Raw genomic sequence first — 57,671 nt, 5'->3', positions numbered from 1 at the left:
TAATGTCTTGTTGAGCAAAAGACCAAATCTCCATTTTTTTGCGTTCTTCATCTTTAAATTTCTGAAAGAACACATATGTATTCCATAAAATCAAAGAGATAATTCCAAAAGACGCAATAATAATAATCCAACGTACTAGCTGACGATGTTTAGTAAAAAACATGATGGTTAATTTTTGTTGTTAATATAATGCAATTCTGTTAATAATATTGTGAGAGTTACCTATTAAATTGCTTTTAGTTGCGTGCCAGATTATGTACTTTTGTACAAAATAAACAAGTAGTATGTTATCATTTTTGCCAAAGGATTTAGAAACACCAAAACTACACAATTACCTACTTAGCGCTGTGGCACCAAGACCAATCGCGTTTGCAAGTACAGTAGATAAAGATGGAAGGCCAAACCTATCACCGTTTAGTTTTTTTAACGTTTTTAGTGCAAATCCACCAATATTAATATTTTCTCCTGCAAGACGTGTTAGAGGTAATACCACAAAACATACTTTAGAAAATGTAGAAGTTACAAATGAAGTCGTAATTAATGTGGTAAATTATGATATTGTACAACAAATGTCATTAAGTAGTACAGAGTATCCTGAAGGTGTTAACGAATTTGAAAAAGCAGGGTTAACCATGCTAAAATCGGACATTGTTAAACCTTTTAGAGTGGCAGAAAGCCCAATACAAATGGAGTGTAAGGTTAATGAAATTGTTAAGCTAGGTACAGAAGGTGGTGCAGGTAATTTAGTAATATGCGAAGTGGTTAAAATGCATATTAATGATGAGGTTTTAGATGAAAATGGAGCTATCGATCAAGTAAAATTAGACTTAGTATCAAGAGCAGGAGGTAGTTTTTATAGCAGAGCAAAATCTGGTTTTTTTGAAATACCAAAACCTTTAAGAACCTTAGGTATTGGTGTAGATGCTTTACCAGAACATGTAAAAAACAGTAACATATTAACAGGTAACGATTTAGGTTTATTAGCAAATGTAGAAACATTACCAACAGAAGATGCTATATTAGCATTTAAACAAAAACATGATTTATCAAAAATAAATCTAGAAGAAAAACACAAAAAAGCACAAGGTTTTTTAAGTTATAATGATGTAGAAAGTGCTTGGAAAATGCTATTATTGTAAAATAGCAATATAAATTTAGACGAATATTTAATAATTATAGAGAGAAATGGAAGTACAAGGAAAAGTAAAATTAATTGGAGAAACACAGACTTTTGGAAGTAATGGGTTTAGAAAAAGAGAAATAGTAGTAACTACCGAAGAGCAGTACCCACAACATATCATGATAGAGTTTGTTCAAGATAAAACAGATTTATTAAACAACTACCAAGTAGGACAAGATGTAAAAGTTAACATTAACTTACGTGGTAGAGAATGGGTAAATCCTCAAGGTGAAACAAAATATTTCAACTCTATTCAAGGTTGGCGTATAGAAGCTGTTCAAGCAGGTGCACCTCAAGGCATGCCAGAAGTGCCACCAGCACAAGCTTTTGAACCAGCAAATAATGTAAACGAAGAAGATCACGACGATTTACCGTTTTAAACATATTTCGCTTTAGCGGAAATAATAACCCTCAAAACCTATTTGGTTTTGAGGGTTTTAAGTTTTAGTGGTTTTCAGATAGACCTTAATTAAATTTTTTGAATATGTAATTTTGAAAATAAGATCTATGTAAATATTAGATATAAAAAGCAAAATTAAAAATAAAATACTGATTTTTAAGTGTATATGACACCTAAAACGTTTTCGTTTTTCCTTTTGTCAAATTCATTTTAAATATTTATTTTAAGTAAAAATAATTGTATTGAAATTTTTAAATAAACATCACTTTTTTCCTCCAGTATCTCAAGCAACAGAAGATGGTCTTTTAGCTTTTGGTGGCGATTTAAGTCCAGAACGACTTTTAGCAGCATACCAAAACGGAATCTTTCCTTGGTTTGAAGATGATAATACTATTTTATGGTGGTCACCAGATCCTCGATTTGTGCTATTCCCTTCAAAATTAAAAGTATCTAAAAGCATGAAACAAGTGTTGCGTAATTGTGATTTTGAAGTGACCGTAAATAAAGATTTTAATGCGGTAATTACCCAATGCGCTAAAGCAAAACGACCTGGTCAAGACAGTACATGGATTACCAACGGAATGATAGAGGCTTATAACACATTACATCAACTAGGTTTTGCTAAATCTGTCGAGGTTTGGCAAGACCAAAAACTAGTTGCTGGTTTATATGGAGTCGATTTAAATAATGGTGTGTTTTGTGGCGAAAGTATGTTTACCAAAGTTAGTAATGCTAGCAAAGCTGGTTTTATCACTTTTATTCAAAATAGTAATTACAAATTAATAGATTGTCAAGTTTATACCAATCATTTAGAAAGTTTAGGCGCAGAAGATATTTCTAGAGATGAGTTTTTAAAGTATATAAAGTAACTACATTTTACTAAACTTGATTATACCTAAAACAATCAATCTCATGGTCGTTAACCATACCAGTTGCTTGCATATGTGCATATATAACAGTGCTGCCTACAAATTTAAATCCTCGTTTTTTTAAATCTTTACTTAAAGCATCACTTATTGGTGTATTTGCTGGAGCTTCTTTATAATTTTTTACTTTGTTTTTTATAGGTTTTCCGTCTACAAAAGCCCAAATGTATTTACTAAACGTTCCAAACTCTTCTTGCACTTTCATAAAAGCTTGTGCATTGGTAACTGTAGCTTTAATCTTTAGTCTATTGCGTATAATACCTTCATTTTGCATTAATTCTTCAAGTTTCGTTTCATTATAATTTGCTATTTTTTTATAGTCAAAGTCATTAAAAGCAGCTCTAAAATTTTCGCGTTTACGCAACACAGTAATCCAACTTAATCCAGCTTGAAACGTTTCAAGAATTAAAAACTCAAAAATGGTGTCGTCATCATAAACAGGTTTTCCCCATTCTTGGTCATGATAAGCTTCGTAAAGTGCATCACCAACGCACCAACCACATCTGTGTTTTGTCATTGTAAGGTTTTTAAAAATATACTACTAATGTAACAACAGTTACTAAATTATCCTAAAAGTTGCTGTAATTTTAGACTATGGAAACAACACAATTAGACTTAGCAAATGTTATAGAAGAGAGCTTAAAAAAAAGTCTTTCTTATCAAGATTATAGAACTTTATTAAGCAGGTTAGTAGAAGAGAATGCTACTACAGGTACTAATCAATCTGAAGCATTAATTAATTATACTGCGCTTAACGATAGACGTATGAAGCGCTGGGATAAAACGGTAAAAATTAGTGATGAAGATATAGATGCTATTAAAAATGCAACAGTAAATCAAACATGGATTGTTCTTACCGAAAGTTGGTGCGGCGATGCAGCACATGTAATACCTGTAATTAATAAGGTTGCCGAGTTAAATACTGGTATTAATTTGCAATTGGTTATGCGTGATGAAAATGAGCAATTAATGGATTTGTTCTTAACCAATGGTGGTAAATCAATACCTAAACTTATTCAATTTGATAATACATCAAAAACAGTTTTAAATAGTTATGGACCTAGACCAACAGAAGCTACCAAGCTGGTTAATGATTTTAAAAAGAAACACGGTACGTTAACTGCCGAATTTAAAGAAGATTTACAACGCTGGTATAATAAAGATAAAGGTCAAAATGTGATTAATGACTTGTTAGAATTAATCAATTAACTATGTCAGTTCAGGTTATTTTTTAGTATTTCTCAACTGTGCTTTTAGCTACTTATATGATGTCTCACATACGCTCGACATGACTTAGGATTGTCATTTCGACGGTAGGAGAAATCGCATTACATTAGTATTAAACCGTTGAGTATTTTGATTTCAAAATCATAATTAAACATCAGTTCTAGTGATTTTGAAATATAAAAAAATGTATTTCGAAAAGCTTAATAGAGTTATTGATAAATTCCTATTGAAATTCAAAAGTAATAGTACCAATTTGTGAAGTTTTATTAGCACTGTTAAATCTAGCTTCTTTTGCATACTTTAAAGCGTAGTCTTTTAAACAAGCATTATTAGAAGTTGATGCGGAATTGGTGCTAACTTTAACCACGTTTCCGTTTTGATTTACTGTAATATTTACTACTATTTTTCCTCTTGCATCGCATAAATAAATAGGAACAGGTAAATGTTGATCTATACGACCTTTTAAAGAATAATAGACATTACTGTTGGTATTTGCGACATTGTTTTGTGCTGCACTTTGATTTTGGCTACGTTTAGAAAGTACACTATTTACACTATTAAAACTGGTTATAGTTTCTTCAGAAATTGAAGAATTACCATTGCTTTTAGATGTTGAAGTCTCTTTAATTACTTCATTTTTATAAGTTTCTAGTTTAGGGTTTTTATAATCTTTTGGTGGCGCTATAGGTTTGTAAGCTTGTGCGTAGTGTTTATAATTTTCGGTTGTATTAAAAGCTTTATTTGTAGTGTTAGAACTTTTGTTTTGTGATTCAACTTCAGGTATTTGTTCTTTTATATCTTCAATAGTTTCTACTTCGTAAAATGTTTCAGCTTGCGCGTTATCTAACTTAAAAATAGTTGTATTAAAAATAGAAAGCGCCAATGTGCCAACAATTAAAAATGTTATAACTAATGCCTTATGTGAATTGTTAAACTGCATGCAAACAAATTAATAATTAAGCTTGATTTGTTAGTAATTTATATACGCAGCTTTACGTTGAAAAGACGTTTTTTATTCCTTTTTTGGCAAATTTTTAATAAAATCTTCGATAGAAAGTGCATTCTTTACATCAAAATCGCCAATTTTTGTACGTCGTAATACTGAAAGATGAGCGCCAGAATTTAAAGCTTTTCCAAAATCGTTTGCCAAAGATCTAATGTAAGTACCTTTGCTACAAACTACTTTAAACTCTAAGTTTAAACCGTTAATTTTAGTGATTTCAAAAGCTTCAATGGTTACTTTTCTAGACTTAATTTCTACGTCTTCACCAGCGCGAGCAAATTCATAAAGACGCTTTCCGTCTTTTTTGATGGCTGAAAATACAGGTGGATATTGATCAATTTCACCAATAAATTGTTTGGTTGTTTGGTGTATTAATGCTTCAGTAATATGATCGGTTGGATAGGTGTTGTCAATTTCGGTTTCTAAATCAAAAGAAGGAGTTGTGCTTCCTAAAACAAAAGTGCCAGTATATTCTTTAATTTGACCTTGAAACGTATTTATTTGTTTAGTCATTTTTCCGGTACAAATCACTAATAGACCAGTTGCTAATGGATCTAAAGTACCAGCATGACCAACTTTAATTTTTTTTATGTTAAAGGCTTGCCTTATTTCCCAACGTAGTTTATTTACAGCTTGAAAAGAGGTCCATGTTAAAGGTTTGTCTATTAATAAGACTTGTCCGTTTTTATAGTCTTCAGCAGTCATTTTTTAATTTAAAATTGAATAAATTATTGCAATTAAACCTACAATAGCACAGTAAATAGAGAAGTAAGATAGTTTACTTTTTTTAACAAGACTTATCATCCAAGTACAAGCAAATAATCCAGAAATAAATGCAGCTATAAAACCAATAGATAGTGTGGTGAAGTTTTGAGATTCTAAACTTAAATCTCCACTTAACACATCTTTAGCAATTTTACCAAAAATTAAAGGCACAACCATTAAAAACGAAAAACGCGCAGCTTTTGTTTTGTCATTACCTAACAAAACAGAGGTCGAAATTGTTGCACCACTTCGAGAAATACCAGGTAACATAGCAATAGCTTGAGCAACACCAATTATAAAAGCATTACTAAATGAAACATTTTTATTAGTGTTTTTAGCTTTATCTGCAAAAAATAAAAGAATAGCCGTAATTAATAACATAAAACCAACTAATAAGATGTTTCCTCCAAAAAGTTGCTCTAATTGCTCTTCAAAAAATAGACCTACAATTACCGCAGGAATCATAGATATTGCAATTTTTGAAGCAAATTGTAAATCGTCGTTCCATTCAAATTTTAAAATGCCTTTTAAAAGCGACCAAATGTCTTTTCTAAACACAACAATGGTACTTAAAGCAGTAGCAAAATGAAGTACAACAGTAAATAATAAGCTTTCTTCAGGAATACTTTTATCACCTAAAACAGCTTTTCCTAACTCTAAGTGACCACTAGACGATACCGGTAAAAACTCGGTTAAACCTTGTATAATTCCTAATAAAATTGAATCTAAAACCTCCATTTAAATAAATTAATTGGCCAAAAGTAAACATTTGTTTTTTAAATTTTGAAGCTAGAATCTCTAATAATCAAGTTTGTTTTTATTTCTATAGTTTTATTAACATTAATTTGATTAGTGCTGTTTATTTCTTCAATTATTTGTTTTACTGCTGTAGATCCTATTTTTTGTCCAGGTTGGTCTATTGTTGTTAATTTAGGCTCTATTATCTGCGAGTTTGTAGAATTACTAAATCCTACTACAGCTATATCTTCTGGAATTTTTATACTAAGTTTTTTTAAAGTTTTAATTACTCCAATAGCGGCACTATCCGTTATAGCAAAAATAGCATCTGGTTTTTCTTTTAAGGATAGTAATATATTGGTCATCCTTTTTCCTTGATGCATAGAAATGTCTTCTACACTTAAAACTATTTTATTATCTAATGGAATATTATTTTCTTTTAAAGCTCTTAAATAGCCATGATACCTTTTTTCAGAAGTAAAAGAATATTCTGTTTCTTTAATAATTGCTATTCTTTTTTTACCAATGTTAATTAAATGTTCAACTGCATTAAAAGCAGCTTCTTCTTCATTAATAACTACTTGTGTACATGGTATTTTGTTAGAGGCTTTGTCAAATAAGATAAGAGGTACAGTATTTAATACTTTAAGAATATCATCAACATCTTTTGTCATTTTAGAGATAGACATTAGTACGCCGTCTACACCAAATTGTAACATAGTATTTAACATTTCGGTTTGCTTTTTTACATCATTATTAGATTCTGATATAATGACTTTATAACCTTGAAGATTTGCTTCTTCTAAGATTCCTCTAATTAAAGTAGTCGTAAAATAATGAGTAATATTAGGTACAATTACCCCTAAAATGTTACTTCTGTGAGATCTAAATCCTTTAGCAAATAGATTGGGAACATAATTTAAATTTCTTGCAAGGTCTTTTACCTTTTGTTTAGTTTCAATACTTATATCTGGATGATCATTTAAAGCTCTAGAAGCTGTAGATGGAGAAATATTTAGACGTTTAGCTAGGTCTTTTAAGGTAATTATCTTTTTTTTCATGTTTATTGATGCAATCGTTACCGCAATCGTTTGCGTGCGAATCTATTAATTTTTTTGATAAAAATTTAACTATTTGATAATATTTTAGCCTCACTAACACAAAATATATAACTAACATGAAAAAATTTTTACTTACATCTTTAATGATGATTAGTATTATTTCTGCCTTTTCTCAGACTGTTATTAAGGGAAAAGTTTCAGATGCAAATAATACGCCTATAATGGGAGCTAATATTATTATTAAGAATAGTGACTTTGGAGCTGTTACAGATTTTGAGGGTAATTTTACATTTACTACAAGTTTGACAGGTCAACAGACTTTACAAGTGTCTTACGTTGGTTTTGATACTTTTGAACAAAGTATTGATTGTAATAACAGTGAAGTGAATATTAACGTTGTTTTACAAGAAGGAGAAAATGCATTAGAAACAGTTGTACTTACAGCGTCTTCTACTTTTAGATCTCAAAAAGAGACACCAATGTCTATAAGTTCTGTTAAACAAAAGGACATTACAAAGTTATCTGCAAATAGCCAAGCAGATGTTTTACGTAGTATTCCTGGTATTACAGCAGAAGGTGGTGGAGGAGAAACAGCTACTAATCTTTTTGTAAGAGGTTTACCTTCTGGCGGACAATACGTATTTAATCCATTACAATACGATGGTATGCCATTAATGAGTACGTTTGGTCTTAACTCTTCTGCTCATGATGTGTATGCTAGACCAGATTTAGGATTTAAAGGCGTAGAATTTGTTAGAGGTGGAGCAGCAGTTTTATACGGTGCTGGTTCTGTAGCAGGTATTATTAATTACACTAGTAAAACAGGAGATTCTAATGATGAAAATATCCTTAATTTAGAATATGGTACAGATGGAAGATTAAAAACTGAATTCTACTCAGGAGGACAATTAGGAGGTGAAGACTCAAATACTTACTACGCAGTAACTGGTTTTGTTAGAAAAGACGAAGGTCCTATAGATACAGGATTAGATACTAGAGGATTTCAATTAAGAGCTAATATTAAACAAAAATTTGATAAAGGATTTTTTACAGTACATGGTCAGTTTATAAATGACCGCGCACAATTTTTTATGCCTTTACCTCTTCAAGGAGGATCAAGAGAGCGATTAAATGGTAATGATGGTGATGAGGTACAATCTTTATTAACAGGAGAATTGGCTAATACATCTTTTTTAACACCAGGAGGGAATTATGACAGTCCTATCGGAGATGGTGTTTACACTAAAGGAGGATATATTTTAGCAGACTTTAATTACGATTTAACGGATAATTTAAAGTTTAAGTCTAAAGTAAAATATGCTAACTATCAACACAATTTTGCTTTATATGTTGGAGGTAACGGTAATTATGGTAACCCAATTACTTTATCAGATTATGTGTCTGCTGTGGCACCAAATAACATTGATTATACTGCAAATTATTTAGGTGGATCTGGACAACAAATTAATGGTAATGATTTAGTAATTGAAAATTTACACATTGATAGACTAAGACCAATGACAGACTATTCTGGAGAGGCTAATTTAGTTTTTAAATCAGAAAACGGTATACATACTTATACAGCGGGTACATTCTTGGCACGTACAGAAGCAGAAGATGTTAATTATCAATATAGAGTGCTTTCAGAATTTAATAATAATCCACGTCTTATAAACTTAAGTTATACAAATGCTGGTGGAGATAATGTTATTTACTCTCAAGGAGGTTTATATAACAGAATAGGTATGACAACTAATAACTTTTTAAACCAAAGTAGAACAGCATTTTATATTACTGACGAGATGGTTTTAGATAAATGGCGTTTTGATGTTGGTTTTAGAATAGAATCTACAAAAGGAACATTTAGAAGAGGAAACTTAGCAGAAAGCCAAGTTTATGATGATGCTAATTTAACTTCAGATCTTCAAAACGTAAGATATACAGACGGTACATTTACAACAGGTGAAATTGAAGCAACAGATTGGGCTGTATCACTTGCAGGTTTATATAAGCTAACAGCGTCTACAAATTTATATGCTAACTTCTCAAGAGGATTCTTTTTCCCACAACAACGTGGTTTTGCACCAACACCAGGAATTAGAGACACAAATTATGACGCTGAAACAATTTTACAAGGAGAAATAGGAGCAAAATTTGGTACACCTAAGTTCTCAGGTTCTGCTGCAGCTTATTACGTAGGGTTAAGTGATCGTATTAGAATTGATCAAGCAATTGTTAACGGAGAATTAGTAGACCAAGGTCGTAGCGAACAATCTACAAAAACATTAGGACTAGAAGCAACAGGTAACTATAAAATAACAGATGCATTTACAGCATCAGCAACATTAACGTATCAAAATCATGAAATTACAACAAATCAAACAGAAGATTTAGTTAATGGAGGCATCACTACAATTAACGAAGGAAATGAAATAGGAAGGCAACCTAACTTTTTAGGGTCGTTTGCTCTAAATTATGACAATAGCCAGTTTGACGCTTTATTTTCACTTAACCATACTGGTGCAAAATTTACAGACGATACTAATAACGTAGAGTTAGACGCAATCACTATAGCAAGATTAGGTGCAGGATATACTTTTAAAACTAAAGACAATAGTAATTTAAGAGTAGGATTCTCTGTATTTAACTTATTTGATAGTTCTGGACTTACAGAAGGAAATCCAAGAGCTGGTATTGCAGGACAATCTGCAGATGGTGACTTCTTTTACGGAAGACCAATATTACCAAGACGATTATTTATTACCACTACATTTAATTTCTAAAATTATTTAATTATGTCTTAAAGCATTGGTATTATTTATCGTAATGCCGATGCTTTTTTTACAATTTTTATATTAAACCAAACTATGAGTAAAGACAACCTACAAGAAAAAGCAAAACATATTCTTGATACTAATTTTAATGAAGATAAAGGATTTACAATACCTTGTGAAGGCTTATATCCTTTTCAATGGAATTGGGATTCAGGCTTCATAGCTATCGGATTTGCCCATTACGATAGTAACAAAGCAAAACGAGAAATAGAAGCGTTATTAAGCGCACAATGGGAAAATGGATTTATTCCTCACATCGTATTTCATAACGATAGTGATACCTATTTTCCAGGTCCAGATTTTCACTTATCAAAACTTCATCCATTAGCATCAAAAAGTCATAGAACTACTGGTATGACACAACCGCCAGTATTAGGATTTGTACTTAAAGAAATTTATGATATTGTAGATGATAAAGAGGATATGCTAAATTTTATTAAGCAAAACATAGACAAAGTTTTCTTTAACCATCAACATTTTTACAACCACAGAGACCCAAATCAAGAAGGATTGGTCTTCATATATCATAATTGGGAATCTGGTACAGACAATTCACCAATTTGGGACGATATTTGGGAGACTATGGATCCGCCAAACTATAAGTTTGAAAGGCGAGATACTACACACGTCGATGCTGCGCAAAGACCAACAAATAGAGAGTATGATTACTATCTTCATTTAATTGAAATTGCAAAAGCGCATAATTACGATGATGCAAAAATTGCAGAATTATCACCATTCTTAGTGCAAGACCCATTATTTAATGCTATGCTTATTAAATCTAACGAAGCATTAATTGAATTGTATGAAATGATTGGCGATTCCGAAGATAAAATAAGTACATTAAAAGCTTGGCAAGAAAAGGCAATAACAAGATTTAACGAAAAGCTTTATAACGAAAAATTAGGAGGTTACGTACACTACGATTTAAGAAACGAAAAGCAGATAGAACATCTTTCGTCTTCATCTTTTGCACCTTTATTTTCCAATATACCAACAAAAGAACACGCTGAGGTAATGGTAAAAACGCTAATCAAAAAGTTTGGAGGAGAAGACCGTTATCTTTGTGCATCTTTCGACCCAGAAAGTGATAGATTTAACCCAAAAAAATATTGGCGTGGACCAATTTGGATAAACCTTAACTGGATGCTTTATAACGGACTAAATAATTATGGTTTTACAGATATTGCTAATCGTGTAAAAGAAGATTCTATAACACTAATCGAAAAATATGGTTTTTATGAATATTTCGATTCTAGAAAATCTGTAACAGAACATGCTGGTTACGGAGGAAATAACTTTTCTTGGAGTGCAGCACTATTACTAGATTTATTAAAAGACTAAAAAGCAACTAAATGAATTGGCTAGATTACACCATTATAATTGTTTACCTCATAGGTTTTGTGGCTATGGGCTATTTCTTCAAAGAAAATAAAGATTCTAAAGATTATTTTTTAGGAGGAAAAAGCTTAGGTTGGTTTCCACTAAGTTTATCAACTATGGCAACCCAATTATCTGCCATTAGCTTTATTTCAGCACCAGCTTTTGTTGGTTTAAAAGCTAACGGAGGATTAAAATGGTTAACCTTTGAGTTTGGTGTTCCTCTAGCTATGATTGGTATAATGTTTTTCATAATTCCACCTTTATACAAATCTGGTATTGTTAGTATTTATGAATATTTAGAACGTCGTTTTTCTAAATCCACTCGAAAATTAATTAGTGTTGTTTTTCAAATTAGTAGAGCTTTAGGAACAGGTGTAATGGTATTTACTATGGCGTTAATTATACAAGCTGTAGTAGGTATAAGTTTTCATTGGACGTTAATTATTATAAGTATTGTAACACTTATCTATTCGTATCAAGGTGGTATGAAAGCTGTTGTTTGGGGCGACGCAATACAAATGATAATTCTGTTTTCAGGATTAATAATATGCCTTATTGTTGGTTATTCTTTAATGGAAGATACCGGAACATTTACAGGCTTTAATTCCGAAAGATTACAGGTGATAGACCTGTCTAATTTAGGAATTTTCCAAGGTGAAGAATATGGCTTTTGGCCAATGCTTTTAGGTGGTTTGTTTTTGTATTTATCGTACTACGGTACAGACCAAACCCAAGCACAACGCTTATTATCTGCAAAAGACGAAGGTACAATTAGAAAACTTTTAATGGCTAATGGACTGCTAAGATTTCCTGTAGTATTGGTATACTGTATTATGGGATTAATTATTGGCTATTTAGTTAGTAATATTCCAGAGTTTTACCAAAGCATACAAGAAACAACGCGTGTGCATTATCCTGCAGAATATGCAGCTTCTGGTATAAAACCAGATTTAATGATGCCTGTATTTATTACCAAATATTTGCCAAACGGACTAATCGGTATTTTAATGGTTGGTATCTTATCTGCAGCAATGTCTTCGTTAAGTTCTACCATCAATTCTTTAAGTGCTGTAACTATCGAAGATTTTTTTAATAGCGGAAAAAACAAGCTGTCCGAAAAACGCTATATGGTGTTATCTAAAGGACTTGTTGTTTTTTGGGGTGTAGTTTGTATACTTGCAGCCTACCTTTTTGGTAATAGCCAAAGCACAGTTATAGAGCTTATTAACGCTATTACGTCCTTGTTTTATGGACCAATATTGGCTGCTTTTGTTATTGCAATATTCTTAAAAAAAGTTAATCATATTGGTATGAATGCTGCTATTATAACATCGGTAGCAGTTAACCTTATTTTTAAATACTTACCAGAGTTAGTGTACTTTTTTACACAAGGTCAGTTTTATTCGGGTCAAGGTTCTATTCATCTAGCACTAGCAGATTTAGGATATAATAATGTGCCAGATATTTTTTGGATTTGGTACAATCTTACAGGATTTATAATAGCAATTTTAGTAGCTGTTTTAGTGAGTAAATTAACCCATAAAATACCTGCAAAACAAATAGAGATGGACTATAAAGTTAGCTTTAAAGACCTATTTAAAAAGGAAAGTATTATACTAATTTCATTCTTTGTTTTTATACTTGTAATAAGTTCATTTTTACCTAACATTTTAAGCTAAAAAATGAAAATTGTATTAGCACCAGACAAGTATAAAGGCTCATTAACAGGCTTAGAGTTTTGTAACATCGTAGCGCCAATTTTAAAGCAAACCGTCAATGCAGACGTTATTAACGTACCATTAGCAGATGGAGGAGATGGTACTATTGAAGTTGTTAATTATTACCTTAACGGAAACAACATAGAAGTTAAAGTTAATAATCCGGTATTTAATAAGGTAAAGGCAAACTATCTATATGCCGAAGAGTCTAAAACAGCTTTTATAGAAATGGCTGAAGCATCAGGTTTAAAGCTTTTAAAACCAGAAGAGCAAAATTGTATGAATACCACAACCTTTGGTACCGGACAATTAATTCTCGATGCGATTAATAAAGGAGCAAAACACATCATTTTAGGAATTGGTGGAAGTGCTACTAACGATTGCGGTATTGGTATGGCAACCGCTTTAGGATATCGTTTTTTAGATGAAACTAATAACCAAGTGAAGCCAATTGGTAGCGAGCTAATAAATATTAAATCTATTGATGATACGCATGTAGATCCACAATTAAAATCAGTTAGCATACAAATAGCATGCGATGTCACAAATCCGCTTTTTGGTACAAATGGTGCAGCGCATGTATATGCAAAACAAAAAGGTGCTTCAAAAAATGATATTGAATTTTTAGATCAAGGTCTTCAAAGTTTTTCAAAAGTTTTAGACGCTCATTTCAATACAAATGTTCAAGACATTTCTGGAGCAGGAGCAGCTGGCGGAATGGGTGCAGGTTGCGTAACTTTTTTAAACGGAACACTATCACCAGGAATAGAACTAGTAAAACAAATAGCCGATTTTGATAATAAAATAAAAAACGCAGATTGGATTATTACAGGTGAAGGCAAGCTAGATAGTCAAACACTTTCAGGTAAAGCAATAGATGGTATCTTAAAATCTGCAAAATCAAAAGGGATTAAAGTAGCAACATTTTGTGGTAGTGTAGATTTAAGTCAAGAGGCACTTCAAAAAATAGGCATACAATACAGCGCATCCATTATGGGTAAAGCAAAAAACTTTAAAGATGCTTTAGCAAATACAGAGACTTATTTAAATCAAATCACTAAAGATTTTATACTTAAATCAAAATTATAAAGGGTAGATTAATTTTTAGGCTTAGATAGTATTGCATAAACCTGTACGCCAAGACCAATAATAACCAATGTTGGTGCTAGTCTAATGCGTCTCCAACTAAAAATTTCTGGGTTAAACACATTAGGGTCATCACTTCCACCGCCAGACATAAGTATAAATCCAAGCGCCATAAGAGCAAGACCTATAAACATAAACTTATAATTGTGCTTTTTAAAAACCAATTCGGTTTTAAGATTGTTTTTGTTCTTGTTTTTACTTTCGCCCACGATGATTTATTATTTATAAGACAAATTTAAACTTTTTAAATTAATCATATATATGTTTAATGGTATGTTTTTTTGGACTTACCTTTTCTACTTGTGCTACTTTATTATTAGCTTCTGGTTTTGCTTTAGCAATGTAAATTACAATTGCTACAAGACCTATCAATACAAACGTTACTCTTTTCATAACCGTTAATTTTAGGGATTAATTAAATTTATTAATGTAATGGTATGGTCAGTCGCACTTAATTTTTTGGTTAAGTAAAGATAACGTGCTATTGTGTGAAGTATTGTTAACGCTAACGTTAAAAGCTGTTAAAGTTAATTAGTATAGTTGGTCTGTCTTTAAGTTTAAAAAACGTTGTGTAGCAAAATGTGTACTTATCCAAGTGATTATAATCCCTAATAGGAAAACGGCTAAAAATAAACCACCAATTAAGACTAAACTTTGTCTAAGTGCTAATTCTGGAAACATTTTATCGACGTAGTAAACAACAAAACCAAGTCCTATTAATGCTACAACAGCACCAAGAATACCAAGTTTTATGCTTTTCCAAACAAAAGGTCTGCGTATAAAGCTTTTTGTAGCACCAACCATTTGCATGGTTTTAATAGTAAATCGTTTAGAGTAAACAGATAATCTAATAGAACTATTAATTAAAAGTACAGCAATTAAAGTGAAGATAGCACTAAGTAACAACACCCAAAAGCTTATTTTTTTAACGTTGCTATTAATAAGTTCAACAAGACTTTCGTCGTATTTAACTTCGTCTACAAAGCTTTTTTCTTGTGCTAAAGCAGTTAATTCTTCTAACTTTTCGTTAGTTAAAAAATCGGCTTTCAACTTTACATCAATACTATTTTGTAAAGGATTATAACCAACTAGATCCATAAAATCGTCACCAAATTCAGATTTCATTGCTTCTGCAGCATCGTCTTTAGATACAAAATCGGTTGTTTTTACATAGTCTGCAAGCGCTAGACTTTTTTCAAGTTGTTTTATTTCAACATCCTTAGCAGTGTCTTTTAAATATACTGTTACGTTTACGTTTTCTTTCATAAAATCGGTTACTTTTTTCGCGTTAAGCAATAAAAAGCCAACAATTCCTAATAGAAAAAGTACTAAAGCGATGCTAATTACAACTGAAAAATAAGACGAAATTAAACGTCTTTTTTGATATCTGTCAAAAGATGAACTCATAAAACGATGTTAGATTATACCGTAAAAATATAAATATTTTGGATTGCTTAATGTTTACAACGTTTAAACTTTCAACATTGTTATAATAAGTTTAAATTTGCCCTTTTATAAGCCGAAAAACAACAAGATGCAATACGATTTTAAAAAGATAGAAGACCATTGGCAACAGTATTGGGCCAAAAACGAAACTTTTAAAGCCGAAAACAACAGCGAAAAACCTAAATATTACGTGTTAGACATGTTTCCTTATCCGTCTGGAGCAGGATTACATGTTGGACATCCGTTAGGGTATATTGCTAGTGATATTTATGCACGCTACAAACGCCATAAAGGTTTTAATGTATTGCATCCGCAAGGTTATGATAGCTTTGGTTTACCGGCAGAACAGTATGCTATCCAAACAGGACAACATCCTGCAATTACAACAAAAACCAATATCGCAACCTATAGAAAACAGTTAGATAAAATTGGGTTTTCTTTTGATTGGAGTAGAGAAGTACGCACTAGTAATCCAGAATATTACAAATGGACGCAGTGGATTTTCATTCAACTGTTCAACTCTTGGTATAACGTAGATACAGATCAAGCTGAAGACATTTCAACATTAGAAACACTTTTTTCTTCAGAAGGAAATACAACAGTTAACGCTGTTTGTGACGAAACAGTTGAAACATTTTCTGCTGAAGAATGGCAAGCCTTTTCATCTGAAAAACAACAAGACATATTATTAAAATACAGATTAACGTATTTAGCCGAAACTGAAGTAAATTGGTGTCCGGCTTTAGGAACCGTTTTAGCTAACGACGAGATTGTAAATGGCGTCTCAGAACGTGGCGGTCATCCTGTTGTGCGCAAAAAAATGACACAATGGTCTATGCGTATTTCGGCGTATGCAGAGCGATTATTACAAGGTTTAGATAGCATCGATTGGACAGATGCGTTAAAAGAAAGTCAGCGTAACTGGATTGGTAAATCAGTTGGAGCATCTGTAACTTTCAACGTAAAAGATCATAACGAAACTATCGAAGTGTTCACCACAAGACCAGATACTATTTTTGGCGTAAGTTTTATGACCTTAGCGCCAGAGCACGATTTGGTTTCAAAAATTACAACACCAGAACAAAAAGATGAGGTAAATGCCTATATCGAAGCAACTGCAAAACGTAGCGAACGCGATCGTATGGCAGATGTAAAAACCATTTCTGGTGCATTTATAGGTGCGTATGCAGAGCATCCGTTTACTAAAGAACCAATCCCAATTTGGATTGGCGATTACGTACTAGCTAGCTATGGTACAGGAGCAGTAATGGCTGTGCCTTGTGGCGACCAACGTGATTACGATTTTGCTAAACATTTTAATATCGAAATCCCAAATATTTTTGAAGGTGTAGATATAAGCGAAGCAGCGTTTGCAGATAAAGAAAAAACCGTGATTGCTAATAGCGATTTCCTAAACGGAATGAACTACAAAAAAGCAACCAAACGCGCTATTTTTGAGCTAGAACAAATAGGGCAAGGACAAGGAAAAACCAACTACCGTTTACGCGACGCAGTATTTAGTCGTCAGCGTTATTGGGGAGAACCTTTCCCGGTGTATTATGTTAATGGTATGCCACAAATGATTGATCAAAAACATTTGCCAATTACCTTACCTGAAGTAGAAAAATATCTACCAACCGAAACTGGCGAGCCACCATTAGGTCGTGCAGATGTTTGGGCTTGGGACACAAAAAATAACAAAATTGTATCTAACGATCTTGTCATTCCGACAGAAGGAGGAACGACTGACGAGGAATCTCATAACGGTATCTATCCTTTAGAGCTTAACACCATGCCAGGTTGGGCAGGAAGTTCTTGGTATTTCTTTAGATATATGGAAGAACAAGCCAATCGTGGTAACGCATTTGCAACCGAAGATGCGCTTAACTACTGGGAAAATGTAGATTTATACATTGGCGGAAGCGAGCACGCTACAGGACATTTATTATATGCACGTTTTTGGACTAAGTTTTTAAAAGATAGACATTTTGTAAACGTAGACGAGCCTTTTAAAAAGCTGATAAACCAAGGGATGATACTTGGGACTAGTGCTTTTGTATTTGAAGCAATTCATGATGGTAAAGGACTTGGGATTTATCTATCATCAGATCTTATAAATAGCAGTGATTATATTTCATCTGAAAGTTCTAAATGGGAAGAATTTAAGAATGAATGTTCTGATAAAGGTGTGAATGATACTAGTAAAGTTACTTTTAGACAAATTCACGCAGATGTTTCTTTCGTTAATGCTTCAGATGAATTAGATACCGAAGCATTCAAAAATTGGCGTCCAGAATTTAAAGATGCAGTTTTTATTACTGAAGAAGATGGTACTTTTAAAGTAAATCGCGAAGTAGAAAAAATGTCAAAATCAAAATACAACGTGGTTAATCCAGATCAAATTTGTGAAGATTACGGTGCAGATAGCTTACGTTTGTATGAGATGTTTTTAGGTCCGTTAGAGCAAGCAAAACCTTGGAATACTGCAGGTATTACAGGTGTGCATGGTTTCCTTAAAAAATTATGGAAGTTATACGTAGACGATAACGGTTTAAAAATAACCGATGCAGAACCTACAAAAGACAACTTAAAAACTTTACATAAAACCATTAAAAAGGTAGAAGAAGATATAGAGAATTTCTCTTTCAATACATCGGTATCTACTTTTATGATTGCGGTTAACGAGCTAACAGCACAAAAATGTACAAGTCGCGATATTTTACAACCATTACTAATTTTAGTATCGCCATACGCACCACATATTGCAGAAGAGTTATGGCATCAATTAGGTAATGAAATGTCAATTTCTACAGCGCCTTTCCCAGTTTTTGAAGAAAAACATTTAGTAGAAAGCAGTAAGAATTATCCAATTTCATTTAACGGTAAAATGCGTTTTACACTTGAATTACCTTTGGATATGAGCAAAGACGAAATAGAAAAAACCGTTATGGCTCACGAAAAAACACAAGAACAATTACAAGGTCGTACACCTAAAAAAGTAATTATTGTACCAGGTAAAATTGTGAATATTGTAGGGTAAACTTCTGCGTTAGAAGGAATACTTTAGAAGCAAAATGTCTCAATAAGCTTTTCTAATCATTGTTACTTGATAAAGTTTTGAGTTATTTTGAGGTTAAAGTCAATTAAGAATAAATCATATAATTGAAATGAAAAACATCTTATTACTATTGATCTTAGTTCCATATTTATCTATTGCTCAGACTAAATATGAAACGGACTTTAATAAATTTTTAAATGATTACGATCAATATTTTGGGTATTTAAAAGAGCGTAAAATCGATATTGAAAGAATAAGAAACTATTACCAAGATGATGTAAAAACTGTTAGTAATAAAGATGAATTTATCTCTTTGATGGAAATTGTAATAAATGAATTTTATAATGGACATATTTCGCTAAATACTAATATTTCATCTTCAAATAATATTATTCCAACAGGAGCAGATATATATGCAGTAAAAGATGGGCAAAAATACTTTATCTCTGATTTAAGAAAGGGATTTCCTGCTGAAATAAGTGGGTTGAAAAAAGGTATGGAAATAGTAAAATACAATAATCAAGACATTTCCGATGCTGTGAAAAAATTCTTGCCTAAATCAGTTGATATATATAACCAGGAGATGTATCAGTATGCAATAAACATGCTTTTAGCAGGTAAAAGAAAAACAAAGAGAAAAATAACAGTATTAAGCAAAGGTAAGGAAGAAGAGTTTATAATTGATAATTCTGATTTTAAGATGTATGAAGCTTTGATAGAGTATAAAGAAGTTGATGATAATACAGGATACATTAAAATTAATAATTCACTAGGAAACTCCGATTTAATACCAGCTTTTGATAAGGCTTTGGACAGTTTGTTTAATCTTAAAACAATAATTTTAGATTTAACTGAAACACCAAGCGGAGGAAACACTATGGTTGGTAGGGCAATTATGGGTAGGTTTATAAACAAAGAATTACCATATCAAGTTCATGTGTTTAATGAAAAACCTTACAGTACAGTTAGAAAATGGATAGAACTTGCTAGTCCTCGCGAAAAAATTTACAAGGGTAATTTAATCGTGATGGTTGGTCATTGGACAGGTAGTATGGGTGAAGGTATTGCTATTGGTTTTGATGCCATGAAAAGAGGAGATGTAGTAGGTACAAAAATGGCTGGATTGATAGGTGCTATTTATATATTAAAAATGTCTAATACAGGAATAGGCTATTCAATACCAGTAGAGAAAATGTATCATGTAAATGGTACACCAAGAGAAGATTTTATACCTTCATTTAATACCAAAAATAGAGATGAAACGTATAAAAAAGCTTTGGAAATGAGCAAAAATTAAATAATGAGCTACAAAAATATATAATAGTAATTACTACAGATTCAATTACATTCCAATCTTCTCAGAATTACTAATTACAGTTTTTACAGAAGATGATCACTATCTTTATCCTTTACTGATAACTATTCAATATCAATAGTAAAAAAACCACTTTAATAGCCTTCAATAATTTTTGAAGGCTTTTTTTATGCTTCTCGATACAATTTGCTCATGCTTCACAAATCACTCGAAGTGACGAGAACTATATTTACAATACGTCAGTTCGAGTGACGCGACGTAAGGAGCGTTGTATCGAGAACTAATTATTTAAAATTTCTTTTTAGCCAAATTAGGAAGCTTTTCAAATTCATCATTAATCAATGCTTCTTTTTTAGCTTTAGACCATTTTTTAATTTGCTTCTCAGTTTGGATTGCTATACTTATATCGGTGAATTCAGCATAAAACTTAAGTTCGATAGGTCTTCGATTATAGGTGTAACTTTCAATGTGTTTACCAAACTTATGTTCTGTAATCCGTTGTTCTAAATTAGAAGTAATACCTGTATAGTAGGTGTTATCAGAACATTTCAAAATATAAACATATGAGATTTTCATGATTAAAAGATATAAAAACTTCTCGATACAATTTGCTCATGCTTCACAAATCACTCGAAGTGACGAGAACTATATTTACAATACGTCAGTTCGAGTGACGCGACGTAAGGAGCGTTGTATCGAGAACAAAAAATGCTAATTTTTCAAAATAAATCCTTCAAAATATCAATTCCATAAAAATCCTGTAAACACATCATTCTCTTTGGGATAGCTAAAAATTTCATTGTAATTTTCATACGCTATAATCTTCAAATTCAATAAAAAAATGAAAATCGGTATTCCAAAAGAAATCAAAAACAACGAAAATAGAGTAGGTATGACACCAGCTGGAGTTTTCGAATTAATCAAGAACAATCACACTGTTTATGTGCAAAAAGATGCCGGTTTTGGTAGCGGTTTTTTTGATCAAGATTACAAAGATGTTGGTGCAACAATTTTAGAAACTATTGAAGAAGTTTATACTTCAAGTGATATGATTGTTAAGGTTAAAGAGCCAATTGCAGAAGAGTATCCGCTTATAAAATCGCATCATGTGGTATTTACTTATTTTCATTTTGCGTCTAGTGAAGCACTGACTAAAGCTATGCTAAAAAGCGAAGCAGTTTGTATTGCTTACGAAACTGTAGAAGATATAGATGGCACATTGCCTCTATTAACGCCAATGTCTGAAGTTGCGGGACGTATGGCAATACAACAAGGTGCAAAATATTTAGAAAAACCAATTAAAGGTCGTGGTGTTCTTTTAGGAGGCGTACCAGGTGTTCCACCAGGAAAAGTTTTAGTTCTTGGCGCAGGTACTGTTGGTATACAAGCCGCAAAAATGGCTGCAGGATTAGGAGCGCACGTTACTATTATGGATATAAACATGAAACAACTACGTTATGTAAATGATGTAATGCCAAATCATGTTGTTACAGAGTTTTCTAGCGAATTTAATATAAGAAAACGTATAAAAGATCACGATTTAATTGTTGGTGGTGTATTATTAAAAGGTGCAAAAGCACCAAACTTAATTACCAGAGATATGTTAAAAGAAATGCGCCCAGGAACAGTTATCGTAGATGTTGCAGTAGACCAAGGTGGTTGTGTAGAAACCTCAAAACCAACCACGCATGAAGAACCAACTTATATTATAGATGATGTTGTGCATTACTGCGTTGCAAATATGCCAGGAGCAGTACCATACACTTCAACTTTAGCTCTAACAAATGTAACTTTACCTTACGTTTTACGATTGGCCAATCAAGGTTGGAAAAAAGCTTGCGAAAATGATAAAATGTTAGCAAAAGGATTAAATGTTGTTAACGGAAAAATTGTTTATCAAGAAATTGCAGAAGCTTTTAACTGGTCTGTTGATGCAGTTTAAAAAGAACTGACATTGTTTTTCTGACAAAATTACCTAACATTAAATTGGCTTACTTTTTGTTATATTTAAATCATTAATATTAAAAAGAGAAAAACATGTTTACAGGATACATGGGTTACTACATACTAATAGGTGTCATTGCATTAATAAGTGGTATGGTAAGTAGTCAATTAAAACGAAAATTTGCACATTACTCTAAGGTACATTTACGCAACGGAATGACAGGCGCTCAAATAGCAGAAAAAATGTTAGCCGATCATGGTATACAAGATGTAAAAGTAATTTCTACAAGAGGTCAATTAACAGACCATTACAATCCAGTAGATAAAACCGTTAATTTAAGTGAAGTAGTATACAATCATGCCAACGCAGCAGCAGCAGCAGTAGCTGCTCACGAAGTTGGACATGCAGTACAACATGCTACAGCGTATCAATATCTAACGATGCGATCTAAATTAGTTCCTATTGTACAAGTCACATCAAGTATGTCGCAATGGGTTGTAATTGGTGGTATAGTATTAATGGCATCTAATGCTTTAGGCGGTAGTGGTTTTTATGTAGCAGTTGCTGGATTAATTATGATGGGATTTGCTACCTTATTTAGTTTTATCACTTTACCTGTTGAGTATGATGCAAGTAACCGTGCATTAGCATGGTTAAAAGCTAAAAATATGGTAACTCCAGAAGAATATAAAGGTAGTGAAGATGCTTTAAAATGGGCAGCAAGAACCTATTTAGTTGCAGCAATCGGTGCTTTAGCGTCATTACTATATTGGGCTTTACAAGTATTTGGAAGTCGAGATTAAACAAATAAGTATTAGATTATAAATCAAGCCGAAGAGTAAAACGATTTCTTCGGCTTTTATGTTTATATTTAAAATCTAATTAAACAATAATTTTTATATGGAAAATCAAATTCAAGGTCCAATATTAGTTGGCAATTTAGAAGATAGCGAAAAAGCTATTTTTTATCGTAAAACTTATACTCACGTTGCATTTGCAATTTTAGGTTTTGTATTACTAGAGTATATCTTTATAGGTATGTTTGAAGATGCAGTTATTTCGTTAATTAACCTTATGTTTGGAAGTAGCTTTTCTTGGTTAATAGTCTTGGGTCTTTTTTGGTTTGGAAGTAGTATGGCAGATAAACTTGCTCATAATCCTTCAAAACAAACCCAATACTTAGGATTAGGGCTATATGTGCTTTTAGAAGCAATCATTTTTTTACCAATGATATATCTTGCGGCATATCATTCTACAGGATCAGAAATGTTAACTCAAGCAGCAATAATTACACTTTGCCTTTTTGCAGGTTTGACAGCAACAGTATTCATGACAAATAAGAATTTTTCTTTCCTTAAAACAGGTTTGGTTATAGGAAGCTTTGTAGCTATTGGATTAATCGTTGCAGGAACTATTTTTGGTTTTGATTTAGGACTATGGTTTTCTGTAGCAATGGTTGTGTTTGCAGGAGCAGCAATTTTATATCAAACATCTAAAGTAAAATATGAATATACAGAAGATCAATACGTAGGAGCCGCTTTGGGTATTTTTGCTTCAGTAATGTTATTGTTTTGGTATATACTTCAATTATTTATGTCCAGAGACTAGATTAATGTTTGGGCGTTACACACTTTTGCTTTTAATGGCAAAAGTGCGTCAGGCTTTCGCAAGTCGCAATCAAAGATGTGCTCCGACAGTTGCTCAATCCTTAACGCAAAAAAACACCTCAAAATTTTAATATTTTGAGGTGTTTTTTTATTCTCTTTTATAATAAAATTGTATCGTTTTAGATTTTAATTTGTCTTTCTATCTGTTGATCTAAAGAAATAAATGTTTCTGTTCTAGATACGCCTTCTATAGATTGAATTTGACTATTTAATAAGTGCATTAAATGCGAGTTGTCTTTACAAAGAATCTTAATTAAAATACTCCAATTACCTGTAGTATAATGACACTCGATAACTTCAGGTATTTTTTGTAATTGTTTTACAGCTTGCGGATTACTAATGGCTTTATCTAAATAAATCCCAACAAACGCCATAGTAGTATAGCCTAAAACTTTAGGATTTATTACAAATTTAGATCCAGCAATAAGTTTAGATTTTTCTAGCTTACGTAAACGTTGGTGTATTGCAGCGCCCGAAATACCAACTTGTCTAGCAATTTCTAATATAGGTGTACGGGCATCTTCCATAAGTGCGCGTAATATTTTCTTGTCAATACCGTCTATGATAATATTGTTATTTGAAGTTTTCAAAAGATTTAAGCTTATAGTTTAAAAGATAAAAGTAAGTATTTTGTTTTAAACTAAAACTTTATTTTGTGTAATTACCTTTGGCTAGCGCGTTAGGGATAGTAATGTAAATCCCACAGCGAGGTACGAGCGAGGAATTGCAATACTTCGACTCCGCTCAGTATAAATTCCTAGCCCGACCGTACCGATGTTTTCGGTACGGTAACGCTATAATAATTTTAAATATTTAAAGGATTATACCCTAAATAAGGTACTTCGGTTTCTTTAAAAATGATACCGTGGTTTTCTAACTCGTTAAGAATTGGTGTGTACACTTCTTTGTTTATAGGTAGTTGTACACCTGGTGTTGTAATTTTTTTATTTAATATGGCTAATGTAGCTATTGCAACGGGTAAGCCTACGGTTTTTGCCATAGCTGTGTAGGTTTGATCCTCGCCTAAACAAACCATTGTCGAGTCTATTTGCTGTTTTTTACCATCTAACTCGTATCCAAATTTGTGATACATCACTAGCATATCTTTGTCTTCTTCTGCTAGTGTCCAGCTATCCATTAATATTTTTTGAAGGATTTGAGCTGGTGTTCCTTTTTTTAGTTCGACCATTTTATTAGGGTTAAAAATATCAAGCTCTACAAACTTGTCCCAAACCATATCATCCTGGTCTATCTTTAATGCGTGTCTAAATTTAAGCTCTACAGAATCTGTTGGACTGTATGGTAAAAAAGAGTTTACAAAGTCGCGGTAGCTCATGTTTTCACTATCATCTATGGTGTAGCTATCGTCTGTCATGCCCAATAGCACAAAAGCTTGCCAAGCACGAGAAAATCCTACACGACGCATTGTACCTCTGTATAATGTCCTGATATTATCTAATCCGTAAACGCTTTGATATTTTAAAGAATCGCGGTTAGCATAAGCTTCAAAGCGTCCAAAACCTTCAATTTCTAAAAATTCGGTACGTCTAAATAATCTGTGATAAGGAATGTATTTATAGGTGTTTTCTTGTAAAAATTTTGCTGCGCCACCTTGTCCGGCAACCACAACATTTCTTGGATTCCAAGTAAATTTATAGTTCCAAAGATTGTTATCACTTTCTGGTGCTACAAGTCCGCCACAAAATGATTCAAATAGTATCATTTTTCCGCCTTTATCACGAATACGGTCTATCACTTGCATAGCGCTCATGTGGTCAATACCAGGATCTACACCAATTTCGTTCATAAAAACTAAACCTTTATCCTTAACTTGTTGGTCTAAAGCTTGCATCTCGTCACTTATGTAAGATGCTGTAACCATATTTTTACCGTAGGTCACACAATCTTTAGCAACTTCTATATGAAATCTTGCAGGTAGCATAGAGATAACAATATCTGCTTTTTTAACAGCATCTTCTCTAGAGTTTTTATCAAAGACATCTAAAGTTATAGCTGTAGCATTTTTATGATTACCAATCATTTTTTTAGCATTATCAATGTCTAAATCACCAACGGTAATGTGCAGATTTTCAGTTTCAGATTGTTCTAATAAATATTTGAATAAGTAAGAGGTTGATTTTCCGGAACCTATAACTAATATATGTCGCATAAAGGTTATTAACTATTTTTAATTTTTATGTAATATTTTTAAAGTATCTTATATTTTTATACGAATTTAATAAATACTTACTGTATTTTTGTGTTAAGATTAAATTATTATGAATAAAAGAATTCTAATTTTAGCTTCATTTTTAGGTTTAACAAGCGTTATAATTGGTGCTTTTGGGGCTCATGGATTAAAGGAAGTTTTAGATGCAGAGCAATTGCAAACTTTTGAAGTTGGTGTACGTTATCAAATGTATCACGCATTATTCTTGTTATTTATAGGACTTATTGATAAGATTTCAGAAAAAACAAAATCAACAATATTTTATTTAGTATTTGTAGGTGTTATCTTTTTTTCAGGCTCAATATATGGTCTAGCTACAAATGATTTAACAGGTTTTGATTTTAGCAAAATTGCATTAATAACACCAATAGGTGGCGCTTTGTTAATCGCGTCATGGGCTATATTGTTAATAAACTTTTTAAAATATAAAGAGAATTAACAAGTTTTACTTAGCGTTAATTTATATTAAATTTTACCTTTGCACTTTAAACAACACAAACAAATTATGGTAAACCATACACAATCCACGAAAACGATTTCGTTAGAACAGTACGGAATCAAAAATGCACAAGTACAATATCAACTAACACCTGATCAATTACATGATGTAACTATAGAAAAAGGTTTAGGAGTAGAAGCATCTTCTGGAGCTTTAGCAATTAATACTGGAGAGTTTACAGGTCGTTCTCCTCAAGATCGTTTTATTGTAAAAGATAGTATTACCGAAGATAAAATTTGGTGGGGAGATATTAACATTCCGTTTGATTCGGATAAATTTCAGAAATTATATGATAAGGTAACCGCTTACCTTTCTGATAAAGAAGTTTTTGTAAGAGATGCGTATGCTTGCGCAGATGATAATTACAAACTAAATATTAGAGTAATTAACGAATTACCTTGGAGTAACATGTTTGCTTATAACATGTTTTTAAGACCAACAGAAGAAGAGTTAAATAACTTTACTCCAGAATGGACTGTAGTAAATGCACCAGGTTTTATGGCAGATCCAGAAGTAGATGGAACACGTCAACATAACTTTGCTATTTTAGATTTTACCCGTAAAATAGCTTTAATTGGAGGAACAGGTTATACTGGAGAAATCAAGAAAGGTATTTTTTCTGCTTTAAACTTTATTTTACCTGTGTTTAAAAATACGTTGCCAATGCACTGTAGTGCTAACGTAGGAGAAAATGATGAAACAGCTATCTTTTTTGGTTTATCAGGAACAGGAAAAACAACACTGTCTGCAGATCCAAATAGAAAATTAATTGGAGATGATGAGCACGGTTGGACATCAGAAAACTCTGTGTTTAATTTTGAAGGTGGATGTTATGCTAAAGTGATAGATCTTTCTGAAGAAAAAGAACCAGATATTTTTAGAGCAATAAAAAGAGGTGCAATTTTAGAAAATGTTATTATGGATGATAATGGCGTTGTAGATTTTGCAGATACTTCAATCACACAAAATACACGTGTTAGTTATCCAATTTATCATATTGATAACATCCAAAAACCATCTATTGGTAAAAACCCTAAAAACATATTTTTCTTAACTGCAGATGCTTTTGGTGTATTGCCTCCAATTTCAAAATTAACACCAGCACAAGCTGCATACCATTTTATATCAGGTTATACAGCTAAGGTAGCAGGTACAGAAGCAGGTATTACAGAACCAGTGCCAAGTTTTTCAGCGTGTTTTGGAGCTCCTTTTATGCCTTTACATCCTACAAAATATGCAGAGATGTTAAGCAAAAAGATGAAAGAAGCTGGCGTAAACGTTTGGCTAGTTAATACTGGATGGACTGGCGGATCTTACGGTGTAGGAAGCAGAATTAAACTAAAATACACAAGAGCTATGATTAACGCTGTTTTAAACGGCGATTTAGGATTATACAACTATAACGATTACCATATTCATTCTGTATTTGGTGTAGCGCAACCAAGAAGTTGTCCAGGTGTACCAAAAGAGGTATTAAGCCCAAGAACAACTTGGAATAATGATAAAGAATATTACAAAACAGCATTTAAATTAGCTAATGCGTTTAGAACTAACTTTGAAAAGTTTGAGTCTTACGCAAGCGAAGAAATTAGACGTGGCGGACCGCAACGTTATGCTGAGTAATACAAACCAAGTGTTAAAGTAAAAAAGCGCTATCCTAAATAATTAGGTAGCGCTTTTTTTATACTGTTTAAAGAGAAGTTTTTACTTTCCTTTATTTGCTTCTTTAATGTATTTTTCTAAAGCCATAGTCATAGAAGGTGTTTCTGGTGTTGGTGCAGAAATGTCTACACGTAATCCTTTTGCTTCAACAGCTTTAATGGTAGTATTACCAAACACAGCAATTCTTGTGTCGTTTTGCTTAAAGTCAGGAAAATTATGAAATAAAGACTCGATGCCAGATGGACTAAAAAACACTAATATGTCATAGTACACGTTGGCTAAGTCTGATAGGTCGCTAATTACAGTTCTGTAAAAAATTGCTTCTTTCCAATCTACACCAAGTCCATCTAATATGGTTGGTACTTCTGGCTTTAACTTGTCTGTTGTTGGTAATAAAAATTTTTCGTCTTTATACTTTTTGATTAATGGCGAAAGCTCTGCAAAAGTACGTTTACCCACATAAATTTTACGTTTTCTGTAAACCACGTATTTTTGTAAGTAAAAAGCTACAGCTTCAGATTGGCAAAAGTACTTCATTGTATCTGGTACTTTAAAGCGCATTTCTTCGGCTACTCTAAAAAAGTGATCTACTGCATTTCTACTGGTTAGGATAATTGCAGTGTATTTAGTCAAATCTACTTTTTGTTGTCTAATTTCTTTTGTAGATACACCTTCTACGTGAATAAAAGGTCTAAAATCAATTTTAACTTTCTGCTTTTCTGAAAGATCAAAGTATGGCGAATTTTCAATTTTAGGTTCTGGTTGCGAGACTAAAATGGTTTTCACTTTCATAAGTATCTTTAAATTTTTAGGCCTATTTTATTGCTATAAATTGATAAACAATAAGGTAAGGTGCGATTTCGAGAGCGCAAAGATACAAAATAAAATAAAACATACTTCTTTTAAATACATTAAGATTAGCTTTAAAAAAAGTTAATAAACCTAAACTAAAAACAGTTAATCCTAATAAACTTATAATAATCAGTGTATTAAGATTTGGAGTGACCGAGTATATTAATATTGCATTAATTGGTAGTAATAATAAACCTAGATAATTTCTATAACTAGTTTTAGTAAACAGATAATCTTTAATAAGCAATTCTATCTCAAAAATGCTAGATAATAAACGTTCTAAAAGTACTTTTACTATAAAAAAGCAAGCTATTAAAAGTGCATATTTTAAGATTAGTAATTGCGAAATCCTCTCGCCAACCAAGCTGTTTATAAACAAGTAAAAAAAGATAGCGGCATTAAGGCACAAGTTTATAAACAGTATGCCATCAAAAAGCTCAATAAAATGCTGATCTTTTGAAAATAACTTTGTGTATCGGTTATTAACAACTAAGTAAGAAAAAATCTCGAAACGTTTTGTGTAGATTAATTTACTTAAGGCAATACAAATTAAGCACACTATAAATATTAGTGTAATAATATCTGTATTTATAATTTCTCTAATCACGTGGTAAAATTATTACTTTTTAAAGCAAAAAAATGGCAATTATTAAGGTTTTTTTATAAACATTTAACCCTATAAAATGTACATTTGTCTAAATTTTTAAAAGAATTAATGCAAGACGCTATTGTCATTATACCAACGTATAACGAAGTTGAAAACATAGAAGCAATTATAAAAGCTGTTTTCAATTTAAAAAAAGAGTTCCATATTTTAGTGGTAGATGATAATTCTCCAGATGGAACTGCAAAAAAAGTACAGCGTCTTCAAGAACACTATCAAGACAAGTTGTTTTTGTCTGTTAGAAAAGAAAAATCTGGACTAGGTACAGCTTACATACATGGGTTTTATTGGGCTTTAGAAAAAGAATACAATTACATTTTTGAAATGGATGCAGATTTTTCTCATAACCCAAAAGATTTAGAAAAACTATATAAAGCGTGCCATGTAGATGGTGCAGACATAGCAATAGGATCAAGATATGTTAAAGGTGTAAATGTTGTAAATTGGCCATTAGGTCGTATAATCTTATCTTATGGTGCATCATTTTACGTTAGATTTATAACAGGAATGCGTATAAAAGACGCAACAGCAGGTTTTGTATGTTACAAAAGACAAGTTTTAGAGACACTAGACTTAGAAGATATAAAGTTTGTAGGTTACGCATTTCAAATAGAAATGAAATTTAAAGCATATTTAAAACGTTTTAAAATCGTAGAAATACCTGTTATTTTTGTAGACAGAATAAAAGGCGAATCTAAATTAAGTTCTAGCATCATATCCGAAGCCATTTTTGGAGTGATTGCTATGAAAATAAAAAGTATATTTAAAAAGAAATAAGGCATTATGCATCAAAAAATCACTTTAATAAAAAATGCAAAAATCGTTAACGAAGGAGAAATCGTTAACGGAGACATTTTAATAGAAGGCGAATTTATCACAAAAATAGCACCATCTATAAGTCCAAAATCTGCAGATGTAAATGTGTTTGATGCAGAAGGACAATATGTTTTACCAGGTGCAATAGATGACCAGGTTCATTTTAGAGAACCAGGTTTAACCCATAAAGCAAATATAGAAACCGAATCTAGAGCTGCAATTGCAGGTGGTATTACATCATTTATAGAAATGCCTAACACCAACCCGCAAACTACAACAATAGAAGCGTTAAACGATAAATTTGACCGTGCAGAAAAAACATCTTGGGCAAACTACTCGTTTATGTTTGGTGGTACAAATGATAATTTAGAAGAAATCCTTAAAGTCAATAAAAAAGAAGTTGCAGGATTAAAATTATTCTTAGGATCATCAACAGGAAATATGCTTGTAGATAATCCAGAAGTTTTAGAAAAAATCTTTAAAAGTACAGACCTTTTAATATCTGTACATTGTGAGGACGAAGCTACAATTAAAGCCAATTTAGAGATTTATAAAGAACGTTACGGAGATGATATTCCTGTACACTTTCATCCAATAATTAGAAGTGAAGATGCGTGTTATTTATCGTCTTCTAAAGCAATAGAATTAGCAAAGAAAACAGGCGCAAGATTACACGTGTTTCACCTATCAACAGGAAAAGAAACCGAGCTGTTTGATAATAGCATACCATTAAAGGATAAAAAAATTACTGCCGAAGTTTGTATACATCACCTATGGTTTTGCGATAAAGATTATGACGAAAAAGGAACATTAATTAAATGGAATCCTGCTGTAAAAACAGAAAAAGATCGTGATCAATTATTAAAGGCGCTTTTAGATGATAAAATAGATGTTATTGCAACAGACCATGCACCTCATACATTTGAAGAAAAATCTAATGTCTATACAAAAGCACCTTCTGGCGGACCATTAGTACAACACGCTTTACCTGCATTATTAGAAATGCATCATGATGGTGATATTTCAATTGAGAAAATTGTAGAAAAGTTTTGCCACAATCCTGCAATCTTATTTGATGTAGAAAAACGAGGTTTTATTAAAGAAGGCTATTACGCAGATTTAGTAATAGTAAACTTAAATAATCCTTGGACTGTTAAAAAAGAAAACATTCTATATAAATGTGGTTGGTCTCCGTTTGAAGGGACTACCTTTAAATCTAGGATTACCCATACGTTTATAAACGGTGGTTTAGCATACAAAAATTTCAAGTTTTATGATACCAAGTATGCAAAACGATTAACTTTTGATAGATAATTTATAGTGAAACACAGTAGCCTTTTATACCTTTTAGTTTTGACACTGTTTGTGTCTTGTTATGATATAGAAAAACCAGAAAAACCAAAAGATTTACTCTCTGAAGATAAAATGGTTGATGTTTTGGTAGAGATTTCTATTATGTCTTCTGCTAAAGGAATAAATAAGCGTATACTAGAAAATAATGGCATAAAACCAGTTGAGTATATTTATAAAAAACATGGCATAGATAGTATGCAATTTGTTAATAGTAACACTTACTATTCTCATGATATAGAAGTCTATGACAAAATTTACGATAAAGTAAAAGACAGTGTTACAAAGCTAAGAGATAAGTATAAAGCCATTCAAACTAAAGAAAAGAAAAAAAAGGAAAAGGAGAAAAAAGAGTTAAATAAAGCAGAGTTAAAACTAGACCAAAATTTTCTTGAAAAAGAAACTAATTAAGTTTTAAACTTTACTTTAAATCGTTTTTAAATAAACTAGTCGTAGTCTTTATACTTTTATCCATTGGTAAAAACTCAAAACCTATAGCGTCTTTAATTTTATTATTACTGTAAATAGTTGTTGTAACTGCGCTATTTGCGGTTTGCTTAGATAAGACTCTGCGTTTTCTGGTTAATTTATGTTTTAGCCAATCCAAACGCCAAGCAATATTTAATAACCAAGGTTTAGCTTCTTTTTGTGGCGGTTTTACTCCTAAATAATTAGCGGTTTTGGTAAAAAAATCTTTAAAAGATAAGTTTTCAGAAACTAGAATATAGCGTTCGTTTTTTACATCGCTTTTTACAAGTTGTATCATTGCTTTTACAACATCATTAACATCAACATATCCTGTAGATCCAATGGTGTAATATTTTAGTCCGTTGTAAATCATTTTTATTAAACTACCACTACCGTAGCGCCAAATACCAGGTCCAATAATAACACCAGGATTAACAATTACTGCATCTAATCCTTCTTGTGTACCACGCCAAACTTCAAGTTCTGCGCCATATTTAGTAATAGCATATACGCTGTTATCAATTTCTTTATTCCATTCGGTGTCTTCAGTAATAGCCTTGTTGTTTAAAGAAGCGCCTAAAGCAGCAATAGAGCTAACGTAACATAGTTTTTCAACTTTATGATCAATACAAAAGTTAACAATATTTGCGGTACCTTTTATATTTGTCTTTTGTAACAAATTAAACTTATCAGGTTCAAAACTTACAAATGCGGCGCAATGGTAAACCTGTGTAACGTCTTTAAAAGCTTCGGTAAGTTGTGGGATATTGTTTAGATCTGCTTTAACCCATTCAATAGTATCAAATAAAGCGTCTGCATTGTTGGTGTAATAGCCAAAAATACGTTTAACGGTATCAAACTTTTTTTCACTTCTATAAATAGCACGTATTGGCTGGTTTTCATTTAATAAATGAAACAACAAATGTGCGCCAACTAATCCCGTTCCTCCTGTGACTAAAATCATGCTACTAAAGTAATAAATATAAGATATTGTACAGATTTTATGGCACTATTTTTATCTTTGTGGCTTCATTAAATAAAATAATTTAAGATGGCAAACGCACTTGTAGAAGAATTACGTTGGAGAGGTATGGTACACGACATCATGCCTGGAACAGAAGAGCAACTTGATAAAGAAATGACTACTGCTTATATAGGATTTGATCCAACTTCAGATTCTTTACATATAGGTAGTTTAGTGCCAATTATTTTGTTAGTGCATTTAGAAAAAGCAGGTCATAAACCAATTGCTTTAGTTGGTGGAGCAACGGGTATGATTGGTGATCCTTCTGGTAAAAGTGACGAGCGTAACTTATTAGACGAAGCAACACTAAACCATAATGTAGCTGGTATTAAAAGTGTATTGTCTCGCTTTTTAGATTTTAACTCTACAGAAAAAAACGCACCAGTTTTAGTTAATAACTATGATTGGATGAAAAACTTTAGCTTTATAGATTTTGCACGTGATGTTGGTAAGCGTATTACCGTAAACTACATGATGGCAAAAGACTCTGTAAAAAAGCGTTTTAGTGGCGAAGAAGGTAGCGTTGGTATGAGCTTTACCGAGTTTACTTACCAATTAATCCAAGGGTACGATTTTTACCATTTACACAAAACCATGGGTTGTAAATTACAAATGGGTGGAAGTGACCAATGGGGAAACATAACTACAGGAACAGAACTTGTTAGACGTATGAATGTTGGTGACGATACCGCAAAAGCATACGCTATGACTTGCCCATTAATTACAAAAGCAGACGGATCTAAATTTGGTAAAAGTGAAGGTGGTAACGTATGGTTAGATGCCGATAAAACTAGCGTGTATAAATTCTACCAGTTTTGGTTAAATACTACAGATGAAGATGCAGAAAAGTACATTAAAATCTTTACGTTTTTAGATAAAGACACGATAGATACTTTAATTGCAGAACATAAAGAGAATCCTGGTTTTAGAGCTTTACAGAAAAAATTAGCAGAAGAAGTTACAACCTTTGTACACAGTAAAGAAGAATACGAAAATGCAGTAAAAGCATCTCAAATCCTTTTTAGTAAAGACTTTAAAAATGATATCAAACAGTTAAACGAAAGTTTATTTTTAGATGTTTTTGAAGGTGTGCCACAAGCTGAGGTAAGTAAAGATAAAATAGACGCTGGTTTAGATATGATTGCAGCACTGTCTGCAGAGACTAACTTTTTAGCAAGTAATGGCGAAGCACGTCGTGCGTTAAAAGAAAACTCGGTAGCTGTTAATAAAGACAAAGTTGGTGAAGATTATACCATAACGACAGAAGATTTAATTAACGATAAGTATGTTGTTATTAATAGAGGTAAGAAAAAGACCTTTATTATAAAAGTGGTTTAATTGTCGCTTAGAGCGAAGTCGAGAAGTTTTGAATAAATTAAAAAAGGTCTCGACTGCGCTAGATACCTGACACTATACTTAAAAAATGTATATAAAATTAAAAGCCTGTTTTCAAATTTTTGAAAACAGGCTTTTTTTTCAAAAATAGTTAATCAACTAAATATAATTTTTCTTTTTCGTTTATAGTTTGTCGTATGTGGTAACTTGTCCTTACAACACCATTAGATTACAACCTCTAATATCACTATTATCAAAACGACCAATAACCTCAAAGCTACCGTTATCAAGTGGTTTGCCTAAGTCTTGCGTTGCAATAAAAGCACAAGAATTGATATTGGCTAAATCTATAACATTGATGCCTCCTGTTTTTTTGGTGTCAAAAACGGTTAAAGCGTCTTCTGTATCTCTAGTTAAAATTTTCATCCAAGGAGGACAGTTAAACACACCATTACCTTTAGAATACGCTTGACTTAAAAGTTCGGTCATCCCATATTCGCTATGTATTTGGTCAACACCAAAACCAGATTTTAAAAGTTGGTGTAACTCTTCTCTAATTATTTCTTTGCGTTTACCTTTCATACCACCAGTTTCCATAATAATGGTATTTTTTAAGTTGAATTGATAACGCTCTACTAAATCTAAAAGCGCAAAAGACACGCCAATTAGTAGTGTTTTTTTACCTTCATCTTCAAGTTGAAGTAAAGTGTTTTTTAATTCATCTAAATTATTTAAATAAAATCCGCTTTTAGGCTGTTTAGAGTCTTTAATTAAATGATCTACCATATAGACTAAAGACGATCCTTCGCGTTCTAAATAATTAGGTAATAACGCCAAGATGGTATAATCTTCTACATTGCCATAAAAATGTGCAAATCCTTTTTTAAAACTGTCTTCGTAAACCTTTAAATTGGTAACATGGTGTTTACTTGTTATTTGTCCTGTAGTACCACTACTAGAAAAAGTAATTTCGGTTGGTGTGTTAGCGCTTAAAACGTCGTGCGATTTATAAAACTGAATAGGTAAAAACGGTATTTGATGTAGTGCTGTAACATCACTTGGGTTTTTGTACAATAAATCACAAAAAGAACGATACACGTTATTATTTTCGTACTGAAATTTAAACACGTTTAAAGCATGTGTTTTAAACGCCTCTTCTGTAGTAATGTTAAAGATGTCTTTTGTATTTATCATAGGATTACAAAAGTATAGAAAATAAAAAAGCGTTGCCAATAGCAACGCTTTTAAAATTTATATCAAATAAGGATTACTCTATAACTAATTTTTTAGTCGTAGATGCTCCGTTTTGCTCTATGTTTAATAAGTATACACCAGACTTTAAGCTAGAAACATTTAATTTGTTGTTGCTTAATGTTTTAGTGATTACTTTCTTACCTAATAAGTCAAACACAGTTACGTTTACAGCTTCGTTAGAAGTTGTTTTGATGTTTACATAACCTGTATTTACTGGGTTAGGGTAGATGCTAAAAGTATTAGCTTGTGTAAACGTAGCGTTAGATAATGCAGGATTAGTATAAGTTGCTATTGGGTAAGGTGTAGCAGCTGTACTGTTATCAGATTCACCATCTAAAGCATCAGCACCACTAAATGTCCAGTTTGCTAAAACAAAACCGCCATCAGGACCAGTAGCATCAACTCTGTATGCCCAACCATCTGTATAATCCCATGGTTCACCAGTTCCATCCATATCTACATCTCCAAAAGTGTCAATAATTGTTGTTCCTTCATATAACTCAATTGCATCATCTCCATTAATTCCAACAACACCATTTGTATACGTAGGCATCATTCCAAAGAATGAATTGAAACCAGTAGACTCAGTTGCTAAGAAAATTCTATCTCCAGCAGAAACTGCATCAGCAGGGAAATTATATTCAACTGTACCAGCAGAAGAACCAGCACCATTAGTAATAGAACTAATACCAAATACGCTTAAATCTGGGATATCTGCTAAAGCTATTAATTCGATTCCTTTAGGTACTCCTCCACTTAAAGGTCCGTCATAAACACCAACTAAAACTAATGCGTTTGTAGCTGCACCAAATACATTACCAGTTAAAGCAACAGTTTGATCTGTAGCAGGAGAAGAAGATACAGTAATATTACCACTGTAAGCACCTTCAGTTAATCCAGAAGCTAATCTTACAAAAACTTCTGTGTTAGCAACTGTACCACTAGTTTGAGGAACAGTAACAGAACTAGCAAAACCAGAACCAGAAGTTAAAGATACTTCAAAGTTTGTTGGAGCTGTTACTGTAATATCATTTGTTAAAAATAACCCTTCTACAAATATAGATTCTTCATTAGAAGGACCGTTACCTAATCCATAATTCATGTCTCCAGGAGTACCAAATACATTAAATTGAGGTGTTGATGGAGTTACAACTCCTGAAACATTAATAGTTTCAGATGTCGCGCCAGTTGATGTAGCAGTTAAAACATCTGTATATGTATTAGCAGATAATCCAGCAGCTAATCTTACATAAAGAGTTGTAGAAGCTACAGAACCAGCAGATGGTGTTAATGAAACAGAACTTCCGAATCCTGATCCAGAAGTAGAAGATATTTCAAAATTAGTAGGAGCTGTAACATCTAAGTTTCCTGTTAAGTTAATACCTGATACAGAAAAAGTTTGTTCAGCTGAAGGACCGTTACCTTCAAAGTAATCTAAACCTGTAATGTCAGAATCAATAGTTACAACTGGACCAGTAGCAGTTCCAATCCAAGAACCTGGATCGAAAGAAGCAGGTGCGTCTTGAGTCTGTAATGTGTGATTTGTACAACCAGAAACAGCACTATCAGCCCAAACATTCCATTCAGACTCATCAAAAGTAGCGTTACCCATAGTTACGGCAGGAGAACGCTCTGCTCTACCATCTTCATATTCAGCACAAGTTCCTGTATTATCAGTAGCAGGAACACCGAAGAAGTCAATAATTGTATCTGTACCATCAACTAAAGCTAAATCATCATCACCATTACTACCTACAACACCATTATTAACCGCGTCTAATTGATCTGCAGCAAATCCATAAACAGTGTTGAAAGTACCAGGAGTGTTATCGTAACCAATAACGTAAAAACCTCCAGCAGGTATAGTTCCTGTTAAATCTAAGGTAGTTGAAACTGTGCCAGAAGCATTTGTGTACTTGTCAATCTGCCATCCGTTACCTTCTGTAAAATCTACATCAGTAGGTCCAGCGTTATAAAGCTCAATAAATCTAGCTTCTGCGTTGTTGTTAGGGTCAGCAATTTCAGTAATAAAGACTTGACCAAAAGAAGTCGCAGTCATTAAAACCGTTAAAAGTAAAAAGTAAAGTTTTTTCATAATTAATTGTTATAAATTGTGTGTTACAAATATACACAGATTTTTGGCATAGAAGGAACATTTAAGAAGCTAATAACATTTTTTACAATTATATAACATGGTATTTTAACTGCTTGGTAAGCAAAAGATTGTAAATTACATAAACCTAAAAACTTAGGTTAGGTTATAAGTTGTAATTAATGTTATTTAATTGTTATCAATGGATTAAATAGATAATTTAATTTTAATAATTTTATCTTTACGTTATTATTTTAACACAAAGTCATTCTGATGAATAAGAAAGATATCAAAATTCTTTTAGTAGACGACGAGCCAGATATTCTTGAAATAGTAGGCTATAATTTAAGTGCAGAAGGTTACCAAGTTATTACCGCAGATAACGGTGTAAAAGCTGTAAAAAAGGCAAAAAAAGAAAAACCACACCTTATTATATTAGATGTGATGATGCCAGAAATGGATGGTATTGAAGCTTGTGAAGCTATTAGAAAAGTACCAGAATTAAGCAGCACAATTATTACATTTTTAACCGCAAGAGGAGAAGATTACTCTCAAGTAGCAGGTTTTGATGCTGGTGCAGACGATTATATTACTAAACCAATTAAGCCAAAAGTGTTAATAAGTAAAGTAAAAGCACTTTTAAGACGATTAAAATCTGAAGATACTAACCAATCGGTTATAAAAATTGGTAAGCTTACCATTAATAGAGACGAATACAAGATTATTTTAGGAAAGGAAGAGATTATTTTACCAAGAAAAGAATTTGAACTCTTATCTTTGTTGGCATCAAAACCAGGTAAAGTCTTTAAAAGAGAAGATATTTTAGACCGCGTTTGGGGTAACGAAGTCGTAGTTGGCGGACGTACCATAGATGTACACATAAGAAAACTAAGAGAAAAAATTGGCGACGATAGCTTTAAAACAGTAAAAGGTGTTGGCTATAAATTTGTAGAATAATTCTTTATTTGAGACTAAAAAAAACATACAAGTTTGCATTAAAAACTTCGTTTTTAATCACCGTATTTTTAACGCTCTTAATGAGTGTTTTTTTGTATTTGTTTTATACAATAAACATATTACACATACTGTTTTTTGCTTTTTTTACGTATTCATTTTCCTTTTTAATTATTCAATATAGAGTAGAAAAATTCATCTATAAAAGAATAAACAAAATTTACAAAGACCTAACTTTGTTAGAGTCTACCAGTTTTAGAAGGCATAGTATTACTACAGATATGGCTACGCTAACCAGGCAAATAGATAAATATGCCAAAGACAAAAAGTTAGAGATAGAAACTTTAAAAGTAAGAGAAGAATATCGTAAAGAGTTTATGGGTAACGTATCGCACGAGCTTAAAACACCATTATTTACAGTACAAGGTTACATAGAAACATTACTAGATGGCGCATTAAAAGATAAAAACGTAGCCGAAAAATATCTAGAAAGAGCCAACAAAGGTGTAGAACGATTAATATATATCGTAAAAGACCTAGATATGATTACCAAATTAGAAGTAGGAGATTTACGACTTAATGTTACCACTTTTGATATTGTAGATCTAGTAAAAAGTGTTTTTGACTTACTAGAAATGAAAGCTGCTAAGAAAAAAATTAGCCTAATGTTTGATATGGACTACAAACAACCAATACTAGTAAAAGGTGATGAAGAGCGTATCCAGCAAGTGTTAACCAACTTAGTCGTAAACTCGATAAAATACGGACACCAAAACGGTACTACAGAGATTAGTATAGAAAGACTTATTAAAAACAAAGTTATAGTAAGAGTCACTGATAATGGCGAAGGTATAGGTAAAGAACATTTACCAAGACTTTTTGAGCGTTTTTATCGTGTAGACAAAAGCGGATCGCGTAAAGAAGGCGGATCTGGTTTAGGACTATCTATAGTAAAACACATTATAGAAGCACACGACGAAAAAATCTATGTAGAAAGCGAAGTAAACGTAGGTAGCGAGTTTTCTTTTACGCTAGAAAAAGCTTAAACAAATCACTAAAGTTTGTTTTACAATCTAAAGCATCAAATCCAGTAAAATCTTTAACTCTATCAAGTTGCTTTAAAGAAAATTCTTTTTGGTTACAACTAGGTATAATACCTTGTTTGTTTAAATTTTGGGCTATATATTCTTGTTCAAACTGTCCTGGTGTAGGAATAAAAAATGCTTTTTTACCTAACTTAGCTAAGTCCATAACAGTAGTATATCCAGATCTAGAAATTACCAAATCACAACTATTTAAGGCTGTTTGTAAATCTGCAGAAGTCATAAAATTATAAATGGTAAACTGTTGCTTGGTTTCAATACGTTGCTCACCTTCAATCTTACCTTTTATAAATAATATATTACCATTATAGTCTGCTAATTCTTTAAATAATTTTTGCTCTAATAATCCACGTTGTGGCTCAGGACCAGATAACAAGACCATGATATCAAACTTAGAAGGAATAAGTGTTTTTTCTAACCTGCTTAATGCGCCAATATATTTAATAGGTAAAAGTTTAGTAGTAAAATCATGTCCTAATTTACCACTTAAATTAGGTGTGTTTTCAAAATCTGGTACCCAACATTCGTCAAACTTTTTAAGATAATAATCATGTAAAGATGTGCTTAATTTTGTGGTCATTCCGCTTAAAACATTAAGCTGATGAGTAATAAACACCGACGGAATTTTAGAACAATATACACCCATTCTGTTATCAGAGATTATACCTTCAATAGCATAATCGTGTACAATTTTTTTAATTGCTAAATGTTCTTTTAAAATAGCTTTTTTAATCTTAGGTAGTTGTCTAAAAAGACGCCATTTAAAGCTAGATTTAGATTTAGAATAAGTAACATTATAAGCAGGTAACTCGATAAAGATAACCTGTTTAAATTCTTTTTTAAGTAGTGCTAATGCAGCACCATCAGAAGCAATAACAGGTTCAAAATTTTGTTCAATTAACGCATTAATAATAGGTATGCAACGTGTAGCATGACCAATTCCCCAATTAAGAGGCGCAACAAGAATTCTTTTTTTCATTATAAAAATTTGGGCGTTACCACAAGGGTCAGGCTGTCCGTTATATCTTTTTTTGCCATATATGGCAGCAAAAAAAGGATGTCACTTCCATCCTTAACGCAAAAAAGCTAATTTCAAAGATAAGTATAATAGTACTAAGGTATATTTCCTTAATTTTACGCCGGAAATAACAAATTGTTAAAACAAGTGGGAAGCAAAAACAAATTAAAACGATTTCAAGAAAACGAAACATTTGATAATGTATTTCAACCAACAAGAAGTCAGTTGGTAGATATGGATTACCAATACAAAGGACAATGGAATGCACAAGTGTTTAAAAATAATAACCCAATTGTTCTAGAGTTAGGATGCGGTAAAGGCGAGTATACAGTTGCTTTAGCAAAAAAATATCCAAATAAAAACTTTATAGGGATAGATATAAAAGGCGCACGTTTTTGGAGAGGCGCAAAAACAGCTGTAGAAGAAAACATACCAAACGCTGCATTTATACGTACTCAAATAGAATTAATAGAATATGTTTTTGCAGAAAACGAAGTGGATGAAATTTGGATTACCTTTCCAGATCCACAAATTAAATATAAGCGTACAAAACACCGCATGACCAATTCTGAGTTTTTAAAACGTTACAAAAAAGTATTAAAACCAGATGGCGTAATGAATCTTAAAACCGACTCTGAGTTTATGCATGGTTACACCTTAGGTCTGTTACATGGAGAAGGGCATGAAGTGTTGTACTCTAACAACGATGTGTATAGACAAGAAGGAAGTCCAGAAGAAGTTACAAGTATACAAACCTTTTACGAAGGTCAATATTTAGAACAAAACAAACCAATTACGTATATTAGATTCAAAATAAAATAACCTTTGGGCCTTACAATTACATTTTTTTTAAGTCTAATTATTGCATTAGTAGGTGTTATACCACCAGGATTGCTTAATATGACAGCAGCAAAAATTAGCTTAAAAGAAGGCTATAATCGTGGTTTGGTTTTTTCTGTTGGTGTTTGTGTTGTTGTTATTTTTCAAACCTTAATAGCAGTAATATTTGCAAGGTATTTAAGTAAGCATCCAGAGATAATAAAAATACTTCAACGTGTTGCTTTTGTACTTTTTGTGTTAATCGCTATTTACTTTTTTGTTTTAGCTAAAAAGAAACCACAACCCAAAATAGAACAAACCAGACGCAGTAAACACAGTCGTTTTTTCTATGGTATGCTGTTATCTGCTTTAAACGTTTTCCCAATACCTTACCAAGCTTATATGAGTTTGACTTTAGCAGGTTTTGGATGGTTAACTTTTGATAAAACTGGTATTGCATCTTACGTCGCAGGAGCAGCAACTGGTACTTTTGTAATGCTTTATGTGTATGTGTTTTTATTCGAAAAAATTAAAAGCAAACGTATTAAGTCTCAAAAAAACATGAACTTTAGTATCGGTATCATCACAGCTGTTATAGCAATAGTCACGCTAATTAATATCATTAAAGACTTATGAAGCCAGAAACCTTAAGTTTTTACGAGAAGGTTTATGAGGTCGCAAGACAAATTCCTTATGGAAGAGTAACCTCTTACGGTGCAATTGCAAATTATTTAGGCGCCAAAAGAAGTGCAAGATTAGTAGGTTACGCTATGAATGGCTCTCATAACAAAGACGTACCTGCACATCGTGTGGTAAATAGAAAAGGTTTGTTAACCGGTAAGCATCATTTTGAAGGTACTAACCTAATGCAACAGCTGTTAGAAAGCGAAGGTGTTAAGGTAAAAGATAACCAAATTCAAAATTTTGAAATGGTGTTTTGGGATCCTTCTAAAAGTTTATAAATTTCCCTTATTTCACCATAAAAAAACTTGCAATAACAACAGCTTAACTTCACTTAATAAGTAGTATATTTGCATTTTAGAAATAGCCTTTATAAAACACGTTAAAAAATTGATTTTTAGCACAATATTTTAAAGATGAAGTTAAATAAACAAGATATACTTAAAGCACTAGAAACTATAACAGTACCAGGAGAAGGACAAAACATGGTAGAAAGCGGATCTGTAACTAACGTAGTTACTTTTGGAGACGAAGTTATAGTAGATATTACAATAAAAAACCCATCATTACAAGCACGTAAAAAAACAGAAGTAGAAATTTTGCAAGCCATACACAAACATGTGTACGAAAAAGCAAAAATAAAAGTAAACGTAAAAGTAGATGCGCCAGAAAAACCACAAGCAAACACCATTAAAGGTAAACCAATACCAGGTATTCAAAATATTGTTGCAGTAGCATCGGGTAAAGGCGGTGTAGGTAAATCTACAGTTACCGCTAACATAGCGATTATGTTGGCAAAAATGGGCTTTAAAGTAGGTGTTTTAGATGCAGATATTTATGGACCATCAATGCCAATTATGTTTGATGTAGAAATGGAAAAACCATTATCTGTAACTGTAGACGGTAAATCTAAAATGAAACCTGTAGAAAATTACGGTGTTAAAATATTATCTATAGGCTTTTTTACAAAACCAGACCAAGCCGTAATTTGGCGCGGACCTATGGCTGCAAAAGCATTAAATCAAATGATATTTGATGCTGCTTGGGGCGAGCTAGATTTCTTACTATTAGACTTGCCACCAGGAACAGGAGATATTCATTTAAGTATTATGCAATCCTTACCAATTACAGGAGCAGTAGTAGTAAGTACACCACAAAACGTAGCTTTAGCAGATGCTAAAAAAGGAGTAGCTATGTTCCAACAAGACAGTATAAACGTACCTGTTTTAGGAATTATAGAAAATATGGCTTACTTTACACCAGAAGAGTTGCCAAACAACAAATACTATATCTTTGGTAAAGAAGGCGCAAAGCATCTAGCAGAAGATTTAGATGTGCCATTATTAGGAGAAATTCCTTTAGTACAAAGTATTAGAGAAGCAGGAGATGTTGGTCGTCCAGCAGCAATGCAAGTCGCAACACCAACCGAGAAAGCTTTTGAAAAACTAACACAAAACGTCGTGCAAGAAGTGGTAAATCGTAACGAAAACTTACCAGAAACCGAAGCGATAAAAATTACAACTATGGCAGGTTGTTCTGCGGTAAATAAAAAATAAATGACAGCACAAGAACTAAAAACAAACGTAGAAAAAGCTCTAGAAGAAATCCGTCCATTTTTACAAAATGATGGCGGAGATATAGAGTTAATCTCTATAGAAAATAACGAGGTTATCGTACAACTTCAAGGTGCATGTACCTCATGTAGTGTCAATCAAATGACTTTAAAATCTGGTGTAGAGATGACTATAAAAAAATACGCTCCACAGATAGAAAAAGTCACAAATGTTGGCGTTTAGGGCGTTACCACAAGGGTCGCGCTATCCGTTATATCTTTTTTTTGCAACTACCTATAGACTAAAAATCAAAGTACAGTTAGCAAAAAAAGGATGCCACTACTATCGCTAACGCAATCGTAAAGCTGACAAAAGTCATAAGCCACAATACATTAACCTTTTACATTTGCACAAAACAATCTAAAAAATGATTAAAACAGATATACTAATCATAGGTGCAGGACCAACAGGTCTATTTGCAGTCTTTGAAGCAGGATTATTAAAACTAAAATGTCATTTAATAGACGCATTACCACAACCAGGTGGACAATGTTCAGAGTTATATCCTAAAAAACCAATCTACGATATACCAGCATATCCAGAAATTTTGGCAGGAGATTTAACCGACAAGTTAATGGAACAATGCAAACAGTTTGAGCCAGGTTTTACGTTAGGAGAGCGTGCAGATACTATAGAAAAACAAGACGACGGAACTTTTATTGTAACTACAAACAAAGGAACAAAACACCATGCACCAGTTGTGGCAATAGCAGGTGGATTAGGTAGTTTTGAGCCACGTAAACCTTTAATAGATAATCTAGCAGATTACGAAGATAAAGGTGTAGAGTACATGATTAAAGAACCAGAACTATACCGTGGTAAAAAGGTAGTTATTGCTGGTGGAGGCGACTCTGCTTTAGATTGGAGTATCTTTTTAAGTGATGTAGCAGAAGAGGTTACTTTAATACATAGACGTAATGAGTTTAGAGGTCATTTAGATTCAGTAGAAAAAGTACAAGAATTAAAATCTGCAGGAAAAATTAATTTAATTACTCCAGCAGAAGTAATAGGTATAGAAGGTGATGGCAAAGTAGAAGCGGTAACCATTAAGCAAGACGCTAAAACTTACAAAAAAGAATGTGATCATTTTGTGCCATTATTTGGTTTATCTCCAAAACTAGGACCAATTGCAGATTGGGGATTAGAAATAGAAAAAAACGCCATTAAAGTAAACAATGCGTTAGACTATCAAACCAATATTCCGGGTATATATGCTATTGGAGATGTTAACACATATCCTGGTAAGTTAAAGTTAATACTTTGTGGTTTTCATGAAGCAACTTTAATGTGTCAATCTGCTTATCAAATTATTAATCCAGGTAAACGTTATGTGTTAAAGTATACAACTGTTGCAGGAGTAGATGGTTTTGATGGAACACGTAAAGAAGCACCAAAAGCAGTAGTGAAAAAGATTGAATAAAATGGAACAAGACATTAATATTAAAATTACAGATCGTGATGGTGTTGTACATGAAGTTGTAGCACCAACAGATATGGCAATGAATTTAATGGAAGTTGTACGTAGTTACGAGCTAGCACCAGAAGGTACTATTGGTATTTGTGGTGGTATGGCTATGTGTGCAAGTTGTCAATGTTATGTTTTAAGCGATACCGAATTACCAGAAATGCAAGATGACGAAGAGGCAATGCTAAGCGAAGCTTTTTACGTAAAAGATAACTCAAGATTAGGTTGTCAAATACAAATAACACCAGAATTAGAAGGTTTAGAAGTAGAGCTTGCTCCTGAAAGTTAATTTTTTAATTGAAATTCAATTTTATAAATAGATTCCTGCTTTATGCAGGAATTTTTTTATCTATAATCTACCAATCTTCTTGGTCCTTCTAACAATACTCTTACAATTTGAAGCGTGCCATCTTCTTTAGTAGCAATTTGCCATTTTATTAAAGATATTGCTCCATTTTCTATTTCAATACCAGTGATGCTTCTTGGATGTACACAACTACCATCATTAAAAAAAGCAATGTCACCAGGTTCAGGAAAACGTGGTCTGTGTGTATGGCCAACAATGGTCATTAAATTGTTATTGTCTGTAATCCATTTTTTGGTACGACGTTCTACTTTAATTAATTCTTTGTAGTTTTTTGCAGGACTTGTTGGATCTGCAATTCCCATAACATTTAATGGTTTCCATAAAATTCTAACTAAAAACCGACTCCATTTCCAGAAGTTGTAATTCCACCAATCTGCTTGATGACCATGCGTTAAAAAAATCTCTTGATTTGTGTCTTTGTGTTTTAAAACTATAGCTTCATGATATTTAATATCGCCAAAAAGTTCTACATCTTCACCAACTTTTGGGTCAAAGTAGGTAGATAGATTTTTTTTGACTGTATCAGGATTACGATATACCATATCATGATTTCCCCAAATCATATGCAAACGGTTCTTTTTATGAAACAGTTGCATTAATTCATAAACGTTTTTATGTGCGTTTAAAATGGAGGAGAAAGAAATGTTTTCCCAAAGCTCATCACCATCGCCAAGTTCAGCATAATTAAAACCTTCAACGTAGTAGTGCTTTAATGCGTGGTAATAGATGTTTCGATTATTGGCAAAGTCGTCTGCAAAACTATTATCACCACGATGACAATCGCTAAATAGTATAAATTTGGAGTTGTCATCAAACGGAACAACGTGAGCGTTTTGATAAGCTCGGTCTAATCTTTTCTTTGCTGAAAACATAATCTTACGCTAAAGTTTTTCTAAAGCGTAAGGTAATAAACGTTCAACAAATAAACTATAGGCTTTTTCGGAAGGATGCAAACCATCAGAAGCAACTAAATCTGTGTCTTCTAATCCGTTTCTGGTTATGTCTGTAATGTTTACAAAAGTAATGTTATTAGCGTTGCAATAATTTTCCGCGAAAGCGTTATAGGCGTCAATTTCTGAAGAAATAGTTGTGTTTCCGTTTCCAAAAGGTGTGAACGCATAATCAGGAATTGAAACGACAATAACTCTGTTTTTATCGCCTTTTGCTTTTGTAATAGCAATATCAACTAGTTCTGGAAATTCGGTTTCATAAATTGAAAAATCTTTTCCTTGATATTGATTATTTACACCAATTAGTAAGGTGACTAAATCGTAGTTATTTGGTAGGTTTTCGTTGCTAATTCCGTTTAATAAATTGGTCGTAGTCCAGCCTGTTGTTGCTACAACCTTTAAGTTAAAAGCAGTATTTTCTGTATTATTAATTAAGCTGTCTTTAAGTTGTTCTGGAAAGCGACACGTTTTGCAAACACTTTCTCCAATTGTGTAACTATCACCCAAAGACAATAGTTTGTAATTGGTTGTTTGTGGCGTTTTAATATTGTTAGTTTGGTTGCTATCTGTTGCGTTGCAGCACAAAAACAATATAAAAATTGCAGAAATAAAAAGCGTTAATTGTTTCATATCTATAAAGATACAACTTCTTTGCTTTCTAAAATTGCGTTTTCAATACCATCCCAAAGTGCAATTCGTTTTTGTAAAGCTTCTATTGAGATGTCTTCAACTTCTTTCCATTTTTTCTCATCATTTCCACAAAGCTCTTCTATCATTTGAAGCGCCATAGGACCATGTTCGTCAGCATCTAATTCGATATGTCTTTCAAAGTAATACACTAACTTAGAAAGGTCTTTTTCAGGGAAGTTTTGCTGGAAATTCTTTAAGATTTCAGTAAACATATTCGGGATTAGATCTTCGCGACCAAAGGTAAATGCAGCTGCAATTTGATGAGGTTGACCTTCGATAGCAATATTAAACGTAAACTCTAAAAAGTCCTTTAGCGATTGAGGCAAATCACTATTTCTTATTGCAACAAAAATGTTACCTAAACTTTCTGAAGTTTCTAAAAATGTTTTGATGTTAGTCGTTGAAACGCCACAGGCTTGCATAGCGTCCAAATACATTTCGTAGTGGCTTTTATGATTACCATTAACATCTACATCGGTTTCTTCGGCAAGAACAATTTCGTTAATTAAATATCTTGTTTCAGGATGTTTTGTAGGCAACCAAGGTATTGTAGTACAAGTTAGTTTATTTTGCAGTGCTTTAAGTAGCGACATAAAATCCCAAACAGCATAAACATGATGTTGTAAAAAGATTTCTAAATCTTCTATAGATTTTATTTTGTTGTATAAAATGTGATTAAGCAATTGATTTTTAAGAGGATCAATTGATTTTTCAATATCATTAATAGTCATAGCATTTTCATTTTTAACAAAAATAAAAAATGCACCTCTAAAATTAAGGTGCATTTTATATTAATTAACTATTTATAGAAATGTAAAATCTATAGCTTATTTAAAAGCATTTAATCCAGTGACGTCTAAACCTGTGATTAATAAATGAATATCATGTGTACCTTCGTAAGTAATTACACTTTCTAAATTCATCATATGACGCATAATGCTGTATTCTCCAGTAATACCCATTCCGCCTAACATTTGTCTAGCTTCGCGAGCAATTTTTATTGCCATATCTACATTATTACGTTTAGCCATAGAAATTTGAGCAGACGTTGCTTTACCTTCATTACGTAAAACACCAACACGCCAAGCTAATAGTTGCGCTTTAGTGATTTCTGTAATCATTTCGGCTAACTTTTTTTGTTGTAATTGAAATTGTCCAATTGGCTTACCAAACTGCATACGCTCTTTACTGTATCTTAATGCCGTATCGTAACAATCCATTGCAGCACCAATTGCGCCCCAAGCGATACCATATCTTGCAGAATCTAAACAACCTAATGGTGCGCCAAGTCCAGATTTGTTAGGTAATAGGTTTTCTTTTGGCACTTTTACGTTATCAAAAATAAGCTCGCCAGTAGCACTAGCACGTAACGACCATTTGTTGTGAGTTTCTGGAGTAGAAAATCCTTCCATACCACGCTCTACAATTAAACCGTGTATACGACCTTCTTCATTTTTTGCCCAAACCACAGCAACTTGTGCAAAAGGTGCGTTGCTAATCCACATTTTAGCGCCATTTAAAAGATAATGGTCACCCATATCTTTAAAATTAGTAACCATTCCACCAGGATTAGATCCGTGATCAGGCTCGGTTAAACCAAAACAACCCATCCATTCTCCAGAAGCTAATTTTGGTAAGTATTTTTTACGTTGCTCTTCGTTACCATATTTAAAAATAGGATACATTACTAAAGACGATTGTACAGAAGCTGTACTACGTACACCAGAATCGCCACGTTCAATCTCTTGCATGATTAAACCATAAGAAATTTGGTCTAATCCTGCGCCGCCATATTCCATTGGGATATATGGTCCAAATGCGCCAATCTCGGCTAATCCATCAATAATTTGTTCTGGAAATTCTGCTTTTTGTGCATACTCTTCAATAATAGGAGAAACATCACGTTTAACCCATTCTCTAGCAGCATCACGTACTAATTTATGTTCGTCGTTTAATAAATCGTCAAGATTTAAGTAATCTGGAGCTTCAAATAAATCTGGTTTCATTAGATAAGTATAGTTTTAAACTGTTGCTTAATGATATATGTAACAGTATATTATTTACAATATTATAGTTAACAAAAATAACGAAATCGTTTTCATTGCCCAATTAAAACTACATTTTTAAGTAGAAATCTTTAGTAAGATTTATGTAGTCTTCTGTGTATTGATGTCTTTGGGTTTCTATAATTAATTCTTCTTTTTGTATTTCACTTTCGTGGAAACTAAAGCTAATCAAACTTCTTTTTATATCAGCGTTTGGATTACCTTTTACGTTAAGTATTTGGTTAGGAAATAAACCTACTTTTTGAGCAAGATTGATAAATCGGTCTTCTTCACTAAAAGGTATAATTACTGAAAATCTTCCGTTGTCTTCCAAAAGATGAGCTGCACAAACCACAAGGTGTTCAAAAGGCATCGCATCTTGAAAGCGCGCCATGTCACGTTGCTTGTTATCGGTTTTAAAATGTTCTGCGTAAAACGGCGGATTGCTAATTATGAGGTCATATTTATCTTCAATTTCTTCGGCAAATTCTTGTAAATCTGCGTGATAACAAAATAATCGATCAGACCAAGGAGAGTTTTCAAAGTTGTCTACACACTGTTCATAAGCATTTTCGTCTATTTCTAAACCGTCGATAACTTGTGCGTTACTGCGTTGGGCTAACATTAAAGATAAAATTCCTGTACCAGCACCAATATCTAAAATAGAAAAAGGATTGTCTTTTAATGGTGTCCAAGCGCCAAGTAAGACGCTATCTGTACCAATTTTCATGGCGCATTGGTCTTGTTTAACTGTAAACTGCTTGAATTGAAAAGGGTTATTCATTAATGTAAAGATCTATTAGTCCTTCTGGTGTTTCTACAAAAATGGTTTTGTTGGGTTTGTCTACTTTAGAGATAAACTCATCATTCATCGGGATTAAAATCTCTGTCCCATTTTTATCAATTTCAAACAGTGCTTGAGCTGTGCTATCATTTACACCAGAAATTATCCCAACGTTTCCAAAGTTCTTATCTTCAACTTGAAAACCGATAATTTCGTGGTAATAAAATTTGTCTTCTTCTAGTTCTGGTAAAAAGCTTAATGGTAAGTATAACTCACTTTTCATTAAACTATCTGCATCATCTTCTGTGTCTACTTCTTCAAATTTAACACGTAGTAATTCAGATTTGTGTAGTTGTGAACTTTCTATAAAAAAAGGTACTAAATTACCTCTTAAGTTAATAAGTATAGACTCAAGGTTTTCAAATTGTTCAGGCTCGTCAGTATCTAATTTTATTAGTAATTCTCCTTTAAAACTGTATTTTTTTACAATTTTACCAACGTAAAAGCATTCATTTATATCCATAAGGAAAGTTTTAAACATAAAAAACTCCGATAGCGACTATCGGAGTTTAAAAGTATAAAAAAATATTTTTTATTCTTCTTCGTTTGAAGCTTCAGCTTCTTCTTCAACAACAGGAGCTGCTGCTGCAATACGAGCTTCGTTAGCTGCTTTTTCAGCTTCAAAAGCTTTTGCTTTAGCATCTGCTTCAGCTTTAGCTAAGTTTTCTTTCTTAGCATCAACTTTTCCTGCTTTTTCTTCTAACCAAGCATTAAATTTCTCTTCTGCTTGTTCTTCAGTTAAAGCGCCTTTTCTAACTCCACCAGCTAAATGGTTTTTAAGTAAAGCTCCTTTGTAAGATAAAATAGCTCTAGCTGTATCAGTTGGTTGTGCACCATTCTGTAACCATTTTACTGCACCATCAACATCTAAATCGATAGTTGCTGGGTTAGTGTTTGGATTGTAAGCACCTATTTTTTCTAAGTATTTACCATCTCTTTTTGCTCTAGCATCTGCTGCTACGATCCAGTAGTAAGGTTTCCCTTTCTTACCGTGTCTTTGTAATCTAATTTTTACTGGCATAAAAAATTAATTTGTGAGGTTCTCGACCTCTGTTATTAATAAGTCCGCAAAGATACTATATTTTTTTAAACCGATACTTTAAATTTCAATTATTTATAATGAAAAATTATTCTATTTTTGAAGGATAGTATGTCTAAATTATTATTAGGCACATATAACATCAATAATTTATCAAAGATTTAAGAATGAGAAAAGTAATTGCATTGGCCATAACGGTTTTATTAATGTTTAGTTGTAGCGAAGAAAATGAGTTTAAAATAACCACATTTCAAGCCCAAAGAGAAGGCGATGGTGTTTTGTTTAATGCAAATATTTACTCAGCTCAGGTAGATGAGAATGGTGTTATTACTATAGAAGGGTCTACATCTTTAGAAACAATTACGTTAGTAGCCTATCCGCAAGATGCTACTAGCTGTACAGGAGCTATTAGTGTAGGTCAGGGATCGTGTTATGATATGCAATACAATGCTTCTTTTGCTAATTTTATAGATGAAAATAACGTATTATGGTCAACAAATAAAATTCCAGATGAAAGCGTACAAGTATATCGTCCAGATGGAATGATAAGTATTACTGCCGGTAGCTTGGAAGAAGGTACACTTTCAGGAAGATTTTATTTTAATGCATTTAATCCAACAGGTCTAAATTCTGTAGGGTTTTCAGAAGGTGTTTTTAATAATATACCTTTTACGACAGGACCTACAACTAATTATTTTACTTGTGTAGATGCAGAAGAACAAGCGCAACAGGCAATGATAGCGTATAATAACGCAGATTTAATGGAAAGCGCTGTTTTTGAACAATTATGTAATGCATATGTAAATGCATTGTATACTCAAATAGAATTTTGTGGAGACGTAAACGGGACGATACAAGAAACAATTGATCAACTAACAGTAAATAATTGTCAATTAACTTGTGAGCAAATAAGTGATAATACAGCAACAGCACAATCAGACTATAATAATGCTACTTTAGGTAACACTATTGACATGTGTACAAGATATATCCAATACTTAAACGAGCAAATTGACACTTGCGGAGATCCAAACGGAGATTTACAAGCAGCTATAGATAGCTTAGATTGCGGTGATGATGATGGGGATGGTGTTCCAAACTCAATTGAAGACCTTAATAATAATGGAGATTTAACAGATGATGATACAGATGGAGATTTAAATGCAGATTATTTAGATGAAGACGATGATGATGACGGTATATTAACAAACGACGAGTTAAACCTTGATGCAGATGGTAACGCCGCAGATACAGATATGGATGGAATTCCAGATTATTTAGATTTAGATGAAGATAATGATGGTATTTTAACAGCAGACGAAGATATTAACGCAGACGGTAACCCATTAAACGATGATACAGATGGAGATGGCATACCTAATTACCTAGATCAAGATGATGATGGCGATGGTGTTTTTACTGTTTATGAAGGAATGATTGATACAGATAACGACGGAACACCTAATTATTTAGATAATGATGATGACGGAGATACCATATTAACTATTTATGAGTTTATAGATGATGATGGAGATGGTAATCCTGTAGATTCTCAAGATTTTGATTCAGATGGAATGGATGATTATTTAGACAATGATGATGATAATGATGGTGTGCCAACAGCAGACGAAAACCCAGATCCAAACGGAGATGGTAACCCAGATGACGCACAAAACTCCGATGCAGATTCTGCACCAGATTATTTAGATGCAAATTAATAATCAGATACACTTGCAAAAAAAAGGAGCTTTAATTAAAGCTCCTTTTTTTTGTTTATCTCTTTATCAATAAAAAAATGTATTTGGTCTAATATTAGCGCTGTTTAAGTGTCTTTTTTATTTAAAGTGAATTAAAATTATATTTTTGGTTTCTGTTTTTTTTAATCCATTATTAATGAAAAAGATATCCTTATTATTTTTACTATTAACAACAATTTTATCGTGTGGAGATGATTTAGAGTTTAATACTCCGTCATTTCAATCTTATAAAAATGAAATTGTATGGAATGCAGAAGATTTTAGAGCTAATGTAGATGCGTTTGGATTTTTAAATATAACAGGTACAAGTGGAGAAGAAACAATTACGCTATCAACAGCAGGATCAAGTGTTGGTATGTATAATTTGGGTAATGTAGCATCAAAAGCAGTTTTTAGAGACGAGTTTGATACAGCGTATTCTACAAACAGTGTTCCTGATCCAACCATTCAATTGTATCCATCAGAAGGTAAAATTGTCATTGAAGAATTTAATATAGTAGAAAAAACAGTGTCAGGTACATTTTACTTTCATGCATTTGATAGCACAGGATTAAATAGTGTTGTGATAAACCGTGGTTACTTTTATAATGTTCCAATAATATCAATAGCTACTTTAAACGATGGTCAACAATCTGTAGCTTGTCAATTAGCTCATGCTACAACCGAAACAACATTGACAAACTTAAATGCTGTAGACCCAAACGGACCACAATATCCACAGTTTTGTAGTTCTTATAAGATAGCGCTACAAAACGAAATCAACCTATGTGGTGATGATGGTACACTTCAAAATATAGTAGATAATTTAGGAGATTGCCTAAACTAAAAACGATTGTTAACAAATCTTAAGGCAATCACAAACCTTGTTAAACCCTTGGTATGCTTAGTAATTCATTATATATTTATAATTGAAGATGCGAAACAATACACATCTATAAATAATTTATTGAAATTTAAAATGAAAAGATATTATGAGTTATAGTGAAGAAATTTCAGAAAAATTAAACGAATTATTAGTAAAAAACTATGATGCCGAAAAAGGGTATTTAAACGCAATGTCTAATGTAGACGACAAAAATTTAAAAATCTTCTTTAAGAGAAGAGCATCAGAAAGAAGCCAATTTGCTAAAGAATTAAGAACAGAGATTTTAAGATATGGCGAGGTACCAGAAGATTCTGGCACATTTAAAGGAACTGTACATAGAAATTGGATGAGTTTAAAATCTGCATTATCTTCTAATAACGAAGAAAAAATATTAGAAGAAGCCATTAGAGGTGAAGAAGCCAGCTTAGAAGAGTATGATAAATTAATGAAAGAAAATAACTTACCACCAACAATTGACGAGCTAATTTTTAGACATCGTAACTCTATACAAGCAGCAATTAATACAGAAAAAGTACATGAAGAGTTAGTGTCATAACACTTAAATGCTTAACATAAAATAAAAAAATCCAGTATAATCATACTGGATTTTTTTGTGTATAATTGTTTATAACTTCACTTTAAAAAAGAGAAATTTCTACGTACATTTATAAGCTCTAAAATTTTCTAGAAAACATCTAAAAACACCTTAATGTACTTAATATTTGATACAGAAACTACCGGATTACCAAAACGTTGGGATGCACCAATTACAGATGTAGATAATTGGCCTAGATGCATCCAAATAGCATGGCAATTACATGACGAGATGGGTAACTGTATTGATCATCAAGATTATTTAGTTAAACCTGATGGGTTTGATATTCCTTATGATGCCGAGCGTATACATGGTATTTCAACAGAGTTGGCTCAACAGCAAGGTGTTCCTTTAGTAGAAGTTTTAGAAAAATTTAATGAAGCTTTAAGTAAAACAAAGTTTGTTGTCGGTCAAAATGTAGGTTTTGATTTAAATATTATGGGAGCAGAATTTGTCCGCGAAAGCGTAGATAATCCTCTGCAAGAGTTACCAGTTTTAGATACATGTACAGAGTCAACAGCACAACTTTGCCAAATACCTGGCGGACGTGGTGGTAAATTTAAATTACCAACTTTAACCGAGTTACATCAATTTTTATTTAATCAACCATTTGCCGAAGCGCATAACGCAACAGCAGACGTAGAGGCTACAACGCGTTGTTTTTTAGAGCTTGTTAGACGCAAAGAATACACAAAAGAACAATTAGACGTTCAACCAGATTATTTTGAGCGTTTCAATAAAGAAAACCCGCAACCTATTCAGCTTATAGGATTAAAACACTTAAATCTTAAAAGAGAAAGTGATAAAATCCGTGAGCAATTAAAAAAGCAGGAATCTAGCGGAATTTCTTCAGCAGAAATAAAAGAAAACATTGAAGATCTTAAATCTGTAGACTTTGCACACTTGCATAATCACTCTCAATTTTCGATACTTCAATCAACAATAAGTATTTCAGATTTAGTCAATCTAACGGCAGAACATAAAATGCCAGCAGTAGCACTTACAGATCATGCAAATATGATGGGGGCATTCCATTTTGTTAAAGCTGTAAATGGACATAATAAATCTGTAAAAGCAAAAAATGAAGAAGCAGCACTACAAGGTAAACCACCAGTAGCAAATCAAATTAAAGCAATTGTAGGTTGCGAGTTTTTTGTTTGCGAAGATCACACAGATAAAACAAGAAAAGATAACGGTTACCAAATAGTACTGCTTGCAAAAAATAAAAAAGGATATCATAACCTTGCAAAACTTTCGTCCCATGCGTTTGTAGATGGATTTTATTATGTACCGCGTATTGATAAAAAATTAATAGAACAATACAAAGAAGACGTTATTTGTTTAACAGGAAACCTTTACGGTGAAGTGCCAAGTAAAGTCTTAAATGTAGGTGAAGCACAAGCTGAAGAAGCTTTACTATGGTGGAAAGAAACATTTCAAGACGACTTGTATATCGAGTTAATGCGACATGGTCAAGAAGACGAAAACCGTGTTAATCAAACACTAATCGAGTTTTCTAAAAAACATGATATAAAATTACTAGCCACTAATAATACCTACTACGGTAAAAAAGACGATGCTAATGCGCATGATATTTTATTATGTGTGAAAGATGGCGAAAAGCAATCAACACCGATAGGACGTGGTCGTGGTTATCGTTATGGATTACCAAATCAAGAATATTATTTTAAGTCTGCAGACGAAATGAAGGAGTTATTTAAAGATATTCCTGAGGCGATAAGTAATATTCAAGAAGTTGTAGATAAAATAGAACCTTTTGAGTTAGCAAGAGATGTCTTGTTACCAGCATTTAATATTCCAGAAGAATTTAAACATCCAGAAGATGAGGTTGATGGTGGAAAAAGAGGCGAAAACGCTTATCTAAAACACCTAACATACGAAGGAGCAAAAAAGCGTTATGGAGAAATCACAGAAGATATCAAAGAACGTCTAGATTTTGAACTTGAAGTAATTGAAAATACAGGTTATCCAGGATATTTCTTAATTGTAGAAGATTTTATTCGTGAAGCCAGAAATATGGATGTATCTGTTGGTCCAGGTCGTGGTAGTGCAGCAGGATCCGTTGTTGCATACTGTTTGTGGATTACCAATATAGACCCAATACAGTACAATCTACTTTTTGAGCGTTTTCTTAATCCAGATCGTATTAGCATGCCAGATATTGATATCGATTTTGATGACGAAGGAAGAAGCCGGGTAATGGATTACGTTATCGATAAATATGGAGCAAATCAAGTAGCACAAATTATAACTTATGGTACTATGGCGGCAAAAAGTAGTATTCGTGATACAGCTCGTGTACTAGATTTACCACTTTTTGATGCAGATAGAATTGCAAAACTAATCCCAAATATGTCTAAACTAAACAAGATTTTTGGATTAGATGAAAAACAATTGGGACAAAAATTCAGGTCAGAAGATTTAGAAAAAATAAACCAACTTTTAAATATTTCTGAAGGATCAGATCTTGAAGCCGAAACTGTAAATACAGCAAGAGCGTTAGAAGGCTCTGTAAGAAATACAGGTATACATGCATGTGGTGTAATTATTACACCAGACGATATTACCAAGTTTGTACCAGTATCTACAGCAAAAGATTCAGATTTATACGTTACACAATTTGATAACTCGGTTGTAGAAAGTGCAGGACTTTTAAAAATGGACTTTTTAGGGTTAAAAACATTAACGCTAATTAAGGATACTGTAAAAATTGTTAAGGCAAAACATAATATTCAGTTAGATCCAGAAAGTTTTCCTTTAGACGACGAAAAAACTTTCGCATTATTC

57 protein-coding genes (2 of these 57 only partly in view) are annotated in these 57,671 nt (G+C 32.5%); 32 read left to right on the top strand and 25 right to left on the bottom strand.

The features are described 5' to 3' along the window. Positions 1-163 carry the 5' end (the start) of a sensor histidine kinase gene (locus tag FHS04_RS08110; protein WP_106679731.1) on the bottom strand. 989 nt of this gene lie to the left of the window's left edge, so 163 of the gene's 1,152 nt are visible here — the first part of the coding sequence; it begins with the start codon at positions 161-163; its stop codon lies off the left edge, out of view. 121 nt (positions 164-284) lie between these two features. Between FHS04_RS08110 and FHS04_RS08105 the strand changes: the two genes are divergently transcribed. From FHS04_RS08105 to aat, 3 genes are all read left to right on the top strand, one after another. Further along, the gene (locus FHS04_RS08105) at positions 285-1,139 is read left to right on the top strand and encodes a flavin reductase family protein (protein WP_106679733.1); all 855 of its coding nucleotides are present in this window, start codon (positions 285-287) and stop codon (positions 1,137-1,139) included. Between the two features lie 46 nt (positions 1,140-1,185). Beyond that, a complete protein-coding gene (locus FHS04_RS08100) occupies positions 1,186-1,560 on the top strand; it encodes a DUF3127 domain-containing protein (RefSeq protein ID WP_106679735.1) in 375 nt (124 codons plus the stop codon). 262 nt (positions 1,561-1,822) lie between these two features. Then, positions 1,823-2,449, top strand: coding sequence for a leucyl/phenylalanyl-tRNA--protein transferase (gene aat, locus FHS04_RS08095; RefSeq protein ID WP_106679737.1), 627 nt, complete (start codon positions 1,823-1,825; stop codon positions 2,447-2,449). A gap of 10 nt (positions 2,450-2,459) precedes the next feature. On the opposite strand, the gene FHS04_RS08090 is transcribed toward aat, so the two are convergent. Beyond that, positions 2,460-3,023 (bottom strand): DNA-3-methyladenine glycosylase I, encoded by a 564-nt coding sequence (locus FHS04_RS08090; protein WP_106679739.1) that lies wholly within the window; start codon positions 3,021-3,023, stop codon positions 2,460-2,462. A 77-nt stretch (positions 3,024-3,100) separates the two neighbouring features. Here FHS04_RS08090 and FHS04_RS08085 point away from each other — a divergent pair, with 77 nt between their 5' ends. Then, complete coding sequence (locus FHS04_RS08085) at positions 3,101-3,715, top strand: thioredoxin family protein (RefSeq protein ID WP_106679741.1); 615 nt, start codon at positions 3,101-3,103, stop codon at positions 3,713-3,715. A gap of 241 nt (positions 3,716-3,956) precedes the next feature. Here FHS04_RS08085 and FHS04_RS08080 read toward each other — a convergent pair whose 3' ends face one another. The 4 genes from FHS04_RS08080 to FHS04_RS08065 form a co-directional block, all read right to left on the bottom strand. After that, the gene (locus FHS04_RS08080) at positions 3,957-4,673 is read right to left on the bottom strand and encodes a hypothetical protein (protein WP_106679743.1); all 717 of its coding nucleotides are present in this window, start codon (positions 4,671-4,673) and stop codon (positions 3,957-3,959) included. Between the two features lie 72 nt (positions 4,674-4,745). Then, positions 4,746-5,441: a tRNA pseudouridine(55) synthase TruB gene (truB, locus tag FHS04_RS08075; RefSeq protein ID WP_106679744.1), complete on the bottom strand. Its 696-nt coding sequence runs from the start codon at positions 5,439-5,441 to the stop codon at positions 4,746-4,748. Positions 5,442-5,444: 3 nt separating this feature from the next. Next, the gene (locus FHS04_RS08070; protein WP_106679746.1) at positions 5,445-6,239 is read right to left on the bottom strand and encodes an undecaprenyl-diphosphate phosphatase; all 795 of its coding nucleotides are present in this window, start codon (positions 6,237-6,239) and stop codon (positions 5,445-5,447) included. Positions 6,240-6,277: 38 nt separating this feature from the next. Then, positions 6,278-7,300 carry a LacI family DNA-binding transcriptional regulator gene (locus FHS04_RS08065; protein WP_027880863.1) on the bottom strand — a complete coding sequence of 341 codons (1,023 nt, stop codon included), beginning with the start codon at positions 7,298-7,300 and terminating at the stop codon, positions 6,278-6,280. A gap of 116 nt (positions 7,301-7,416) precedes the next feature. Between FHS04_RS08065 and FHS04_RS08060 the strand changes: the two genes are divergently transcribed. The 4 genes from FHS04_RS08060 to FHS04_RS08045 all read left to right on the top strand — a co-directional run bounded on the left by FHS04_RS08060 (position 7,417) and on the right by FHS04_RS08045 (position 14,324). Further along, positions 7,417-10,083, top strand: a complete 2,667-nt coding sequence (locus FHS04_RS08060) for a TonB-dependent receptor (RefSeq protein ID WP_106679748.1) — start codon at positions 7,417-7,419, stop codon at positions 10,081-10,083. A gap of 84 nt (positions 10,084-10,167) precedes the next feature. Then, on the top strand, positions 10,168-11,478 hold the full coding sequence (locus tag FHS04_RS08055; protein WP_106679750.1) for an MGH1-like glycoside hydrolase domain-containing protein: 1,311 nt from the start codon (positions 10,168-10,170) through the stop codon (positions 11,476-11,478). Between the two features lie 11 nt (positions 11,479-11,489). Next, positions 11,490-13,196 (top strand): sodium:solute symporter family transporter, encoded by a 1,707-nt coding sequence (locus FHS04_RS08050; protein ID WP_106679752.1) that lies wholly within the window; start codon positions 11,490-11,492, stop codon positions 13,194-13,196. A gap of 3 nt (positions 13,197-13,199) precedes the next feature. Further along, on the top strand, positions 13,200-14,324 hold the full coding sequence (locus tag FHS04_RS08045) for a glycerate kinase (RefSeq protein WP_106679754.1): 1,125 nt from the start codon (positions 13,200-13,202) through the stop codon (positions 14,322-14,324). An 8-nt stretch (positions 14,325-14,332) separates the two neighbouring features. Here FHS04_RS08045 and FHS04_RS08040 read toward each other — a convergent pair whose 3' ends face one another. The 3 genes from FHS04_RS08040 to FHS04_RS08030 form a co-directional block, all read right to left on the bottom strand. Next, complete coding sequence (locus FHS04_RS08040; protein WP_027880868.1) at positions 14,333-14,590, bottom strand: DUF3098 domain-containing protein; 258 nt, start codon at positions 14,588-14,590, stop codon at positions 14,333-14,335. A 40-nt stretch (positions 14,591-14,630) separates the two neighbouring features. Next, complete coding sequence (locus FHS04_RS08035; RefSeq protein WP_181256128.1) at positions 14,631-14,774, bottom strand: hypothetical protein; 144 nt, start codon at positions 14,772-14,774, stop codon at positions 14,631-14,633. A gap of 138 nt (positions 14,775-14,912) precedes the next feature. Beyond that, complete coding sequence (locus FHS04_RS08030; protein WP_027880869.1) at positions 14,913-15,788, bottom strand: cell division protein FtsX; 876 nt, start codon at positions 15,786-15,788, stop codon at positions 14,913-14,915. A gap of 127 nt (positions 15,789-15,915) precedes the next feature. Between FHS04_RS08030 and leuS the strand changes: the two genes are divergently transcribed. Both leuS and FHS04_RS08020 read left to right on the top strand, forming a co-directional pair. Next, complete coding sequence (leuS, locus tag FHS04_RS08025; RefSeq protein ID WP_106679756.1) at positions 15,916-18,867, top strand: leucine--tRNA ligase; 2,952 nt, start codon at positions 15,916-15,918, stop codon at positions 18,865-18,867. Between the two features lie 148 nt (positions 18,868-19,015). Beyond that, positions 19,016-20,182, top strand: a complete 1,167-nt coding sequence (locus FHS04_RS08020; protein WP_244906290.1) for a S41 family peptidase — start codon at positions 19,016-19,018, stop codon at positions 20,180-20,182. A gap of 306 nt (positions 20,183-20,488) precedes the next feature. Here the strand turns inward: FHS04_RS08020 and FHS04_RS08015 are convergent, their stop codons facing one another. Beyond that, positions 20,489-20,776 (bottom strand): GIY-YIG nuclease family protein, encoded by a 288-nt coding sequence (locus tag FHS04_RS08015; protein WP_106679761.1) that lies wholly within the window; start codon positions 20,774-20,776, stop codon positions 20,489-20,491. A gap of 265 nt (positions 20,777-21,041) precedes the next feature. On the opposite strand from FHS04_RS08015, the gene ald reads away from it, so the two are divergent. The 3 genes from ald to FHS04_RS08000 all read left to right on the top strand — a co-directional run bounded on the left by ald (position 21,042) and on the right by FHS04_RS08000 (position 23,753). After that, positions 21,042-22,142 carry an alanine dehydrogenase gene (ald, locus tag FHS04_RS08010; RefSeq protein ID WP_106679763.1) on the top strand — a complete coding sequence of 367 codons (1,101 nt, stop codon included), beginning with the start codon at positions 21,042-21,044 and terminating at the stop codon, positions 22,140-22,142. A 95-nt stretch (positions 22,143-22,237) separates the two neighbouring features. After that, the gene (locus FHS04_RS08005; RefSeq protein ID WP_240471271.1) at positions 22,238-22,948 is read left to right on the top strand and encodes a zinc metallopeptidase; all 711 of its coding nucleotides are present in this window, start codon (positions 22,238-22,240) and stop codon (positions 22,946-22,948) included. Between the two features lie 97 nt (positions 22,949-23,045). Beyond that, on the top strand, positions 23,046-23,753 hold the full coding sequence (locus FHS04_RS08000; protein ID WP_106679765.1) for a Bax inhibitor-1/YccA family protein: 708 nt from the start codon (positions 23,046-23,048) through the stop codon (positions 23,751-23,753). Positions 23,754-23,931: 178 nt separating this feature from the next. Here the strand turns inward: FHS04_RS08000 and FHS04_RS07995 are convergent, their stop codons facing one another. Together FHS04_RS07995 and FHS04_RS07990 are read right to left on the bottom strand one after the other, a co-directional pair. Then, entirely contained in the window at positions 23,932-24,402 is a 471-nt protein-coding gene (locus FHS04_RS07995) for an Lrp/AsnC ligand binding domain-containing protein (protein ID WP_027880874.1), read from the bottom strand. A 215-nt stretch (positions 24,403-24,617) separates the two neighbouring features. After that, positions 24,618-25,982, bottom strand: a complete 1,365-nt coding sequence (locus FHS04_RS07990; RefSeq protein ID WP_106679767.1) for a saccharopine dehydrogenase family protein — start codon at positions 25,980-25,982, stop codon at positions 24,618-24,620. Positions 25,983-26,091: 109 nt separating this feature from the next. On the opposite strand from FHS04_RS07990, the gene FHS04_RS07985 reads away from it, so the two are divergent. Continuing rightward, a complete protein-coding gene (locus tag FHS04_RS07985) occupies positions 26,092-26,481 on the top strand; it encodes a DUF423 domain-containing protein (protein WP_106679769.1) in 390 nt (129 codons plus the stop codon). A gap of 66 nt (positions 26,482-26,547) precedes the next feature. Further along, positions 26,548-28,164 (top strand): phosphoenolpyruvate carboxykinase (ATP), encoded by a 1,617-nt coding sequence (gene pckA / locus FHS04_RS07980; RefSeq protein ID WP_106679771.1) that lies wholly within the window; start codon positions 26,548-26,550, stop codon positions 28,162-28,164. Between the two features lie 81 nt (positions 28,165-28,245). On the opposite strand, the gene FHS04_RS07975 is transcribed toward pckA, so the two are convergent. Together FHS04_RS07975 and FHS04_RS14435 are read right to left on the bottom strand one after the other, a co-directional pair. Then, a complete protein-coding gene (locus tag FHS04_RS07975; RefSeq protein WP_106679773.1) occupies positions 28,246-28,995 on the bottom strand; it encodes a uroporphyrinogen-III synthase in 750 nt (249 codons plus the stop codon). 22 nt (positions 28,996-29,017) lie between these two features. Further along, on the bottom strand, positions 29,018-29,662 hold the full coding sequence (locus FHS04_RS14435; protein ID WP_106679775.1) for a DUF4271 domain-containing protein: 645 nt from the start codon (positions 29,660-29,662) through the stop codon (positions 29,018-29,020). 108 nt (positions 29,663-29,770) lie between these two features. Between FHS04_RS14435 and FHS04_RS07965 the strand changes: the two genes are divergently transcribed. The 3 genes from FHS04_RS07965 to FHS04_RS07955 are packed head-to-tail and all read left to right on the top strand — an operon-like array spanning position 29,771 to position 32,296. After that, the gene (locus FHS04_RS07965) at positions 29,771-30,496 is read left to right on the top strand and encodes a polyprenol monophosphomannose synthase (RefSeq protein ID WP_027880880.1); all 726 of its coding nucleotides are present in this window, start codon (positions 29,771-29,773) and stop codon (positions 30,494-30,496) included. Positions 30,497-30,502: 6 nt separating this feature from the next. Then, a complete protein-coding gene (locus FHS04_RS07960) occupies positions 30,503-31,849 on the top strand; it encodes a dihydroorotase (RefSeq protein ID WP_106679777.1) in 1,347 nt (448 codons plus the stop codon). Between the two features lie 6 nt (positions 31,850-31,855). Beyond that, positions 31,856-32,296, top strand: a complete 441-nt coding sequence (locus FHS04_RS07955) for a DUF4296 domain-containing protein (protein ID WP_146131306.1) — start codon at positions 31,856-31,858, stop codon at positions 32,294-32,296. A 10-nt stretch (positions 32,297-32,306) separates the two neighbouring features. Here the strand turns inward: FHS04_RS07955 and FHS04_RS07950 are convergent, their stop codons facing one another. After that, a complete protein-coding gene (locus FHS04_RS07950; RefSeq protein WP_106679781.1) occupies positions 32,307-33,317 on the bottom strand; it encodes an NAD-dependent epimerase/dehydratase family protein in 1,011 nt (336 codons plus the stop codon). A gap of 87 nt (positions 33,318-33,404) precedes the next feature. Here FHS04_RS07950 and tyrS point away from each other — a divergent pair, with 87 nt between their 5' ends. Beyond that, the gene (gene tyrS / locus FHS04_RS07945; protein WP_106679783.1) at positions 33,405-34,715 is read left to right on the top strand and encodes a tyrosine--tRNA ligase; all 1,311 of its coding nucleotides are present in this window, start codon (positions 33,405-33,407) and stop codon (positions 34,713-34,715) included. Positions 34,716-34,925: 210 nt separating this feature from the next. On the opposite strand, the gene FHS04_RS07940 is transcribed toward tyrS, so the two are convergent. Further along, the gene (locus tag FHS04_RS07940) at positions 34,926-35,906 is read right to left on the bottom strand and encodes a long-chain-fatty-acid--protein ligase (RefSeq protein WP_106679785.1); all 981 of its coding nucleotides are present in this window, start codon (positions 35,904-35,906) and stop codon (positions 34,926-34,928) included. Positions 35,907-35,979: 73 nt separating this feature from the next. Further along, positions 35,980-38,061: a T9SS type A sorting domain-containing protein gene (locus FHS04_RS07935; RefSeq protein WP_106679787.1), complete on the bottom strand. Its 2,082-nt coding sequence runs from the start codon at positions 38,059-38,061 to the stop codon at positions 35,980-35,982. Positions 38,062-38,331: 270 nt separating this feature from the next. Between FHS04_RS07935 and FHS04_RS07930 the strand changes: the two genes are divergently transcribed. Next, positions 38,332-39,015 carry a response regulator transcription factor gene (locus tag FHS04_RS07930; protein WP_106679789.1) on the top strand — a complete coding sequence of 228 codons (684 nt, stop codon included), beginning with the start codon at positions 38,332-38,334 and terminating at the stop codon, positions 39,013-39,015. Between the two features lie 8 nt (positions 39,016-39,023). Next, positions 39,024-40,058 carry a sensor histidine kinase gene (locus FHS04_RS07925; protein WP_244906291.1) on the top strand — a complete coding sequence of 345 codons (1,035 nt, stop codon included), beginning with the start codon at positions 39,024-39,026 and terminating at the stop codon, positions 40,056-40,058. Here FHS04_RS07925 and FHS04_RS07920 read toward each other — a convergent pair. Then, positions 40,039-41,094, bottom strand: coding sequence for a glycosyltransferase (locus tag FHS04_RS07920; RefSeq protein WP_106679791.1), 1,056 nt, complete (start codon positions 41,092-41,094; stop codon positions 40,039-40,041). The genes FHS04_RS07925 and FHS04_RS07920 overlap by 20 nt on opposite strands. A 186-nt stretch (positions 41,095-41,280) precedes the next feature. Here FHS04_RS07920 and trmB point away from each other — a divergent pair, with 186 nt between their 5' ends. From trmB to FHS04_RS07885, 7 genes are all read left to right on the top strand, one after another. Then, entirely contained in the window at positions 41,281-41,955 is a 675-nt protein-coding gene (gene trmB / locus FHS04_RS07915; protein WP_027880889.1) for a tRNA (guanosine(46)-N7)-methyltransferase TrmB, read from the top strand. A gap of 3 nt (positions 41,956-41,958) precedes the next feature. Beyond that, entirely contained in the window at positions 41,959-42,588 is a 630-nt protein-coding gene (locus FHS04_RS07910; protein WP_027880890.1) for a LysE family transporter, read from the top strand. Beyond that, positions 42,585-42,914: an MGMT family protein gene (locus FHS04_RS07905; protein ID WP_106679793.1), complete on the top strand. Its 330-nt coding sequence runs from the start codon at positions 42,585-42,587 to the stop codon at positions 42,912-42,914. The genes FHS04_RS07910 and FHS04_RS07905 overlap by 4 nt, the downstream gene beginning before the upstream one ends. Before the next feature lie 135 nt (positions 42,915-43,049). Then, positions 43,050-44,189: an Mrp/NBP35 family ATP-binding protein gene (locus tag FHS04_RS07900; protein ID WP_106679795.1), complete on the top strand. Its 1,140-nt coding sequence runs from the start codon at positions 43,050-43,052 to the stop codon at positions 44,187-44,189. Further along, positions 44,190-44,429: a NifU family protein gene (locus FHS04_RS07895; protein ID WP_027880893.1), complete on the top strand. Its 240-nt coding sequence runs from the start codon at positions 44,190-44,192 to the stop codon at positions 44,427-44,429. A 184-nt stretch (positions 44,430-44,613) separates the two neighbouring features. Further along, positions 44,614-45,666, top strand: coding sequence for an NAD(P)/FAD-dependent oxidoreductase (locus FHS04_RS07890; RefSeq protein WP_106679797.1), 1,053 nt, complete (start codon positions 44,614-44,616; stop codon positions 45,664-45,666). Position 45,667: 1 nt separating this feature from the next. Next, the gene (locus tag FHS04_RS07885; RefSeq protein ID WP_106679799.1) at positions 45,668-46,000 is read left to right on the top strand and encodes a 2Fe-2S iron-sulfur cluster-binding family protein; all 333 of its coding nucleotides are present in this window, start codon (positions 45,668-45,670) and stop codon (positions 45,998-46,000) included. 56 nt (positions 46,001-46,056) lie between these two features. On the opposite strand, the gene FHS04_RS07880 is transcribed toward FHS04_RS07885, so the two are convergent. The 7 genes from FHS04_RS07880 to FHS04_RS07850 all read right to left on the bottom strand — a co-directional run bounded on the left by FHS04_RS07880 (position 46,057) and on the right by FHS04_RS07850 (position 51,628). Beyond that, the gene (locus tag FHS04_RS07880) at positions 46,057-46,950 is read right to left on the bottom strand and encodes a metallophosphoesterase (RefSeq protein ID WP_106679801.1); all 894 of its coding nucleotides are present in this window, start codon (positions 46,948-46,950) and stop codon (positions 46,057-46,059) included. A 9-nt stretch (positions 46,951-46,959) separates the two neighbouring features. Continuing rightward, positions 46,960-47,658, bottom strand: a complete 699-nt coding sequence (locus FHS04_RS07875) for an SGNH/GDSL hydrolase family protein (RefSeq protein ID WP_106679803.1) — start codon at positions 47,656-47,658, stop codon at positions 46,960-46,962. A gap of 2 nt (positions 47,659-47,660) precedes the next feature. Next, positions 47,661-48,449 (bottom strand): DUF3050 domain-containing protein, encoded by a 789-nt coding sequence (locus FHS04_RS07870; protein WP_106680206.1) that lies wholly within the window; start codon positions 48,447-48,449, stop codon positions 47,661-47,663. Between the two features lie 96 nt (positions 48,450-48,545). After that, on the bottom strand, positions 48,546-49,724 hold the full coding sequence (locus tag FHS04_RS07865) for an acyl-CoA dehydrogenase family protein (RefSeq protein WP_106679805.1): 1,179 nt from the start codon (positions 49,722-49,724) through the stop codon (positions 48,546-48,548). 109 nt (positions 49,725-49,833) lie between these two features. Next, a complete protein-coding gene (locus FHS04_RS07860; RefSeq protein ID WP_106679807.1) occupies positions 49,834-50,547 on the bottom strand; it encodes a tRNA1(Val) (adenine(37)-N6)-methyltransferase in 714 nt (237 codons plus the stop codon). Further along, positions 50,540-51,070: a ribosome maturation factor RimM gene (gene rimM, locus FHS04_RS07855; protein ID WP_106679809.1), complete on the bottom strand. Its 531-nt coding sequence runs from the start codon at positions 51,068-51,070 to the stop codon at positions 50,540-50,542. Before rimM ends, FHS04_RS07860 begins: the two co-directional genes overlap by 8 nt. A 69-nt stretch (positions 51,071-51,139) precedes the next feature. Then, entirely contained in the window at positions 51,140-51,628 is a 489-nt protein-coding gene (locus FHS04_RS07850) for a 30S ribosomal protein S16 (protein ID WP_027880902.1), read from the bottom strand. Positions 51,629-51,813: 185 nt separating this feature from the next. On the opposite strand from FHS04_RS07850, the gene FHS04_RS07845 reads away from it, so the two are divergent. The 4 genes from FHS04_RS07845 to dnaE form a co-directional block, all read left to right on the top strand. After that, positions 51,814-53,364 (top strand): DUF6252 family protein, encoded by a 1,551-nt coding sequence (locus FHS04_RS07845; protein WP_106679810.1) that lies wholly within the window; start codon positions 51,814-51,816, stop codon positions 53,362-53,364. A gap of 175 nt (positions 53,365-53,539) precedes the next feature. Then, the gene (locus FHS04_RS07840) at positions 53,540-54,229 is read left to right on the top strand and encodes a DUF6252 family protein (RefSeq protein ID WP_106679812.1); all 690 of its coding nucleotides are present in this window, start codon (positions 53,540-53,542) and stop codon (positions 54,227-54,229) included. Positions 54,230-54,374: 145 nt separating this feature from the next. Continuing rightward, positions 54,375-54,824: a ferritin-like domain-containing protein gene (locus tag FHS04_RS07835; protein WP_027880905.1), complete on the top strand. Its 450-nt coding sequence runs from the start codon at positions 54,375-54,377 to the stop codon at positions 54,822-54,824. A 153-nt stretch (positions 54,825-54,977) separates the two neighbouring features. Further along, positions 54,978-57,671 carry the 5' portion of a DNA polymerase III subunit alpha gene (dnaE, locus tag FHS04_RS07830; RefSeq protein ID WP_106679814.1) on the top strand. Its footprint extends 1,692 nt past the window's final position, so only the first 2,694 of its 4,386 coding nucleotides appear in the window; its start codon is at positions 54,978-54,980; its stop codon lies off the right edge, out of view.

The sequence above is a fragment of the Mesoflavibacter zeaxanthinifaciens subsp. sabulilitoris genome, from assembly GCF_014191595.1.
GTDB lineage: Bacteria > Bacteroidota > Bacteroidia > Flavobacteriales > Flavobacteriaceae > Mesoflavibacter > Mesoflavibacter zeaxanthinifaciens.
This window is presented reverse-complemented; position numbering and strand designations above follow the sequence as displayed.

Excerpts from the sequence above, each read along its gene's own strand:
- FHS04_RS07865 (WP_106679805.1), bottom strand. The coding sequence starts at position 49,724 with ATGAAACCAGATTTATTTGAAGCTCCAGATTACTTAAATCTTGACGAT.
- FHS04_RS07850 (WP_027880902.1), bottom strand. The coding sequence starts at position 51,628 with ATGCCAGTAAAAATTAGATTACAAAGACACGGTAAGAAAGGGAAACCT.
- FHS04_RS08000 (WP_106679765.1), top strand. The coding sequence starts at position 23,046 with ATGGAAAATCAAATTCAAGGTCCAATATTAGTTGGCAATTTAGAAGAT.
- FHS04_RS07960 (WP_106679777.1), top strand. The coding sequence starts at position 30,503 with ATGCATCAAAAAATCACTTTAATAAAAAATGCAAAAATCGTTAACGAA.
- tyrS (WP_106679783.1), top strand. The coding sequence starts at position 33,405 with ATGGCAAACGCACTTGTAGAAGAATTACGTTGGAGAGGTATGGTACAC.
- FHS04_RS07845 (WP_106679810.1), top strand. The coding sequence starts at position 51,814 with ATGAGAAAAGTAATTGCATTGGCCATAACGGTTTTATTAATGTTTAGT.
- FHS04_RS08090 (WP_106679739.1), bottom strand. The coding sequence starts at position 3,023 with ATGACAAAACACAGATGTGGTTGGTGCGTTGGTGATGCACTTTACGAA.
- FHS04_RS07895 (WP_027880893.1), top strand. The coding sequence starts at position 44,190 with ATGACAGCACAAGAACTAAAAACAAACGTAGAAAAAGCTCTAGAAGAA.
- FHS04_RS07920 (WP_106679791.1), bottom strand. The coding sequence starts at position 41,094 with ATGAAAAAAAGAATTCTTGTTGCGCCTCTTAATTGGGGAATTGGTCAT.
- FHS04_RS08105 (WP_106679733.1), top strand. The coding sequence starts at position 285 with ATGTTATCATTTTTGCCAAAGGATTTAGAAACACCAAAACTACACAAT.
- FHS04_RS07990 (WP_106679767.1), bottom strand. The coding sequence starts at position 25,982 with ATGCGACATATATTAGTTATAGGTTCCGGAAAATCAACCTCTTACTTA.
- truB (WP_106679744.1), bottom strand. The coding sequence starts at position 5,441 with ATGACTGCTGAAGACTATAAAAACGGACAAGTCTTATTAATAGACAAA.
- FHS04_RS07880 (WP_106679801.1), bottom strand. The coding sequence starts at position 46,950 with ATGTTTTCAGCAAAGAAAAGATTAGACCGAGCTTATCAAAACGCTCAC.
- FHS04_RS07835 (WP_027880905.1), top strand. The coding sequence starts at position 54,375 with ATGAGTTATAGTGAAGAAATTTCAGAAAAATTAAACGAATTATTAGTA.
- FHS04_RS07985 (WP_106679769.1), top strand. The coding sequence starts at position 26,092 with ATGAATAAAAGAATTCTAATTTTAGCTTCATTTTTAGGTTTAACAAGC.
- FHS04_RS07950 (WP_106679781.1), bottom strand. The coding sequence starts at position 33,317 with ATGATTTTAGTCACAGGAGGAACGGGATTAGTTGGCGCACATTTGTTG.
- FHS04_RS08080 (WP_106679743.1), bottom strand. The coding sequence starts at position 4,673 with ATGCAGTTTAACAATTCACATAAGGCATTAGTTATAACATTTTTAATT.
- FHS04_RS07875 (WP_106679803.1), bottom strand. The coding sequence starts at position 47,658 with ATGAAACAATTAACGCTTTTTATTTCTGCAATTTTTATATTGTTTTTG.
- FHS04_RS08070 (WP_106679746.1), bottom strand. The coding sequence starts at position 6,239 with ATGGAGGTTTTAGATTCAATTTTATTAGGAATTATACAAGGTTTAACC.
- FHS04_RS08045 (WP_106679754.1), top strand. The coding sequence starts at position 13,200 with ATGAAAATTGTATTAGCACCAGACAAGTATAAAGGCTCATTAACAGGC.
- FHS04_RS07965 (WP_027880880.1), top strand. The coding sequence starts at position 29,771 with ATGCAAGACGCTATTGTCATTATACCAACGTATAACGAAGTTGAAAAC.
- FHS04_RS08005 (WP_240471271.1), top strand. The coding sequence starts at position 22,238 with ATGTTTACAGGATACATGGGTTACTACATACTAATAGGTGTCATTGCA.
- FHS04_RS07885 (WP_106679799.1), top strand. The coding sequence starts at position 45,668 with ATGGAACAAGACATTAATATTAAAATTACAGATCGTGATGGTGTTGTA.
- leuS (WP_106679756.1), top strand. The coding sequence starts at position 15,916 with ATGCAATACGATTTTAAAAAGATAGAAGACCATTGGCAACAGTATTGG.
- rimM (WP_106679809.1), bottom strand. The coding sequence starts at position 51,070 with ATGGATATAAATGAATGCTTTTACGTTGGTAAAATTGTAAAAAAATAC.
- FHS04_RS08035 (WP_181256128.1), bottom strand. The coding sequence starts at position 14,774 with ATGAAAAGAGTAACGTTTGTATTGATAGGTCTTGTAGCAATTGTAATT.
- FHS04_RS08060 (WP_106679748.1), top strand. The coding sequence starts at position 7,417 with ATGAAAAAATTTTTACTTACATCTTTAATGATGATTAGTATTATTTCT.
- FHS04_RS08030 (WP_027880869.1), bottom strand. The coding sequence starts at position 15,788 with ATGAGTTCATCTTTTGACAGATATCAAAAAAGACGTTTAATTTCGTCT.
- FHS04_RS08055 (WP_106679750.1), top strand. The coding sequence starts at position 10,168 with ATGAGTAAAGACAACCTACAAGAAAAAGCAAAACATATTCTTGATACT.
- FHS04_RS08050 (WP_106679752.1), top strand. The coding sequence starts at position 11,490 with ATGAATTGGCTAGATTACACCATTATAATTGTTTACCTCATAGGTTTT.
- pckA (WP_106679771.1), top strand. The coding sequence starts at position 26,548 with ATGGTAAACCATACACAATCCACGAAAACGATTTCGTTAGAACAGTAC.
- FHS04_RS08100 (WP_106679735.1), top strand. The coding sequence starts at position 1,186 with ATGGAAGTACAAGGAAAAGTAAAATTAATTGGAGAAACACAGACTTTT.
- FHS04_RS07975 (WP_106679773.1), bottom strand. The coding sequence starts at position 28,995 with ATGAAAGTGAAAACCATTTTAGTCTCGCAACCAGAACCTAAAATTGAA.
- FHS04_RS07900 (WP_106679795.1), top strand. The coding sequence starts at position 43,050 with ATGAAGTTAAATAAACAAGATATACTTAAAGCACTAGAAACTATAACA.
- FHS04_RS07860 (WP_106679807.1), bottom strand. The coding sequence starts at position 50,547 with ATGAATAACCCTTTTCAATTCAAGCAGTTTACAGTTAAACAAGACCAA.
- FHS04_RS07840 (WP_106679812.1), top strand. The coding sequence starts at position 53,540 with ATGAAAAAGATATCCTTATTATTTTTACTATTAACAACAATTTTATCG.
- FHS04_RS08015 (WP_106679761.1), bottom strand. The coding sequence starts at position 20,776 with ATGAAAATCTCATATGTTTATATTTTGAAATGTTCTGATAACACCTAC.
- FHS04_RS07940 (WP_106679785.1), bottom strand. The coding sequence starts at position 35,906 with ATGATAAATACAAAAGACATCTTTAACATTACTACAGAAGAGGCGTTT.
- FHS04_RS08085 (WP_106679741.1), top strand. The coding sequence starts at position 3,101 with ATGGAAACAACACAATTAGACTTAGCAAATGTTATAGAAGAGAGCTTA.
- FHS04_RS07870 (WP_106680206.1), bottom strand. The coding sequence starts at position 48,449 with ATGACTATTAATGATATTGAAAAATCAATTGATCCTCTTAAAAATCAA.
- FHS04_RS08065 (WP_027880863.1), bottom strand. The coding sequence starts at position 7,300 with ATGAAAAAAAAGATAATTACCTTAAAAGACCTAGCTAAACGTCTAAAT.
- FHS04_RS07890 (WP_106679797.1), top strand. The coding sequence starts at position 44,614 with ATGATTAAAACAGATATACTAATCATAGGTGCAGGACCAACAGGTCTA.
- FHS04_RS07930 (WP_106679789.1), top strand. The coding sequence starts at position 38,332 with ATGAATAAGAAAGATATCAAAATTCTTTTAGTAGACGACGAGCCAGAT.
- ald (WP_106679763.1), top strand. The coding sequence starts at position 21,042 with ATGAAAATCGGTATTCCAAAAGAAATCAAAAACAACGAAAATAGAGTA.
- FHS04_RS07905 (WP_106679793.1), top strand. The coding sequence starts at position 42,585 with ATGAAGCCAGAAACCTTAAGTTTTTACGAGAAGGTTTATGAGGTCGCA.
- FHS04_RS07935 (WP_106679787.1), bottom strand. The coding sequence starts at position 38,061 with ATGAAAAAACTTTACTTTTTACTTTTAACGGTTTTAATGACTGCGACT.